Below are 54,795 nucleotides of genomic sequence, written 5' to 3' on the forward strand. Positions count from 1 at the left end.
AAGCAGGCAGAAGCCTTCCTTGTCCCAGTAGAGTATCTTGATCTTATCGCAGTGTCGGTTGTGAAAAACGAACATCGCATCGCTCACCGGATCGAGCCTGAACTGCTGCTGAACGACAGACGCTAATCCGTCGATGGATTTCCGCATATCGACATTCGCAGTTGAGATGTAAATTTCAGACGGTCGAAGTATTATCATCGTGCTCACCGCCGATCACAACCTTGGCAAACCGTATCTCCTTACCCTCGGAAAGCTCATCGAGCCTTTCGAGCCAATAGCGAAGGGTACTGCGTTTGATTCCTTGTTCCCTGCACCAGACGCGCTGACTCTTGCCGCTCTCAACGAATTCCTTTATCCTTATCGCCCACTTTTCAGATTCTGTCATTTTCTGACCCTCCATTCGTAACATGATATTTCTATTATAGTGCAGTATATCAACGGCACATGGACACCTCTTGCGGAGTGCGATGAGAATACTTACATTCTCAAGGGTCTCGAAGCAGGAAAGCAGTACAAGGTCGCTGTCATCACCAAGCTCGACGGCAAATGGTTCACTGACGTTTCCAACGCTATCACCGTCACCCCGAACACCGTTGTTACCACCAAGTACCCGGTCGTAAACAAGGTCGAGGTTCAGAACAACTCGTTCAGACTCAGCTGGGACGCTGTAGAAGGCGCTGAGAAGTACTGCGTAGCGTACTACTCGGCAGGCAAGTGGAGACTTCTTGACCAGTTCGACGCAAGCCAGACAAGCTACACCAGAACCAAGGTTCCGGCTGGAAAGACCTACACGCTCGTTGTCGGCGCAAGGATCAACGGCAAGTGGGACGCAAGCGATCTCACTCAGAGAGCGGTCAACGTTACCATTAAATAAGCACTACACTTCCATGAATCTTTTATAACTGAGGGAAGCCGGCAGTTTCTTTACGAAGCTGCCGGTTTTCTCGGTTTGTGAAATGCCGGCTGAGAACGTTTATAATTCGTGAACAGTGCCGATTCATTTGATCGATTTAGTTAAAAGAATAAAACATATTGCAAAAGTGTTGACAAATTATGTCAGTGTGTGCTATAATATATTTATCGAAAAGAATCGAACAGATCGCAATTCATTTAGCAGTTTTGTAAACGCATCGCGTATCAGAGGGAAGAATTATCCCCGGCTGTGCCTGAATTGATAATAAGGAGGAATACCCCTATGAAAAAATCTATGAAGTCGGTCGTGTCAGGTATCATGGCGCTGTCTATGGTTTCAGGTATGGCAGCTGTTCAGCCGGCAGCGCAGGCAGTGACCAGCCCGACGGCTCTTGCGGCAAGTGCTGATACGGCAGTCAGCAAATATCCGAAGGTCAGCTACATTACCGGAAACGGCAAGGTAAAGCTCACCTGGACTGCTGTCGAAGTCGCTGAAAAGTATGCCGTAGTTTTAATTCGCGGCGGCGAGAGAAAGGTTATTACACAGACTACGGATACCTCCTATGTTTTCAGCGGACTGAATGCCGGTGAACAGTACAAGGTCGGAATTGCATTCAAGTGGGGAACACAGTGGGAATTATGGGCTGCGAGTACCATCACTGTTACTCCGAAGGCTGAAGCACCGGAACCTGCCATTCATTCTGAGGTACAGGACGGACGTTTCAGAATCAGATGGGAGGCAGTCCAGTACGCTGAGGCTTACGCTGTCGGCATCCAGACCGTAGCAGGCTGGCAGCTCATCACTACGACCGCTGCTAACGAACGGACCTATACCTCACCAGCCGGAGCTCTTTCAGCAGGCACCTACAATGTCGCGGTCGTCGCAAAGATAAACGGCAGATGGGATACCTCGGACATCAAGTTCAAAACGGTGAGCATTACCATCCCGGATTCCGAGTACGCAATATCAGGAGCTGTAATGTCATGATCGCCGATTCCTTATTGACGGCATCACGCTGCTCAACATGATGTTCTGAAAAAGACGGAAAATCCGTGACTTTTTTGAACACTTTGCCAATCAGATACAGCCCGTTACAGGGCAGTCCGGAAATTAGTATTTCTTATAAGGTGGATACACTTATGAATAACTCACTGAAACGAGCAGCCGCCGGCATCATGGCACTTTCGATGGTGACTGGCTCGGTACCCTTTCAGCCGGTCACGCAGGCTCTCACAAGCCTGACAGCTATCACGGCAAATGCAGAGGAGGATGGCACAGAAATTACACAGACCGTCAATCCGGTCGTGAGCTATGTTCCCGGCGATCATTGCGTCACTCTCAGCTGGGATGCTGTCGAGGGTGCTGAGGAGTACCTCATCGCCGCGAAGGTGGGCGGCAGCTGGGCTAAGGTCGCGGTCTGCAATGACACCTGGTACCTGTTAGAAAAGCTCGTCGCTGGCGAGAACTACGAGGTGGCGGTCGCCGCTAAGATCAACGGCAGGTGGAGCACAAGAGGTGTGAAGCCGATCACCGTGACCCCAAATAAAATAATTGCCCCGAATATGAGCACAGAGTATTACCCGATGTCGGGCAAGCTGAACGTGAATTGGGTTGCGGTACCGGGTGCTGATGAGTATGCGATCTGCTTGAAGTTCACCGGAGGAGAATGGCAGCTGTACAGGAAATTATCTGGGGATACCACGGCTTTCAAATGCAGGGTGGATACTTCTGCGAGCAGAAGGTTCAAGTTCGTGGTAATTGCGAAGGTGAACGGCAAGTGGGAGACCGCAAATATGGACAAAAGAGCGGTAACGGTTGATACGAATAGCGGACTCCCATGGTGAGCGGATCTGAATCCTGAAATGCGATAACCGCTGTGGTCGGCAGATAAGTTATATCAGTATCGGATTACCGGCAGTTTCTTCGGAGACTGCCGGTTTTCTATTGCCTGACCCACCCAAAAACGTTTATGATCTGCAAACAGTGAAAAAGGCGGCTTTTGTGTCTGCTTTCGGCACAGTCAACAAATATTTTCAAAAAAAGAAAAAATATTGATGCGCTATTGACAATTATATCCAAATGTATTATAATAGATTTACAGGAAGTATTTTCTGAATACGATCATTTTTTGCAATTCAAGCGTGTCCCGGGTGCAGGTCTTTCCTTTCGGGAACGTTAATGCTTTTATGCTGGGAGGAATTTTTATGAAAACCACAAACACATGGAAACGTTTAGCGGCGGGAGTGCTGGCGCTTTCGCTGGTGACGGGGACTGTTCCCGTTCAGCCGTTATCTCAGGCGGTCACGAAGCTGACGGCTGTCACAGCTAACGCTCAGGTCACGAGTGATTTTAAGCTCAGGCTCCTTGAGGACGGAACATTCGAGATAGCAAAATACCTCGGGACCGGAACAGTCGTTACTATCCCGTCAGAGGTTGAGGGACACAGGATAACCTCGATAGGCGAAGAGGCATTCAATAACTGTTCAAAGATCACCTCTCTGACCATCCCGGACAGCGTGACCTCGATAGGCGCACGGGCATTCAACGGCTGTACCGCACTCAGGTCGGTCAGCATCGCGGACGGCGTGACCACGATAGGCAATAATGCATTCAGCAATTGTAGTCTGCTCACTGATGTGACCATCCCGGACAGCGTGACTACATTAGGCAGCTGGGCGTTCTATTACTGCTCTTCACTTAAAACCATAACGCTTTCTGAAAACCTGACCGCGATAGGCGAGGCTACATTCCTCTATTGCAAAAAGCTGACCTCCGTGACCATTCCGGGCAGTGTGGAGTCGATAGGCGGACGTGCATTCTCAGACTGTACTTCACTTGCATCAGTGAACATCTGTGACGGCGTGAAGACTATCGTGAGCACAGCGTTCAGGGATTGTAGTTCACTTGTATCTGTGACCGTTCCTGACAGCGTCACTGCGATCGGCGGCGGTGCTTTTTCCGGTACAAAATGGCTCGAAAATATGAAAGCCGAAGCCCCTCTCGTTATTGTCAGCAGTATCCTGTATGACGGCACGAACGCATCAGGTGATGTGGTCATCCCTGACGGCATTACTACGATAAACAACTCGGCATTTGCGAATAATACGGCGATCACCTCTGTGACTATCCCGGACAGCGTGGAGACTATCGGCGGCGCGGCGTTCAGCGGATGTAGTGCGCTTGAAGCTGTGAACATTCCGGACAGCGTGGAGACTATCGGCGCCGCGGCGTTCAACGGATGCAGTGCGCTTGAAGCTGTGAACATTCCGGAAAGCATCACGGAGATAGGCGCGGGAGCATTCTCGGGCACAAAATGGCTCGCGAATAAGAGGACAGAAGACCCCATCGTTGTGATAAACGGCGTTCTTATCGAATACTCGTCCGCATCCGGAGATCTTGTCATCCCGGACAATGTGACCAAGATCAACGACTCGGTGTTCGGACACAATACAAATATCACCTCCGTTACCATCCCGGACGGCGTGAAGGAGATAGGAGACTATGCATTCACCGGTTGTTACGCCCTTAAATCGGCTTCTCTTGCTGACAGCGTGACCTCGATAGGTGCATCGGCATTCAACGACTGTAGGGTGCTCTCATCTGTGAACATTCCTGAAAGCGTGACCACGCTCGGCGAATCGGTGTTCAACGGCTGCAAGTCGCTTACCTCTGTGACCATCCCCGGCAACGTGACTGTCATCCCGGGTATGGCATTCAGGGAGTGCTCGAATCTTAGATCCGTGACCCTTCCGGACAGCGTGACCCAGATCGGCACCCAGGCATTCCAGAACTGTAAAGCGCTTTCAGATGTGAATATGCCGGAAAGCCTGACCAAGGTAGATGGTTATGCATTCCAGGGCTGTACAGCAATTACCTCCGTGATCCTGCCGGACGGCACGAAAACGATCGGTAACTGGGCATTCAATAAATGCTCATCACTCACAGATCTCGTCATTCCGGAAAGCATGACTGTTATAGAACGCAACGCATTCGATTCCTGTACCGCACTGACCTCTGTTCACATTGCGGACGGTCTGACCCAAATAAGTACAGGCGCATTCACGAGATGCACGTCGCTTGAAGCTGTGACCATCCCGGAAACTGTGACCGAGATAGATAATTGGGCGTTTCAATACTGTGAATCGCTGACCTCTGTCACCATTCCGGACAGGGTTGCTTCGATAGGGGCGAGTGCGTTCGCAGGATGCAAGAAGCTCACCTCCGTGACCCTGCCTGACAGCCTGAATGATATGGGTGATTATGTATTCAGCAAGTGTCCGGCGCTTACCTCTGTGACCATCCCGGACAGTGTGGTGCTGATGGGCAGGAATGCGTTCGAGAGCTGCACCTCGCTTGAATCAGTCACACTCTCAAACAGCCTGACCAGTATAAATGACTGCTCATTCCAGAACTGCACAGCACTTAAAACCGTTACCATCCCGGACAGCGTGACCTCGATAGGTGCCAAGGCGTTCGAGAGCTGTACCTCGCTGACCTCCGTGACCATCCCCGAAAGTGTCACGGCTATCGCAGGCTATGCGTTCAGGTTCTGTGATTCTGTCGTGATACACTGTTACGAGGGCTCGGCGGCACACACCTACGCGGTGGATAACAGCATCAATTATGCGCTTATCGGTGCTGAGAAGCAGAACCCGGTCATCACCTACAGGAAGGGTGACGGTGCGGTAAGGCTGACCTGGACTGAGGTCGAAGGTGCTGAAAAGTACGCTGTTCTGGCTTACATCAACGGCGAGTGGAAAACCTTCGCGGAGGGCAATGCGAACACCTACACCATCACCGGGCTTACCCCCGGCATTGAATATAAGGTCGTAGTATTCGCAAAAATAAACGGCGAGTGGAACACGGATGATTCAAACGCGATAACCGTCAGCCCGAACGCACCTGCTTATCCCGAAGCTAAGGTGGAGGTTCAGGGGAATGCGTTCAGGCTGACCTGGACGGCTGTTCCTGACGCACAGAAGTATGTGATCGGCTACACTACCAACGGCAAGAGCTGGAAGGTCGCAAAGACCGTCAGTGCTGACACCACCTCATTCACCTACAAGAACACGCCTGCCGGCACATATTACCTTGTGGCAGGCGCGTATGTGAACGGAAAAGTCGATACGTCTGACCTCGCGAAGAGGGCTGTTAAGGTCGTTATCAAATAAAACCTGAAAAAGTTATATCGTTTTGGATCACCCGGCAGTTTCTTCGGAGACTGCCGGTTTTTTCTCAGCCTGATATACACACCCGAACCGGGTTCATTTTCTCCAGGGCTGTTTATTTCAGTTCGTAATTAAAGCCGTTTTCCTTGTCTGCCAAGCCGCGGCACAAGGCAAGCCCCCTTTTGAGCGCAAAAAAACCGCCCTGCCGAAGCAGAGCGGTTAACGCATGATATTTCATTGTAAAAATAATATCATATTTTTGGGAAATTGTCAAGTGCTTTTGAGCTGATCTTTCAAATTTTTCATGATATTCGTGAAATCTACTGTTGCAAGCTCCTTATACATTGCATTTATAATCTTGTTTCTGCTAGGCTCGAATGAACCGTCACGATCCTGCGGCACTTCGATCTCAGTTTCCCCGAAGTTCCCGCGAATCTTCTTGGTTTTCTTGCCGTTGCGGTAGTCAGGATTGCTGGAACGCTCATACGCCTGATAGCCGAGATGCTCGTCCATCTCCGACTCAAGCATTTCCTGGATCGTCCCTCCGAGAAGGTCCTTCAGCGCATCCTCGATATCCTTTGCCGACTTGATGTCGTATTCCTCAAGCAGCATTCCTATGATGTTCTTCTTTCCCTCGCTCATCGGTTCTCTTTTTCGTCTTGCCATAAAAAATCAGCCTCCTGTGATATTAATTCTATTTTATCACAGTTTGCTGACTTTTTACAGACTTTTTTTCGGAGGGTCACCTGAAATCTTCTCAAACTCGTCAACCGTCATATCGGCTCTCTTAGCCGCTTCTGCAAGCGACAATATACCGTCTTTAACGAGAGCTATGAGAGTTTTGATCATTCCGATTTTTTCGCCCGCTTCCTGAGCATTGTTTCTCATATCTTCCATCATTTTGCACATTTCGCTCACTCCTTCCTCGGTTTCCTTATATTTGTGGGCGCTTTCCGACATCTCGCTGAAATACATATCGGAAGGCTTGGTGCAGCCAAAATCATGTATCAGTTTTGCAAGGTCAGAAGTGTCCTCTGTATTATTGTATGCCCCGTTGATGAACAGGATATACTCGTCATCACCAAAAGGCTCGTTTGTCACGGTGTCCCTGCGCTCAAAGAAATATGAGGGTCGTTCACCGTTGCGAACATCGTTCTCTGTGATAAAAATACTGTATGTGGTCGGCAGCTTGTCAAAATCATCATTTGCAAGAAGCAACTCAGTATCTTACGCACTTGAATGGTATCTGTGAATGCTGATCCAAAAGTGTACCACGTGCTAATGAAAAAGTGTATTCCCATTCAAACTGCTTGTTTTCTTCGGAAGATTATGTTGACCAGGTGCAAACAGACCCATGCTGAAAAGTCTTATTTGTACTCTGTGTTATCTTATCTATGAATGACATCGCCTGCGATACAGAACAGGACGGTTTCTGTGAACCGTCCTATTTTTCATATCTTTTCGATCACGCACTCATGGTGCTTATCCTCGTTGTATGTGATACCAACAAGAACAACGTTGCCGATGTACTCTTTTATCCTGTCGGGATAGTTTTTATTTTTGATCTGATCGATGGCAGTATCAACAGCCTTATTGTTTTTTAGTTCGATAACAAGTGCGGGCTTATCTGCTTTAGGCAGAGGCAGGAATACAAGATCAGCAAAGCCCTTGCCCGCAGGCATTTCACGAACGATCATGTAATACTTTCTTGCCGAATAGAACGCCAATGAGATAACGCAGCTGAGAGAGTTTTCGTCATTGAATTTGAGGATAGAAGTATTATCCTCATGGCACTTTTCCACTCCTGCCGCAACAATATCAGCGTTTCCGTCAAGAACAGCCTGCAAAAGCTCGTCAGATTCTTTTATTGCCGACATTATCTTCGACCAGCCCTTGTCGTTCTTGATGCTGCGGATAAATTCTTCCTGAACCTCAGAGTTGGGTATCCAGCAGCGCTTGGTATCGAAATCGTAGGTGAGATACCCGAGGTGAATAAACAATGTAAGAATATCATCAGAACTGCTGAAGGTCACCATGTCATTTTGGAAAGTAGTAACATCGACCTCCAGCTTTTCACCGCCTATGAGACGAACGATCTTATTATGAAGATTGTCATAGTCCGCCTGAATATAGTCGGCAAGTGCTTTGAAGGTCTCTGTCTTTGACCAAAAATTATCTATCCGGTGACGAAGCATTGCTTCAACGACAGATTTGGGATTGTATATAGAGATTTTATCAACGTTATATCCGTCGTACCATTGCTTGATCTCATCATAAGGCATCTCGTATTTATTGCAGAGTTTTTTTACTTCTTCTTCGGTAAAACCGGTGAACTCCGCATAATTATCCGCACCCGCTATGCTGATTTCTGTAAACATATTGAGAGCAGAATGTTCGCCGTATTTCTTGATCGGCAGAATACCTGTCATATATGCAAGAGCTACATAACTTTGGTCTTTCAGCAGACTACGCAGAAAGTCGAGGTATGGTTTTGGTGATGATAAGTTATCTTTATGCAAACGGAAAATGCAGTCCCATTCATCAATGATAAAAATAAATTGTTTTTCACCACGGGAAAATAGAGTTCTTAGAACAGTAACAAGGTTTGAAGGGTCAAAGCACTCTATCGTTCCGAATTCTTGGTTGAGCTCATAGAGAATGTTGTTAGTAAGGAATTCAATTTCCTTATTGAGATCTCCGGATGCTTTGAAGAAATCTGTCATGTTTAGATGAATGACATTGTACTTGTTGAGGTGTTCGGCATAATCATCAGCTTCAGATATTTTCAGCTTGTCAAAGAACTCCTTTGAATCGCAGCCGCAGCTATAATAAGCAGTGAGCATATTAGCCGCCATAGATTTACCGAAGCGTCTCGGTCGGCTGATGCAGACATAGCGTGTTCCTGTTCCGATTATGGAATTGGTCTGTTCGATAAGCATACTCTTATCTTCATATATTTTGGATTTGAAATCCATACGGAAGTCAGCATTGCCCGGATTCAGTAAAATACCCATAGAATCGCCTCCCTTGCTACTTCTTATTATACCATAATTTTTCTCCCTAATCAAGGGCTTAAAAGGACTTTCAATATTTTTTGTTCGTTTTTTGTCTTCTGTTCTTTTCTCTTTCGGCAGCCTTCAAGCCTTTCCTTGACGGCTGTTATCTGTTTATTCAGTTCTGTTGTTCACTCTTGTAAGAGGTCTATCGTTAAGGGCTCCGGGTTCCCTTAACACCCAAATCGCAGGGGTGCTGCGATTTGGGAAGATGCCGTGACCGCGGTATACGGCATCTTCTATACTTGCTTATGTTAGCGTTTACAAACCGGAAACAATTCCGATTTTCTAAAATAAAATAGCACGAATGGGCTGAAAATTTTTTTATAGACCGCTGCGTATGCAGACGACTTTGAATATCCCTCTCATAAGTACCTACAAAATTCTGAGAATTTTGTAGGTGCTTTTTATTTTTCAACACTTGGTTCCACGATTTGACTAAAAAGAGGTATTGCATTTTATGCAAAAGAGAGAACAAAAAATTATTTTTCGATTTTGCCTTCAAAAAATGCTGATTTTTGTAGGTACTTATGAAGGGACATGATTTCCCGGGCATATTCTCCGCCAAAGAATTTGCTCGGTATGCCAACTTGAATCGTTTCCTTTCGCATAACAAAAATGAAATGGAGGCTGATATGTCAAATATCTTTCAAGACATAAAAGACAGGTTGGACCTTCGTGACCTCGTTCGTTTTTACGGTCTTGATGTGAACCGTGGCGGATTTGCCCTCTGCCCGTTTCACAACGAGCGCACCCCATCTTTTAAAGTCTATGAAGATCATTTCCACTGCTTCGGCTGTGGGGAACACGGAGACCATACCGATTTTGTTCAGAAACTATTTGGACTATCTAACATTGAAGCCGCAAATAAGATAAGCGCAGATTTTGGACTTTCCTTAGATCACGGCGAGTTTGCCCCTCCTGTGAAAAAGAAGGAAAATAAAAATGAAGCCTTTGAACTGTGGCTTCGGGAATCGGTAGAAGTTCTCATTGAATACAAAAGGCTGCTCAGATATTGGGAGCGAATTTACGATCCCCGCAGTCCCATTGATAAAGTTGATGACCGATATATTGAAAGTCTCAACAATCGGGGGTATGCAGAATATTATCTCGATCAGCTTTTGTATGGAACCGACAAAGATAAATTTGAGTGCTACGATGTGGACAGGGACTATCCTCTGACCATAAAATGTCGGCTGGACAATTTAGATGCTGTCAGCCGTAAGGCACCAAAACGTGCAATGTAAAATGGAGGAAAAATAAATATGAAGTTTCTTATTGGAGCGATCTTTTGTGGCGTAGGTGCATTTTTTCCGTTCCTGCTGGTGGACGACGATATGGAGGTTGTGTCAGATGAACTTTGAAAACAGAGACACTCAGGTGTTCATGTATCTCATCAAGACTTTCGTCGCTGATAAGCACAATTATATGCTGAATGTAAATGAGTTCTACAAAACTGATCCGACAAAAACGCTGCTCGGGTATTTCGATGATGAATACATCTACATTATCCCGAGTGTGGTTATCGGAATGTGTGATGACTATCTGACAAAGCTCGGAAAGCCCCGCGTAAATATCCAGACCGTACTCAATACTCTTTTCAGAGCTAACCTTATAAAAGTGGGCTGGGTGATGCGCAAGGATCTCCGCTACCGTCCCGAAAAGAGAGTCGGCGGAAAGCGCAGGAGGTATATCACCTTCATCAGAAAAGAAATGAGGAACAGAGAGGGTACAATTGATGCCTAACGAAAGAATAAAGGAAGAAATGATACTCGCGGGCGTGACTGTTGCTGATCTCGCAGACTTCCTCGGGAAAACCGAGAAGGAGACAGTTGATATTCTGAATACCGAACTTGGTATCATGCAGAACTACAATGTTATGCTTGCGGTAACGGAGATCGTGAAGATAAAGGAGAGGGTCTGATGGATACGCTGGAATTCACAAGAGAACTCGCTGCTCGCAAGGGTGTTTCCGAGGTCACTGCTTACCGATATATAAATTCGGTGATGGACACAATTCGCCAGGTGCTTGCCGAGGGTGAAGAAATAAAGATAGGCAGTTTCGGAAAGTTCACTGTCATCACCGATCTGGAGGGTAACAAGACTGCCATGCTCTGCGCCGGAAAGTCGCTGAGGCAGGCTCTTACAGCAAGGGAGGGGATAGTCTGAACGAGGAAAAGAAAATCGAGCGCAGATACGGTCAGTGTGACGTGACCATTTCTTTCAAGGGGAGCAATCCTACGCTGAAAGATGATCTTCTCGCCCTGCTGTGTGACAGCTTCGAGAATAGGATTTTAAACGGTAACAATAATTCGGAAGATAATGATGAAAGTAACTAAACACTGATTTCAGAAAATCAAAAATACAAATATAGGAGGACGAATAATTATGAGAACATTATTGCCTATAAAGGAAAGCAGTTTTTCTGATTGGGAGCCCAAATACGAGCTTCCTAATTATGAAGATAGCTGCATTGATCTCGTGATGACGGCACCGCCCGGATATACGCTTGACGGAACCGAGAGGTTTTACGAGGATACTTCATATAAGTGGGACTCTTTTGAGAACTACATGGATTACATGGAAGGCGTTTTCGGCGAGGTATATCGTATGCTGAAAAATTTCCGTTACTGCGCTGTTGTGGTCGGGGATCAGACCACTTTTGTTAGCAGGGACAGCGGTTATCTGTACGATAAAAAGTTTCCGCTGGCGGCTTACTTTACGATCATGCTGGAGAAGGTCGGCTTTACATATATCACTGACTGCATCTGGGACAAGGGACTTTATTCGCAGCCGTATCGCGGCAAGTCGATTCATTATCCCATGACCGAGATTCCCGGCAGCTGCTATGAGCATATTTTGATATTTCAGAAACGTGCTGGAAGGAAAGAACCGATACCCTGCCCGTACTGCGGTGAAACAGAATTCATGCACCGCCGCGGGTTTACAAAAGCCGGCGAGCAGCTGTGGCTTTGTAAAAATGAAAGCTACCCCGGGAAAAACGGCGACGGGAAAATGCTCACCTTTACAGAGAGCAGTGTTGTAACCGGCAGTAAAAAGAAGATAGAAAACGTGATACCGCGGGAGCTGCTTGAAAAGTGGCACAGGAATATAGTGAGCATAGAGCCGGTAGTTTCGGGTTTCGAGAATATGAAAAAGCGTCAGAGAGATCTGCCGCCCGAGATCGCGGAAATGATAATGCTGTATTTCAGCGGAAGGGGAGACTATGTTCTCGATCCTTTCTCGGGAATAGGAACGACCGTAATAGCCGCCGCCATTTTTGAGAGAAACTATTTTTGTTTTGAAAAGGACAAGAATGACCGGCAGAGGTTTTACGACGCCGTACAGAAACTGAACCCTGAATTGAAAGACAAATTCGGTAATATCGACTTCGAATACGATATAGATAAAAGACTTATGAAAATATGATAAAGGCTTGATCGTATATTACGGCGTATTCTGTCTGTTCGGGAACTGCCAACCTGAACGGATATGCCAACTGAATGCGCCATAATAAAAATAGAGGGCTGCAACGCGGCAGTCCTCACGGTCAATATTATTACGCAGCGACTTCAAAGTTCTTCAAAAGCTGTTCCTCGGTGAACTTGCCCTGTCCGCCGTTGCTCCAGTCGATGAAGATCTGATCGAAGTCGTCTATATATACGATAGTAGCTGTCGAGCCGACGGGTATGTTTTCCCCTATCTCCTTGATCAGCTTTATTGTCATGCCTACTGTTATCTTTTCCATTTTAATGCCTCCCGGGGTATAGATCGCTGTGACATACAGCTCTATAATTATACAATATTATAGTGGCGCTGTCAATTGGCAGAATGATGATTTTGAACCAACTATTTATTTATGAAAGGAGCCATTCTATGGCAAGAAAAAACAAACAGGTACATCGAAAAGAGATCGACTTCGAGATAAAGGATTGGGAGAAGATCGAGCGGAGAGCGGAGGCGTGTCATACTACCACATCGAAATATCTGAGACAGGTGATACTTAGCGCCGAACCGACGTTCTACGATATGAAGGAGGTCGCACCGCTGCTGAACGGCATGCGCATAATTTCAAACAACATAAATCAGATCGCAAAGAAGGCAAATGAAACGAACAACATAAATGCGGAGGACGTTGAAAAGCTGAGAAACGAGGTGGAATCGTTATCCCATATCCCTCAACAACACACTCCACAATCACATCACAAAACGCTCTGTCATCCACGACTGACTTTACCGCCGCATCGAGCATCGTATCCCGATCCACACAGCTCCAGTCCAGTGTAAAGCCATAATGGAGTGCCATACACCGTATCAGCTCACGGATGCTTCTGCCGTTGCCCTCACGGAACGGGTGAATGATATTCAGCTCGGACATTATATAGGACAAATACTCAATCTGGCATTTCCTGTCCGTTTCGTGCAGCATCTTCTCGCTGTGCAACTTGGCAAACACCTTGTCCAGCTCCTGACCGATCAGATGCGGCGGATAAAACATAGTATCGCCCTTGCTGATTTGCTCACGACGAATATGACCTGCAAATGGGTAGATGTCCTCAAACAGAAAACGGTGGATATTCATAAGCTGTGTCTTAGAAAAACGTCCCTTGATTGGCGATTCCATCAGCATATACTGTTTGAGGGAGGTGATCTCCTCCTCCGCCTGTTTCAGCTCGTTCCTGTCCCTGATATTCAGCTTGTTTTTGAGCACATCAGAATCCGGATAGCAGTAGAGCGACTGCACCGTTGTGTACACATCATATTTTGAAAACATTACTCAGCCCTCTGATACTTTGCTTTCAGCTCTGCCATGATCTGCTGGAAATTCGCCTGACCGCTGGCATATCTGTCAAGGTTGCGCCTGCTTGCTTCACTCAGCGTAAGCCCCTCGATCGCCATTGTTCCGGCAACACTTTGTACACGCTGTTTATGGATTCTATCGGTAACAGTTTTTCTATGTACTTGATGCTTCATGATCAGCCCTCCTCTATGGGGTTATGAAATGTAATAGCTTCATCAGCTTCATATGATATTTTTCGGATTTTTCATTTTGACAGCTTTTTGGCTGTCAATAATTCTTCGTTACGGCAGGGATTTTTCTTATCGCTGCCGTTAGCTCTTTTTGAGCATTTTTCTTTATTGCTCTTTCGCTCGTCAGAGCGTTTGGAGCTGTGCGACTTGAAACAAGCCTGAGATGTCAAGGCGAGTATTACGCTTTCCCCATAGGCAACGGCTTCTGCAAGACAGCATAATAGCAAAAAGTTCAGGTCTGCAAGGTCATTTTGGGGGTTTATAATCAAAAATCCCCGGTCATTTTTTAGAACGGAAAACCTATCCGGCGCACAAAACTTCGTGCGCAATACCAGTAGACAAAGCCCATTGTTGCGCGCTATAATTGGAGTATGGAAATTGATTTCCGAAGTCCAAACGATTGGGGGTGATGATATGGCTGACACTGCAAAGAAGCTCGCAAAGCTCGATGAGAAGATCGGCAAGCTGAAAGAGCGTATCAAAGCTGACACGGCAGAATGCGAAAAGCTATGTGAGCAGAAGGCTCTGCTGATCTATCAGTCGCTGTGCAAACAGTATAGCTGTGAGGGACAGGCTCTTGCGGATATGATCGCAAGAGAACACGAGCAGGCGGCTATGCCTGTTTCTGACGATAAGTCCGTGTCGGATAACAGCGATGATGATGTTGCTGACAAGGAAGAAATGCTCGGACAGACTTCTTTCTTTGAGAAGAATGATCCTTACTCGGATTAAAAATATATCCGACAACAAAACGATAGCTGTGATATGGGACGGCTCTGCCGTTCCGCACGGCTACCCTGTGCAGGAGTAACGACCCTGCAACTAAAAGCCATTGCGTGTAGAGAGAAAAATATCGCAGGCGGAAAGGAGACAATTGAAAGAGACAACTACTGCCGTAGACAGAGAGAAGGCAGGTACTATGATCTCCGATAAGGGCAAGGTGCTTAAAGTAAAAGTCACCTGCCCCGAGAGTGTCCCCGAAGCGATTCGGGTAACGAAGATCAACCGTATCTATGACATTCTCACAAAGCATATCGCTGAGTAAAAATTTTGAAAAAGCACTTGCAATCTCAGCCGATATGCGCTACAATATAGATACCGCAATATCGGCTGTACGATTGCCGTATCAACAAGTTGATACTAATCGGAGGTCGATAATATGAAAAAGACAACAACTAACAATAACGGAATTACGGCTATCTATGTACGCCGCTCCGTTAGCGACAAGGATAAGGGCAACAATTCGCTGTCCATTTCCGCACAGAGGGAGGAATGTATCAGGTTCGTTGGAGACTGCGAATATCAGGTATACTGTGACGATGGAAAATCGGGAAAAGATGTTCAGCACCGCCCGGCATTTATGCAGATGATGCAGGACGCTCGTGACGGTCTTATCAGCAGAATTGTTGTGAAGAAGTATGATCGTTTCAGCAGAAATATGAGGGAGTATCTTAACATTACGGACGAGCTTGACCGCTATGGTGTGACCGTTTATTCTCTTTCAGAGCCTTTCAATACGGAGACAAAAGAAGGGCGTATGATGCGAAACAATCTGCTGAATTTTGCGGAGTTTGAGCGTGAGACTATCGCCGCCAGAGTAGCCGATGCGTACAGCACAAGAGCTAGGGAAACAGGCTTCTATCAGGGCGGTAAGACCTACTATGGATTTACCTCCGAGCGCAGAACGGTGAACGGCAAAACGGGCTCGGTGCTTGTCCCATCGGAGCAGGCGGAGTCGGTAAAGATCGCCTATGACTTGTATCAGAAGCCGTCAACCTCGCTGAAAGATGTGATCGAATACTTCAAGGAGAACGATATTTACACGCTTTCTAAGCATAACGGCGAAGTAAAAGACAATATGGACAGAAGTCACATCAGCCGTATTCTTGAAAGTCCGCTGTATGTGAGAGCCGACAAAGAGGTATACGCTTTTTTCGTTTCCAAAGGCTGTGAGATACTCGATGATATTGAAGCCTATGACGGTATTCACGGGGTTTTCATTCATAGGGCTTCGGGAGTGACTTTTGTTTAAGGTCGGGTATCATGAGGGGCTGGTCGATGCGAGCGTATGGCTTGCCGTTCAGGACAAGAAAGCCCATAACAAGCGTATCCCTAACAATGCGAATGCCAACCATTCTTGGCTGACGGGATTTCTGAAATGCGGTCACTGCGGCTATCATTTGGAAATCCACTACTATGACAATGCTAAAAGCGGAAAGCGTTACAGATACCTTAGAGATTCGGGAGCATACCGTAAGGAAGGCTGTGTGAAGAAGTTCCTGAAAACTCGTCCCGAAGAAGTCGAGAGTGCTGTCGAGCAGGCGATGCGTGACCGTATTGATCAGCTTGTTATCGCAAAGCGAAGTGCAGACGCTCCCGATGCTGACACTGAAGCACTGAGGGTTGAGATCATCAAGATCGATGAGGAGATCCGCAAGCTGATGAAAAAACTCGGTGATGCCGATACGGTGCTGTTTGAGTATATTCAGAACACGGTCAATGAACTGCACGAACAGAAGGCAGCTCTGTAGCGAAAGATGCAGGCTAAGGCTCGCAAACGCAGAACGGTAGATACCGCACCTTTGGAAAAACCGATGAAACATTGGGACAAGCTCTCCATTCCCGAAAAGCACGAACTAGCGGCGGTTATGCTCGAAGCGGTCTATGTGAGTGACGAAAATGGCATTGAGGTAAAGTTCAGTATATAAGGAAACGGCGATTTTACGCCGTTTTCAAAATATGGTGGAGTGCAGCGATCGGCGTGCCGTAGGCAACACCTTAACAACGATCATTTGGTAAAGTTTGGACGGTTGGCTTTACAATTAAAACCGAAAGGACAGATACAAATGATTGATGTTATTTACAACTATCGGCAGGGCGATATTCACGCCAATGAGTTATCTGACGAGTTTAACAAGCTCTGTATCCCCTTTGAAAACTCTCTGAGCGAGGAGCAGATTGATGTGTACCACAAGATACTTGACTGCGTGAGCGATATTGCCGCCGCTGAGACGAGGGCTGCATACAAGGTCGGCTTCAAGGACGGTGTGGCATTGATGATGGAAATTCAGGAGAATTAAGAATTACGCAATAAATGAGAAAGGGACTGTTGCACGCTTACAACAGTCCTTTTTATCAGTAAAATATTATTACAATATCAAATTGACACATCTCGGGGAAAATGGTATAATTGTATTACAGCATCGTTCATGTATCTTCCGTACAGATATACTCTTCCACCTTTTGCGAGCAGACAACTGACTCATAAAGCCGCCAGCCGCCTGCAAGGTTATAACAATCGTAGCCATACCCCGACAGGAGACGGCAGGCGATATAGCTTCGCAGTCCGCTGTGACAGTAAACATACACGGGCTTGTCCTTCGGGATGTTTTCAAGCCCGTCACGCAGATCATCGAGAGGGATATTGACAAAGCCGCCTATCATTCCACGAGCTGCTTCCGATTTTGTGCGAACATCGAGCAGTGTCACACTACCGTCACGGGGCAGGGCTTCGACGTCGTTCCAGAAGAACTGCTTGACCTTACCGCTTATGACATTTTCGGCAACATAACCGACCATGTTCACAGGGTCTTTTGCACTTCCAAAGGGTGGCGCATAACAAAGTTCAAGTTCTTTCAGTTCGGTCACCTTTGCACCGAAACGAATAGTTGCGGCAAGCACGTCCATGCGCTTGTCAACGCCGTCAAAGCCCACTATCTGCGCCCCGAGCAGCTTGTGAGTATGCTTGTCCCACAGCACTTTGACCGACATATTTTCAGCACCCGGGTAATAGCTTGCGTGAGAAGCGGAGTATGTGTAGCTCTTGTCGTATTCGATGCCTGTCTCCTTAGCACGCTTCTCGTTTAGACCAGTCGCTGCAATGGTCATGTCAAAAAGCTTCAGCACCGATGAACCCTGTGTGCCGCTGTATTCCGAGGGTATGCCTGAGATATTATCGGCAGCTATTCTGCCTTGCTTGTTTGCAGGTCCGGCAAGTGGGATAAAAGCAGAAGCGTCAGTTACAAAGTCTTTGACTTCTACAGCATCACCAACTGCATAAATGTCGGGAACGCTCGTCTGCATACGGCTGTTTACAATAATACTGCCCCTGCCGTTGACCGCCATGCCGCACTCTTTTGCAAGAGTTGTTTCGGGAGTGACACCCACCGACATTATCACCATATCGGCGGCGATGTTCCCCTTTTGAAGAATAACATCACGGTTCGTTATTTCCGTCACGCCGTTGCTCAGATACAGCTTTATACCACGGCTTTGAATATACTGATGAACGTCCGCCGCCATATCGTAGTCAAGCGGTGCGATAAGATGATCGGCAAGCTCGACAACTGCGACTTCAAGCCCTGCATTTGCAAGGTTTTCTGCCATCTCAACACCGATATATCCGCCGCCAACGACAACTGCTTTTTTCGGAGCTTCATTTTCAATAAAGCTCTTTATCTTCATTGTGTCGGGGATATTTCTCAGGGTGAAAACGTGTGGCTGGTCTATGCCTTTGATATTCGGACGTATCGGCTTTGCACCGGGGGAAAGGATCAGCCTGTCGTAGCCTTCCTCATATACCTCGCCCGAATCGACCCTGCGTATCTGTACGATATGCTTTTCGGGAATGATCTTAACAGCCTCGTTTTTAATGCGAACATCTATATTAAATCGACTGCGGAAGCTCTCGGGAGTTTGCAGAGTGAGCATTCTCTTGTCGGTGATCTCACCGCCGACATAATACGGCAGACCGCAGTTGGCAAAGGAGATAAAATCTCCACGTTCTAAAATGATTATCTCGTCATGTTCATTAAGACGGCGCAGTCTTGCGGCTGCGGAAGCACCGCCTGCAACGCCGCCGATAATTACGGTTTTCATAAAAATACCTCCGAAAGGATAAACGTTATGTTTGAAAGTGTTTACTCAAAAGTTTTCCCGTTCTGGGATAAAATATCCGATGCAGATCGCAGCTTTATCTGCGATAATTCAGTAAAAAAGTCCTTTACCAAAGGTACAAATCTGCACAGCGGCAGTGACTGCTCGGGTGCATTCTTCGTCTGCTCGGGAGAGCTTCGTGCGTATATCATATCCGAGGACGGCAAGGACGTTACCCTTTACCGCCTGCACAAGGGGGATATGTGTATGCTGTCGGCTTCCTGCGTTTTGCAGACCATCACATTTGATGTGGCGGTCGATGCCGAGGAGGACAGCGAATGTATAGTGCTGAGCGGTACAGCATTCAAGCAGATGTCGGAGAAATATCCGGATATTCATATTTTTGTGTTGGAAACTGCCGTTTCACGTTTTTCTGATGTCATGTGGGTCATGCAGCAGATACTGTTCATGAGTATGGATAAACGGCTTGCGATATTCCTGCATGATGAAACCGCAAGGATTTCCTCCGACACTATCTCGCTCACTCAAGAGCAGATCGCAAAGTACATCGGATCTGCCCGTGAGGTCGTTTCCCGAATGCTCAAATATTTTGCAAACGAGGGTATTGTCGAGGTGTCAAGAAAAGGCATTCATATCCTCGACAAGGCACGCCTGAGAAAGTTAGCTTTGTAACATAGCGAGGATTCCTTCCTTCGGTCTGTAGCCTACCTCCTGCGCAGTTATTCTGCCGTCCTTCATAGCAACGAGTGTCGGGATACTCATGACCCCGAACTCTGCTGCAAGCTCCGGCTGCTCGTCAACGTTTATCTTGCCAACGGTGAACTCCGAGTGTTCGTCAGCGATTTGGTCAACAAGCGGCGAGACCATTTTGCAGGGGCCGCACCAGGTCGCATAAAAGTCCAGAAGAACGGGCTTTGTGCTGTTTGCTACCTCTGCGAAATTTTCCTTTGTTACCTTTAATACTGCCATAATAATGACTTCCTTTCTGTTTTATTGTGTCTTTATTATAAACTATTATTCGTCTGATTTCTGTGACTTGGTCACGTTCTTTGCCTTGCAGATAAGCTGTGTCATTGTTCCCATCGGACAGTAAACGCACCATGAGCGGGGTTTGAATAGCAGCATAGTCACGAAACCGAGGATCGTTGATGTGAGCATTATGCTGTAAAAACCGAATGCGAATTGTGCAACACCTTCGGAGAAAAGCGTTCCGTGATATGCCCAGTGCCACGGCACTTTGAACGTCCAAAGCAGTTTTACCACTTGTTTCAGCGGCTGGTTGCCTGAGAATACAAGATAGGTGTTCCAAAGCATCACGAAGAACATTGTGAAAAAGAATATCAGAAAACCATATCGGAATGCTTTCGATCTCATCCACTTCGGCATATCATGCTTTCGTGAAAGTCCAAAACGTCCGCCAAGCAGAGAGAAAAGCTGACCTCTGCCACAGAATTTGTTGCAGTATGCCTTATTTCCCCAGCCTATCGAAATGACGAGAGGGGCAATAAAGCATATCATACCCAGCCATGCAAACAGTATATTCACAAAACCCAGCAGCAGATATGTCAGTGAGAATATCCAGAGGTAGTCATACCATTTCTTACTTCTCATCATGCACCCCCACAATGTCGATAACGCTTGCAGGACATTCCTTGGCACATTTTCCGCAGCCGACACAAAGCGTGCTGTCAACCACGGCGAACACACCGTCAGGAACGCTTATCGCTGACTTTGGACAGACCTTCACGCAGCAGCCGCAGGCAACACACAGATCGGTGTTCACGTTTGCTTTTCGTTTCATATCATCGCCTCCTGTTTTATATTATACAGCAGGTAGCATTAGTTTTCTGTGACTTGGTCACATTATCTCAAAATGGTTCTTCCTGCACCTAATTAGTCCGTCCCTCTGCATTTTACTCAGTTCGTTGGACAGCACCGACCGTTCCACATTGAGATAGTCTGCAAGCTGCTGACGGTCAAAGGGAATATCAAACTCACGGGAATGCTTCTGAACCGATACGGTATTAAGATACGCCATAATACGTCCACGCACCTGTCTCGGAGCAGTATGAAAGCTCCGGCTCGATAGGTGCAGATTTTTTCTTGTGGTAATAGTCAGAAGATTTGCAAGAAGTCTCGCCCTTATCGTATCGTTGAGGTCAGCGAGCGACTTCATGCTCAGAAACACGATACTGCAATCCTCGGCAGCACATACATCAACAAGCATCGGCACATCGGGCAGGAGTGCATAGCTTTCTGCAAAGAACTGTCCCTTACCTACAAGGTTGAGTATCGTTCGGTTTCCCCACATATCGTTGCTTTCAATGGTGACGCTGCCTGCGGTCACAAAGCATAGTTTATCGGTGATTTCTCCGGAAGAAAATATCATCTCACCTTTATTGTATTTCTTTTCGGCTGCATTAAGGGCTTTCAGAAGCTCAGATATTTCGGTATCATCAAAGCCCTTGAACAGTATCGAATTATGCAAAACTGAAATATCCATATTTTTCTCCCAAAATGTTGTAATTACAACATACTTTCTTCTCTGATTATACTATAATGGATACAGAAAGTCAAGGAGGTATGGCTATGATACGGAAAATAATTGAGATAAACGAAGAAAAATGCAACGGCTGCGGTCTGTGTGCAAAGGCTTGTCATGAGGGTGCTATCGCTATCGTGAACGGCAAGGCTAAGCTCATGCGTGACGATTTCTGCGACGGTTTCGGTGACTGTCTCCCTGCCTGTCCTATGGACGCTATCCACTTCATCGAGCGTGAAGCGGCGGCTTATGACGAAAAGTCGGTACAGGCAAACAAGCAGAAAAAGTACGCTTGCAGCGGTTTCACTTGTCCGGGTTCTGCATTGCAGAGCTTTACGCCAAAAGAAGATGACAGCGATGTTCGTGTTCCAGGCTGTCTGCGACAGTTCCCGATACAGATAAAGCTCCTGCCGACTAATGCACCCTATTTCAACGGTGCTGATCTGCTTATCGCTGCCGATTGTACAGCTTACGCCTACGGAAACTTCCACCATGATTTTATCCGTGGGAAGATCACGCTCATCGGCTGTCCGAAGCTCGATGCTGTTGATTACTCCGAAAAGCTGACAGAGATATTCCGTAATAACGATATAAAGAGCATCACTCTCACAAGAATGACCGTACCATGCTGTGGAGGTATGGAGTATGCGATAAAACGTGCGATAGAAGCAAGCGGTAAGGATATTCCGCTTGAAGTTGCAGTCATTTCGCCGGACGGCAGTATCGTTGAGATAAGAAAATAACGGAGGTATTTATCATGGAACAGAAAATGTTTTGCTATCAGTGTCAGGAAACAGCAGGCTGTAAGGGGTGTACCGCTTGCGGTGTCTGCGGTAAACAACCCGAAGTCGCAGTAATGCAGGACTTGCTTGTGTACGTTACAAAGGGATTGTCTGCGTTGACAACTCAGCTCCGTGCAGAGGGAAAGACTGTCGATAAGACTGTTAATCATCTTATCAGCGTGAACTTGTTTGCTACGATCACAAATGCGAATTTTGATAATGAGAGTATCATCGCCCGTATCAAGAAAACTCTTGCCGTTAAGGAAGATCTGCTCGCTAAGGTGAATGATAAAAATATGCTCCCCGAAGCAGCTCTTTGGAACGGTTCGGACTATGCCGGGAAAGCAAAGACTGTCGGCGTACTTGCAACAGAGAATGAGGATATACGCTCTCTGCGTGAGCTGATAACCTACGGTCTGAAAGGACTTGCGGCATATACAAAACACGCAAACGCTCTGCTGAATGATGATGATGAGCTTGATGCTTTCTTACAGTCGGCTCTTGCTAAAACACTTGATGACAGTCTGTCGGTCGATGACCTTGTGGCTCTCACGCTGGAAGTCGGCAAGTACGGCGTTCAGGGTATGGCTGACCTTGATGCTGCCAATACTACAGCATACGGCAATCCTGAGATCACGACAGTTGATATCGGTGTCCGCAAAAATCCTGCAATACTGATCTCAGGTCACGATCTGAAAGACCTTGAAATGCTCCTTGAGCAGACAAAGGATACGGGAGTTGATGTTTATACGCACTCGGAAATGCTACCTGCGCATTATTATCCGTTCTTCAAAAAGTATCCGCATTTCGCAGGAAACTACGGCAATGCGTGGTGGAAGCAGAAAGAGGAATTTGAGAGCTTTAACGGTCCGGTGCTGATGACCACAAACTGCATCGTTCCGCCGAAGGACAGCTACAAGAACAGGCTTTGGACAACAGGTGCCGCAGGCTATCCGGGCTGTAAGCATATTGACGCACCCTACGGAGAAGTAAAGGACTTTTCAGCGATCATCGAACAGGCTAAAAAATGTCCTCCGCCGACTGAAATCGAAACCGGCTCTATTATCGGCGGCTTTGCCCATGAACAGGTATTTGCACTTGCCGATACAGTTGTAGAAGCTGTAAAATCAGGGGCTATCCGCAAATTCGTAGTCATGGCAGGCTGTGACGGCAGAGCGAAGTCCAGAAGCTACTATGAGGATTTTGCAAAGGCTTTGCCGAAAGATACCGTTATACTGACAGCAGGCTGTGCGAAATACAAGTACAACAAGCTGAACCTCGGTGACATCGGCGGTATCCCCAGAGTGCTTGATGCAGGACAGTGCAACGATTCTTATTCACTTGCTCTTATCGCCCTGAAGCTGAAAGAGGTATTCGGGCTTGATGATGTGAATGATCTGCCTATCGTTTATAATATTGCGTGGTATGAGCAGAAAGCCGTTATCGTACTGCTGGCTCTGCTGTATCTCGGCGTGAAGAATATCCACCTCGGACCGACTCTGCCTGCATTCCTGTCACCGAATGTCGCAAACGTACTTGTGGATAATTTCGGAATTGCAGGAATCACGACAGTTGAGGAAGATATGAGGATATTCGGCTTATGAGAAGAAAAGACAGAGAAGTCACCGACCTGAGCGATATTATCGGTATAATGGAGAACTGCGATGTATGCAGACTGGCTCTGAATGATGACGGCTTTCCGTACATTCTGCCGCTGAATTTCGGTATGGCTGTGAACGGCGATAAGATAACGCTGTATTTTCATAGTGCCTTAGAGGGATACAAGGTCGGTCTTATCCGAAACGACAACAGAGCTTCCTTTGAGATGGACTGCAAGCACCAACTTCAATACTTTGAGGATAAGGGCTACTGCACAATGGCGTATGAGAGCGTTATCGGCAGAGGGCATATCCGTATCCTTCCCGATGAGGAAAAGCTCCCAGCACTGAAATTGCTGATGGCGCATTATCATGACGGAAAAGATGTACCGTTCAGCACAGCGGCTATTCAGAGGACGCTTGTGTATGCTTTGGAAACGGGCTTTTATCAGGGCGGTAAAGTTCAGTTCGGCTATACTCCCGAAAGACGGACTATCAACGGCAAGACAGGTTCGGTGCTTGTTCCCTCGGAGAATGCTGAGGCAGTGCGTGTGGCGTATGACCTGTATCAGCACCCTGAAAATTCTCTGACAGATATTATCCGCTACATGACGGAGAACGGTATCAATGCTTCAAGACCGACACCACGCACAAAGACGGGCATTTCCAATCTTGACAGATCGCACCTGAGCCGTATCCTTGAAAATCCGCTTTATGTGAGGGCTGACAAAGAGGTCTACCGCTATTTTCTTTCCAAAGGATATGAAATGCTTGATGAGATCGAAGCCTATGACGGCATTCACGGCTTGTTTGTCCACGCCGGGCTTGATGATACGCATTTTGTCAAGGTAGCCTACCATGAGGGGCTTGTGCCTGCGGAAACGTGGCTGAGAGTGCAGGACAGGAAGTCGCACCAGAGTAAGTTTCCGACAAACGGCAAGGCTATGAACTCTTGGCTTGTGGGTATGGTGAAATGTGCCTGCTGTGGCTATGCAATGCACTTCAATCACTGTGCCAACAGAAAAGGTGTGGTATATCATCGTTTTATCGACTACGGCAAGTTCACGCTGAACGGCTGTCCCACTCCGCCCATTCAGTTAAAGCCGAGACAGGTCGAGGACGCTGTGCTGAAAGAGATGCAGAAGCGTATCGAACAGCTCAAGATCGCAAAGCGTGAGGACAGCAAGCCCGACACCGAAACAGAGAGTATCAAGACGGAGATCATTCGCATTGACGGTGAGATCCAGAAGCTCATGGAAAAGCTCGCAGATGCGGACAGCGTACTCTTTGACTACATACAGAAGCGTGTGAGCGCCCTGCACGAACAGAAGTCGGAGCTTGATAAAAAAATGCAGACTATGTGCCGTAAGCGTAAAGTGATCGACACAAAGCCTTTCCTCTGCGTAATCGTCCGCAGACACGGCAAAATCATCACGGTAGATAAAGTCGTTTCCCGTGTTGTAGGGCGGGTCGATGTAGATCATCTTCACCTTGCCGAGATAGCTTTCCTGCAGCAGTTTCAGCACTTCAAGGTTGTCGCCCTCGATATAGAGGTTTTCGGTGGTGTCCCAGTTCACGCTCTCCTCCACGCAGGGGCGCAGTGTCTTGCGGATAGGACGGTTCGCCTCAGCAATCGCCGCCTTTTTACCCACCCAAGTAAATTCATAGGCTTCGTCGCCCTCGGCAATATCCTCGCTCAGCATCGCATGGAGCATCTCAAAGTTGACAGCCTTTTTCAGCTTGCCGTTCTCGTCAGCCGTTTCCGTGATGCAGTTCGGGAAATCTGCGTTATACAGTATCTTGGCAAAGCGGTACTGCATAGTCCTCGGTTCAACAGGCTTCTTCCTGCCCGATACCACATACACCTCGCCGTTATCCTTAAACTGCCTGAGCAGAGGGAGCAGACAATCGGGAATGGGGATCGTCCTCTTGGAGCTTTCGCTTTTCGGCTCGGTGATGATGAGCTTGGTGTGCCTTGCACCCGTTCTGCACTGTACCCGCTGAATTGTCTTGCTGACGGTCAAAGTCCGTTTTTCAAGGTCTATGTCCTTCCATTGAAGGGCGCAGACCTCTCCTATTCGCAAGCCCATATACATGGAAATGGATATACCCACGCTTGTAACAGACGGGCGCTTGTCCAGATATTTTTCAAGCCTGAGCTGCTGTTCCTTATTCATGACAGCAATTTCAGGCTTATTCTTTTTCGGGAGAACGATACCGTCAAGTACGTTACGGATACGATATCTATATTGTAGCGCATATCGGCTGAGATTGCAAGTGCTTTTTCAAATTTTTTACTCAGCGATATGCTTTGTGAGAATGTCATAGATACGATTGATCTTCGCTAACCGAATCGCTTCGGGGACATTCTCGGGGCAGGTAACTTTTACTTTAAGCGACTTGCCCTTATCGGAGATCATAGTACCTGCCTTCTCTCTGTCTACGGCAGTAGTTGTCTCTTTCAAATTGCTCCTTTCCGCCTGCGATCATCTATCTCTACACGCAATGGCTAAATGTTGCAGGGTCGTTACTCCTGCACAGGGTAGCCGTGCGGAACGGCAGAGCCGTCCCATATCACAGCTATCGTTTTGTTGTCGGATATATTTTTAATCCGAGTAAGGATTTTTCTTCTCAAAGAAAGAAGTCTGTCCGAGCATTTCTTCCTCGTCAGCAATCACAGCAGAGCTGTTATCCGACACTGATTTTTCATCAGCACTGGACGTAGCCGCCTGCTCGTGTTCTCTTGCGATCATATCCGCAAGAGCCTGTCCCTCACAGCTATACTGTTTGCACAGCGACTGATAGATCAGCAGAGCTTTCTGCTCACTCAGCTTTTCACATTCTGCCGTATCGGACTTGATACGCTCTTTCAGCTTGCCGATCTTCTCATCGAGCTTCGTGATCTTCTTTGCGATGTCAGTCATATCATCACCCCCAATCGTTTGGACTTCGGAAATCAATTTCCACACTCCAATTATAGCGCGCAACAAGGGGCTTTGTCTACTGGTATTGCGCACGAAGATTTGTGTGCCGGATAGGTTTTCCGTTCGACAAATTGTTATGGGGAAAATGAAAAAGCTGCGGAGCGGAGTTCGCTCACACAGCTTGTAGGGTTATTCAATTTTGAATGGTGATTGGGTTGTTGCTAAGATAAATGAGAATTTAATGCTCTATGATTTTAAGGTCAATGCTATTATTTACCGATAAACGAACTCTTCCACCGATAGGAAAAGAGAACATCGGAAATACATGACCGAAATCTACACCAAATACAATTGGAATGTCAGGAGATACTTTGTCCTTGACGATTGCTTTTACAATATCTTCGGTCATTTTGCAGCTTTCATCAAATCTGCCGAATACGATTCCTCTTATCGTGTCTGCTCCGCTGATTTGAAGAAGCGATTGCAGATTACGGTCAAATTCGCATAAGAAGTAATCGCCCATGATATTATCATCTTCAAGGAACAATACTCTATTTTCAATCTCAGGCATATAAGGCGTACCCTGTAATAGATTCAACGTACAAAGATTTCCTCCTATTATCTCGCCCTCACATTTTCCTTTCTGAATGACTGTATAACTTTGCGAAGCTACTGACGGTGTGACAGCGAAAGAAGCGTCACTCATTATACATTCCGAAAAGTATTTTTCCGTATATTCACGCTCGTTAAGAAATCCGAGTGCCGCAAGGTGAGGTGCATGGTATGTCACCAAGCCCGTTTTTGCATAAACGGCATTAAGTAAAGCTGTTATATCCGAATATCCGCAAAGTATCTTCGGATTTGCTCTTATCAGCTCATAATCAAGATACGGCAATATTTCATTTGCATTAAATCCACCGATACAAGCCATTACTGCCTTGACGTTTTTATCTGCAAATGCTTCATGTATATCATCGACACGAGAGCGAATAGACGAAGATAAAAACATATTAGTTTCTCTGCAATTTTTGGAAAAGGTTACATTGAAGCCCTTGTCCTTCAGAAAAGTGAATGCGCTTTCATAAATATCAGGACGAACCCTCGTCAAACTGCTTGACGGAGCGATAATGCGAATCTCATCTTCTGGGTTCAATTTTTGGGGTATCATTCTGTCACCGCCTTATTAAATTCCGATTTTCACGAGCAAGCCGTGTGCTTGCTCTTACTTCTTTATTGTACCACACCTCCCCCGAAAAAGCAATACTCATTTTCATCAAACATATACTTGAACAGTCGCACAGCTCCAAATGCTTTGACGAGCGAGAGAGCGACTATAAGAGATCGTTCAGAAATATTTTCATAGAAACGATGATAACAAATCATCCCGACCTGAACGGTCGGAAGAATATCAGAAACACACCCAGCAAGCTCTGCATATTGTGTACACAAGTTCACAATATGCGCTGGCTTTCAAACCCAGCAAGCACGGTATTCATGGGGTACATTTTGAAAAATAACCACCCTGAATACAACAGCTTGTTAGAGGGTTTTGCACCCCTAAGACCCCGCTTGAAAAATGAAAGAAAAAGTGATATAATGGATATTGAAAATGGGCGAATACTATTATTATGGAGGTTTGTCTATGAACGTAAAATCAGACGAGGAACGGAAGTCAAAGGTGCTGAAAGTCCGCTTGAACGACAAGGAGTTTGCCAAGCTGAAACAGTATACGGAGGAAAGCGGTCTGCGCTCTATGTCGGAGTATATTTTCAACTCGATTCTTGCCACACCCATAATCGAGATCACGGACGAAGAACTTGCACCCGAAAAGGCAAGATTCAAAGAGATTGCCGACCGCATAAATTCTATCGCCATTCAGGTCAATCAGACGGGAAATATTTATCCCGAAGATATGCAGGAAATCCGTCAGGGAGTTACTGAAATTTCTGCTATGCTTGCAGAGTATCGGGCAAAGCTGGAGAGCCTTGCTGTCACTCCGCAGACATTCAGAGTGATAGTCGATAAGGCTCACGAGGACGTAAAAAAATAAGAGGAAAATGCACCGAGGAAATTGCTTTTATTGCTGTGCCCTGCACAAGAATTATTACAATTATCCTGATATGCCGGACTCCGAGATCATTGTGGGCTATAATATGGTTACTATGAAATTGGAGGTGCGGTATATGTTAGCAATACCCGAATTGGCAATGCCGAGAACAAACAAGGTCACTACCGTATGCAACGGCAGGCGTGAGGTCTGGACGGATTATGAACAAGCAAAGGCATTTTTCCTTGAATTGATGATGACCGCCGAGGGCGAGGAACGTGAACGAGCAGAGTGCGTTTATATCCAGCTCTTACACGGGCTTGACGAATGTTCAGACGAGGACGAATAATCAGAAAAGGCTTTGCAGAAATGCAGAGCCTTTTGCTATACTCTCAGACGAACGAAAAAGCTCCACAGAGCCGTCCGAGCTTTGCGGAGCGAAACTAAAGCTGAAAAGGAAAAAGCCCTCAGACTCGCTCCGAGGACTTTGTATACTTACATTGCAGGTATGCCGCATCTACAGTTTACAGCTTTTCAAGCTCATTCTCAAAAAAGCCTTTATAATTTTCGCTCACAGGCAGATCAGCCACGACCTCCAACAGTTTTATCGCTCTTTCTATCTCCGCCATTGCTTTGCCCTTATCACCGATCTCTTCATAATACTCCGCTATCTTCTGCTGCATTTGCAGGAGATTCCCCAGTGAACAATTTCGCTCCTTTGTGGCGGCTTCAAACTTTTTCTCTCCGTCAAACAGAAATGCGATCTCGGTCAGCTTTGAAAAGTATATCTCCGGTATCTGTTCGATCGCTGCCGCAGCACTCTCAATGTCACCTTTTGCTTTGTAAGCATAGGCAAGAAAACGCAGCGAATCATACCGTACCTCGCTGTCAGACGTGCGCTCTATCAGCTTTGAAGCGAGCCGTATTGTTTCATCGGGAGCATCTGAATAATTTATGACATAGAGCATATTATTCAGGATTATCTCATTGTCGGGATACTGTTCCAGCCCCTCCTCAAGGATAGCTCTGCTTTTAGCCGGGTCGCTTTCACGAAATTCATACGCTCTATTGCATATCTCATCGACTTCCTGATCAATATCGTTCTTGCTGTAATCAAACAGCTCGTCAATGCTTACACCGAAATATCTTGCGATAGTCGGCACAAGTGCAATGTCTGGCAGAGCAATATTATTCTCCCACTTGCTCACCGCCTGAAAGCTGACCCCCAGTGCCTCCCCAAGCTCCTCCTGTGTGAGCTTGTGGCTCCGGCGCAGATCCTTGATCTTGTTTCCGATAGTAATGTTCATGTTCATACCTCATTTCATTTTTTGAAAAGCGCTTTTCTTGTTATCATTATAGCATATTGGTGGCAGTATAGCAATAACTTTGTAGGTTTGTGTATTCAACCATAGGTTGAGCTCTGTCAGAATAGTGGGGCATACCCACACAAGGCAGGTATGCCGCAAGCAATTCATTTAGTTTAGTTTCGCCGATCAGAGTTTTACCAACATCAAAATAACCATTCAGCTTTCATATAAAACTCCATATATCTCATATTTATCAGCCGTCGTCAATCTCGGCACATAGCTGCTCTTGCAGAGTATCAAGCAAAGTTGGAGCGCTTTGCAGTGACACCGCAGACGTTCAGATCGATAGTCGATAAAGCTCACGAGGACGTGAAGAAATAGGAGAAAAATGCACCGAGGAAAATGCTTTTATTGCTGCGCCCTACACAAGAATTATTACAGATAATTCGCAGAGCTGGACTCCGAAAACGGAATAGGCTATAATATAGCTACTATGAAATTGGAGGTGCTTCAAATGTTAGCAATACCCGAATTGGCGATGCCGAGAACACGCAAGGTCACTACTGTCTGCAATGGCAGGCGTGAGGTCTGGACAGACTACGAAGAAGCTAAGGCATATTTCCTTGAAATGATTATGACCACCGAGGGCGAGGAGCGCAAAAGAGCAGAGTGTGTTTACATTCAGCTTTTACACGGACTTGACAAGTGCAGCGATGAGGACGAATAACCAGCGTAAGGGCTTTGCAGAAATGCAGAGCCTTTTGCTATGCCCTCAGACGAACGGAAATACCTCTCAGAGCCGTTCAAGCTGATTATGGGGAAAATATCCGCTGAAAAAGAAAAAGGCTCAGAGAGAGTTCTCTGAGCTTTCACATATCCAATCAATTAGCTTCATCATAGCATTCGCTCGTGATCCAATGTTCCCCGTCAAAAGATCGTCAAACCAATCTTCCCACGGCGCATCGGTCAGTTCATCGTGCTTTGCATACGCAAGACTTGAAGGCGGCATAGGTTTATTGTTTTTCGCCCATACTCCTTCTAAGACCTTCCATGTGTTCGTCGAAAGCAAATAGGAAAGTCTTTTCTCATCTTTATTATCGAGTGCTGCAAGCAGCTTGATCCTTGTAGCTGACAGCAAATAACGTATGCTGTCATACTCCTTCTTGGGAGTAGAATAGGAGCTGTATATATCCTTTGCCTCTGAGATCAAAGTGTTCAGCTTTCCGGCATTATTAACGATGATTTTAGAGTAAAGATATTTATACACCTAGGCAGCGTTTTTGTCAAGGGCATATTTAAGCGTTTCAAACTTATGATAATGCTTCTCAACCAAGATACCGTCGATATATTCACTTTCAAAGCGGTCACGGTCACAAAGGATAATAATATCAAGATCAGAATGCTCTGCAGCCTCGCCATATGCTACTGAGCCGGTAAGCAGGACAGCATTTACTGTGCTGTCCTGAATCAGCTTATCCGCTTCCTGCTCCAGTATTCCCAGATGCTTTTTCATATCAGCTTCTCCAATTCCTCAAGCAGTCTGCGCTTCAAATCCGCAAGCTGTTCCTCGTCGGGTCTGTTATCATCGGAATACATCTTTTCCATAGGATACCACCAGACAGGACCTCTGCCGTTATTGCCGTAGTTCTCAACATCACCGCTGACCCTCGGGAACAGATGCCAATGAAGGTGCGCATCACCCATTCCGAGAAGCTCGTAGTTTATCTTCTCCGCACCGAATGCCTTAGACACAGCTTCGGCAACGACCGTCATTTCTTCAAGGAATTTCGCCCGTTCCATCGAGTCAAGGTGGAACAGCTCGGTCTTGTCTCCGTGGTGCTTGTAGAGAAACAGCGTGTAGCCACGAAAATGCTGATTATCACCTATCACCACATACCCTGTTTCAAGCTCCTTGACGAAATATGGGTTTGTTCCGTTTTGTATCATTTTTATTCTGTCGCATATCAGGCACATTTTAATCGCTCCTCACAATCGCTGACGATAGCTTACAGTCCGGATTTTTCCTTCAATACTGCAATGGCTTTCTCCAAAGCCGGGTCACGTCCTTCGATATAATCCGCAAGACTGCGTTCCACCCGTATATCTGGTGAAAATCCCTTGTTGTAGATATCCTCACCGTTCTGAGCGATGCATCTCATCGTGCATATACGGAAAGCACCGCCGCTTTCAAGAGGTATACACAGCGGCTGTCCCGAAGAGCCTGCGGTGTTGCCGCCTATGAATACTGCATCGGTGTTAGCTTTCATCGCATCTACAAAATCCTCGCCAGCCGAGAAAGTGTACTCGTTCATAAGCACGGCGATAGGTCCTTTCAACTTTCCAGTAGCGTGGTTCACGGTTTTTTCAGTCACACTCTCGAAAAAAATATGCCGGCTCATTCTGTATTCCTTGATGCTTTCCTCGTCCGTGTATCTTTCTTCAAACTCGGACGTGGTTATATTTTTCAGATCATCTCTGAACATACCCCACGCCTTGTATGTAGGCTGATACGTCTGCATCTCGCCACTGAAATTTTGAAAATCTCCGTCAATGAACATTGCTGCAATCTGATGTCCGTTGAAGCTGTTGCCGCCTGTGTTCCCTCTGACATCAATTATAAAAGCCTTTGCCTTGCTGAGCCCATCAAAATGCCCGTAGATAGTTTCGGGCATAGAGTTGTCGGCAAATGACATGAATTTCATGACCGCAATGCCGTCATCGGTCATTTCGAATTTATACGATTCCCCGCTAACTATAAGTCTCCTGCCGGTTTCTGCTGCACCGGGAGTTTCGGCGTACCATCTGATTTTAGCAGCTTCTTCTCTTGTGAGCGTGACATCAAATTCTCTGCCGTCCTTCTCAAATTTGAACAGAGCACTGCTACCGACCCTTCCGTACATCAGCTCGATCATTGCATTTTTTCCACAGGCGGCTTCATTGGCGTGCCAGATATAGGGATAGCAGTTCTCGCGGACATATTCTGCGGCATCTGTACCGTCTATCCTCTTGACTATGCTGTAAAGCGGTATCCTGTCCTTATATTCTTCCGAAACGCATATTACCGCAATTTCTTTTCCAAACCTGAATAAGTATACAGGAAAAGCCGAAAAATACTGTGCGTCCTGCCACACATACTCCGGAAAAGATACATCCGTATGTCCGTCGCAAAGCAGAGCGGCAAACCTCCTCATTTCACGGTAATACTCATAGGCATCCTTTGCCGCAAGCACCCGCGGGAATGCTTTTTTGTATTCCTCATCCCAGTCGATATCCACTTTGTCCCAGAACGCAAAGTTGTATTCGGCTTCCTTCCATAGCTTTGACAGCTCATAAATTTTAAGTTCATCGGGTATAGCGTGCATTTGTGTGACATCCTCCATCGGCTGTTATTTCATTATATCACAGATTTCTTATGATTTCTTGATTATTTTCGTAAAATATCAAACACCCGATTCTTTTCAAAATCGCTGATGATCGCTTTCGGCAGAAGCTCTCTGCACTTTGCTTCATCTGCCCATACATAAGCCTGATGTTCAAAGCTGACTGTGACATTCTCGGTCGCAGTTTCGCATAGATAAACGATCAGCAGATCGGGCAGCTTGCCTTTCAGAACACTGACATAAGCGATCTTTTTTATCTCAATATCCGTGATGCCCGTTTCCTCTTTTATCTCTCGGAACACAGCATCTTCGGGCGTTTCACCGTCCTCGATATTGCCGCCTGCGTTCTCCCAGGTGTTTGCACCCGTGTGGTCATTTTCGCATCTCTGAACTAAGAGAAATCTATTTAGCGCCCTGTTGTAAATGATACATTTCACGATGATCTTTGCTGTCATTTTGTCACCTCACAACTGATACCTATGCCGCACCGCAAATTCGGGCGCAAACTCCACCGCCGCCGTCCGTTTTGTCAGGTTGAACACCACCGAGTAATTCTCATCGCCGGGGATATGGTTCTCGTGCAGAAGCCTGAAAGCCATATCCTCATCGACAATGCCGTCATGTGCATCGAGGTACTCCTGATAGGCAAGATACCTGTCCTTGCCGAAGCCATCCATTTCGGGGTTGCCGTAAATCAGGAAATTCGAGCAGACCTGATAGGGCTTGTCGCTGCGGAGTATCTTCATCTCGCCGCCCACATACTCAATAATGACGCTGTCACCGCTTGCATCGGCTATCTGGAAATGGGTGATGTTATCAGCTGGGGACATGGTGTATTGTTCAAGAAATGCAAGGGCTTCGCTGACCGTTTTGCACCTGTCTATGATCGCACGATACAGGGAATGATTGGACAGCGGTATCTTTTTGCCGTCCGTTTCGATCTCCGTGCCGCTTGCCGTGAATATGACGAGCGCAAGCCCGTGCGCGTTCATGCCGTCCTGTATCTCATAGGGCGTACCGAGTACCCTTGCACGGTTGATCGGCTTTTCCACCGTCAGGTCATCGAACCACTCCCATTCGGTATGAAAATCGTAGCAACAGTAGTACAGCATATTTGAAATCCCGATAGTCTTGCCCGTCACGGCATTTTCCGCAAGCGTGACACCCGGCAATTTCTTGGGATTGTCAAGGTTATGGCACAGCAGAAAATCACCCTCGGCATTGCGAGCCGTAAAGCCGAAGCAGTTGTGTTTGCATTGGAAAAGAAAATCGTCGCGCACGCCCTCATACAGATGCTCGATCTGGAACTCCAGCATTGCCCATTCATCGACAGCACCGCATTTCAGGAGTTCATCCAGCGCATAATCGCCGTAATAGGTGATCTCATAGGCGTTCTCACCGGGGTATTTCCGCAGAGAATCCATTGTTCTGTTCTTGTTTTCGTCCTTGAAACGAAAGGCGTATTTTTTCTGCTCCTCCGCTTCGATGATGGGGCAGCGGATATACGGCTCTGTCACATCAAGGAGCTTTTCAAAGACCTCATCGACCTCATCATTTTGGCAAGAACTCATAAATATCAGATAGTACCGTGGTTGTTCCGGCTTGCAGAAAACATAATTCTGACAGCGGAAGGATATGGTCGAGCCGCCGTGACAGATCAGATCATAGTCACCGCCCGGATACCGCTTCCATCCACGCCAGCCGCAGCCGTAGGGATAAAACTGGAACATCGTATCCAGCGACTTTTCGCCTACGATCTGCCCTGCAAAAAATGCCCTGTCAAATCTCAGCAGGTCAAGCACATTTGAGTGAATATCTCCGCAGCCCTTGGTGGTAAAGACCTCCGGAATATAAATTCCAGTTTCGGGAACGCTCGTCACATCGCCCAGTGTGCCTGCCGAGGTGACAGTCATGCCCAGCGGCGTGAAGATCATGTCGTACATCAGATCCTTGTAGGTTCTCCCCGTGACCATTTCGAGTATCATCGCAAGCAGTCTGTAGTTGGTGTTGCTGTATTCAAAATTCGTGCCGGGGACAAAGTTCAGGTCGCACTTGTAGAGGTATTCCAAGAAATCATCTTCTGGCATAGTTCCGCCCCAAAATGATTTTCTGATAGCCTCATAGTTACCCCCAAAGAATTTATCCGGCTCTTGACTAAAGTTCACAATACCCGAACTCATATGCAGGAGGTTGAAAATCCGCATATCACCCGCCTTTTCATATTTCGGGAAATACTTTGTCACATTGTCCCAGATACTCAGCTTGCCTTCCTCGTCCAGCTTCATGATAAGCGTTGCCGTGAAGGATTTTGTGACCGAGCCGATCTCATAGATGGTCAGCGGAGACACGATCTCGCCGTCAATGTCCTTTGATCTTGAACCCGAAGTCCAGATGATGTCGCTGTCCGTTGCTAAAAGGAGTGTACCTCTGATGTTCTCGGTCTTTACAAAATCCGTGAGTTTCCCGATCAGCTCTGCATATTCCGCTTTCACGCTGTGCCAGATGTGTTCGCCTGCATATGCAATATCGGACACGCCGCTGTTTAGCTTTACAAGCTCGTTTAACACATTATCTTTATTCATTAGAAATCTCTCCTATCTCAAAAATCATATCAATGACAGCACCAATGTAATGATACCTGCTATCATAAACGGTACTGAAATAAAATATCCGATCATTCTTACTCTCTTATCGGCGGTAGGCTCGACATAGCTTCCAAGGTCATTTTCGTCGATATAAAGTGTTCTGCTTTCACCGATCTGAGGTACACCCATATTGGAATAGACCTCTTTTTCCATTCGGAGCGTTTCGCCGTTCAGCGTGAGCTCATAGACAGGGCAATGCAATACAGCCCCGCCGGAGCCTAAGCGAGTTTTGCGCTCGATGCAGATGCCCTCGACAGGTGTACTGTACTTTTCGGCAGCTCGTTTTTGTCCGATATATGCTGCAAGCGTACCACATAGTCCTGCTATCAGGAGACCGGCTCCTGCAAGTGTGGGGATATGCGCTGTGATCGCCGTCTTTGTCTGTTCACTGCCGAAGTGATATATCAGCGGAAGAGCCACTATAATTGCTCCTATGAGAATAGCTACAATGTCGATCCACAAGTCCTTTTTCTTTGCTCGCAGCATAGCTATAAGACCTGCTGTGCCGATCACAAGAAAGACTTGTCCGAGTATCACGGGAATCAGCCAGCTAAGTTCTGCCGAACGGGATGCATAGACCATTCCAACAACAGAGGCGATAAACCACAGTAGGAAAATAAAAGATAGGACAAGGCTTAATACGAATTTCATGATGTCTCCTCAATTCACAGCTTCTTGCAGGTGACACCGCCCGCCTCAAAACAGCCCTCGCCAAAGGTGTGTACCAGCATTCCTTCCTTCATGGCAAAAGCCTTCTCACCGATCGGATAGAGCCGGAATGGTATGCGTTCCCCGAAGATGTTTGCAATAGCATAAAGCGCACCGTCACGCAGACAGATCTCCTCTGTATACGCTTTGCTGTCGGCAGGATGCTCATAGCGTCCGCAGTAGGATTCCCATTCCGACTTGTCGGGATCTTTGATCGTGATCTGTTCAAGCGTCTGGATAGGATCAAACGCATTTCCCCTGATGACCGCTTCCAGAGCCGAATTCATGCTGTATTCTGCTCTGGTATCTTTGCTTTCACGGCAGCATAGTCTTACCATTACTGCATCTTCATCAACAAATCGCTCATACCATGAGGAACAGCCCGACCAGCCTCCGCTGTGGGAAACAACAAGCCCGTGATCCGGTTCATTATGGATAAACCAGCCGAAGCCGTAATCCTTACCGATCGGAGTTGCCGCATTCCCACCGTTATTCAGCTTTCCGGGGGTATACATCATTTCCTGCTCCTCACGGGTCAGCACCGTCTCATTACGCAGTGCCATGTCCCATTTCATCATATCAGAAATTGTGGAATACATATGACCACAGCCGTTCATACCGTCCGCCCAGACTGCACAACGGTCAATGCCGTTCGTATCGTCCGGCAGCACATATTTGCCGTCCCGCAGCAGATACCCGTGTGCAATATTATTGCCCATCAGTCCGTCCTTTCTTGGATGCAGTCCACAGGTCGAAGTCATTCCGGCTGGCTCAAAGATATTCGTTCGTATGTAGTCCTCAAAAGGAATGCCGGGAACCTTCTCTATGATCTCTGCCAGAAGGCAGTAACCTGTGTTGGAATATTCCCACTTTTCGCCGGGTGCAAAGCAGGGAGCTTCTCCGCATTCACAGAGAAAACGGATGATGATGTCGTTGCCCGGTATGATATTTTCCTGCTTTGCGATCTTTTCGACCCACGGCATATAATCGGGAAGTCCACCAGTGTGAGTGAGAAGATGCCGTATCGTAACGCCTGAGTAGGGTATCTCCGGGAAAAATTTTGTAATCTCGTCCTCAAGGGTAAGTAGCCCCTGTCGGCGCAGGAGCATGATCGCTGCGGCAGTAAGCTGTTTGCTCACCGAAGCGAGATAAAACAGCATATCTTCATAAATCGGCTCGTTACCGTTGGGACATTTTATACCGATGGTACCCTTTGAAATGATCTCGCCGTGTTCGGCATACAGCCAAGCACCAGTGAAACCGCCTTTTTCATGTCCTTCTCTGATCAGATCTTCTATCAGTTTACCTTTATCCAAATGTATGATCTCACTCCTTCATCAAGTGTCTTGCCCGATACTCTTTTATCATAAGCAGCGTCCTGTATTCCCTCTGATTCCACGCAAGCTCGCCTACATTGTTCAGCATCGCCCGATTCTTGGCTATCGCTTCATCAATGGTGTACAATGCCGTCCGCATACCATATTGCTTTTCCTGTTCGCTGAGCTGCGTTTCTCCACGATCAGCGGACACCTCGCAGAAATACAGTCTGCTGATCTGGTGGAATATTCTGCTCTCGTGATAGCTCTTGAAGTCCCTTCGCTTTTCCTCGATATATCCAAACGGACGAATCGTGTCGAGGATAACGGAGTAACCTGTTTCCTCCCTGATCTCACGGATAAGGGTATCTGCATCGGATTCGCCCTCATCCTGACCTCCGCCGGGCAGCTTGACCTCGCCTTTGTTGTCCTCGATCAGCAATAGTTTGTCTCCAATAAAAACGATACCCCGTACAGCGACTCTTGCCCATACGTCCATATCTTCATCGTAGTCTTTCGCATCTAACAGCAGTAATCGCTCCATAATGACCTCCAAAACATCATTCTGCTACACTTCACCTATTATACTCTAACATACAAACCTTAATTATTACTTAAATTGGATAGGGACTTTATCACTTTTTTGTGGGGTATGCTACCAATAATTATACCAGAGTTTACCCTATAAAGTCAATCGACTAAATAGAAAGAGCTTGATTCTACGTCGAAATCAAGCTCTTATGATTATTACCTATATTTGCCGATATAAGGTTCGCTCTGGATTTGTGTCCTTGGATAGCAGTTATTTTCTTCATAATAAAGCGGAACAGCCAACTTGACTGTTCCGCTATCATAGCCTGCCTATTTGTCTTGGTTTAGAGATACTTCTTTATGGAGCATCACCGAAGTGCGAGGACGTTGACCAGCAGGCACTCACTTACTCCGAGATCAAGGCACTCTGTACCGGTGATGAGCGTATCAAGGAAAAGCTGATGCTTGAAAATGAAGTGAAGGAACTGAGGGTACTTGCTGCGGAACACCGTAACACGGTATTTGAAATGGAGGACAAGATCGCTCGTTTCCCTGAACAGGAACAGAAACTTACGGCTATTCTTGCTGATCTCCATACAGACCGTGAAGCACTCCGTAAGCTCCCGATCGATCCTGAGCGTAAACTGCCTGTATTCAAAATCACCATTGGTGAGACTGAGTACACCGACAGAAAAGAAGCAGCTAAGGCTTTGGAAGATGCGGTGCTGGCTATCAAATATGCCGATACTCCCGTGAAAGTCGGCTCTTTCCAGGGCTTTAACCTGAGCGTTACAGTAAACAGCAACATGATGGGCGGCGGTATGTCGGCTTGCCTGCAAGGTGCCGCTTCACATACCACAAAGCTGATTGAGAGCTTTGCCCATAACCTGAACCGTCTTGAAGCTGCCCTCTACAATATTGACGGTAGAATTGAGAGAACGCAGGATAACCTCGCAAAACTCAGGCTCGATCACGCAGAAGCGCAGAAGATCGTAGCAGAGCCGTTTCCTCAGCAGGAGGAGCTTGACAGCAAAGAGGAAAGGCTGAAAGTCCTGACCGATGAACTGAATCAGGCAGCTATTGAAACTAAAAAGAACGCTCCTAAGCGTGAAAAGACCTGTTACTTTGAAAGGGCTAAGATGAAGCGTGATGCGGCTCGCCTTGCTAAAAAGCCGAGAACTCCGAAGGATAAACCTAAGAGTAAGGATAAGAAGCAAGAAATAGAATAATTAACTTTGAACCCAGTGGATTCAAAGTTAATATAATATGTACTATTAGTATCAATAATAATTCGCTGTATCAAATATATATCTTTCTTATGCAAGATTGATGATTCTTCTATTTTTACATTTTGATAGCAAGGAACAATATAATATACATGATATTGGTACCGACTGATAAAAAGCAAAGGCATATTTTCATGGACTCATGATGACCACAGAGGGTGAGGAGCGTGACCGAGCAGAATGTATCTAGTGCCGTTCTGTATTGCTGTACTCGGTTCTGTTTGGTTTGTGGTCGTTTGTGTGGACGTGCTTTGCGAAGTCTGCCAACTTGAACCGCCAAAGTTTTTTTCTGCATTTTTCTCATTCAATACAGCATTCAGAATAATACCGATGATAATTGCACAGCCCAGCCATACAAGCGGTTTTACCGAATACTTTTTATCTTTATTCTTTTGGGTAACTTCTGACAGCTCAAATCCTGTAAGCACAAAGAACAAAAGCATTGCAATGTTTCGCAGGATAATGAGCCATTTTGCCGTTGTATAGTCAAGAAAAGCAAAGTGCGTCCGGAACGTGATATAATTCACGATCCCGTTTTTCAGAAACAGCCACAGCCCCACGCCCGAAATACCCGTCAGTATCACCTTGAATATCCTTTTGCCCTTTTCGGGCATTTTGGCAGTCATAGCTTTTATGTGCAGACCGCTATGTATTCCCATAAGGATAAATGACCAATAGGACATAGCAAGGTGAAGCGTCCGCGCGGTCATCACATTTATCAGTCCATACATAAATGGAACTGCGTGACCGCTCATTGACATTCCGCTTAGTGCGGTCAAAGCGATAGCCACAAGAAGCAGTGTATTTACCGCCGTCATAACGATACGGTAGGGCTAATACTTGCCCTTGAAAACCGCTTTATACCATTTTCGGTTAAGGATATGGTGGATCACAAGCGTTACCGTCATGCCTATACCCAGCCACTCGTGAAGCACATCGCCCGTCACCTGAAAAGCCATTAAAAACAGCAAGAGAACTGTCAGCACCACATCGACAATCCTTTTGATGATACCTGTCTTTGTCTGCATAACAGTCCCTCCCTGTTTAATTCATGCCGTTGATCCAGTCCTGTATCTCGCTCTCGGAGATATTTGCATCGAGCCTATTGCCATCAAGCCAGTTTCCGCTGCCTGCCTGCGAAGCGAGGTTGCTTCCGCTTCTACCTATACCGCTGCCGCCCGAAGTGCAGAACGGAATGACCGTTTTTCCGTCAAAATCGTGTGCTTCGACAAACGTACTCATCATTCTCGGAGCATCGCCCCACCATATCGGATAGCCAATATAAACAGTCGTGTAACCGTCCAGATCAACGGTATCATTTGCAATAGCCGGGCGCACATTCGGGTCGTTCATCTCGATCGTTGTGCGGCTGTTCTTGTCATTCCAGTCAAGGTCTGCATCGCTGTACAGCTCGGCAGGGATAAGCTCATAAATATCCGCATTTGTAACACTTGCGATACGTTCAGCTACGCCCTTTGTTGTGCCTGTTGCGGAGAAATACACAACGATCGTGTCAGCACCCGTGTTTTCGTCGAAACCATCAGTTTGCGGCTGTTCTGCGGTCTGTTCGGGTGCAGCCTTTTCTTCGTCAGATTGTTCTGATTCGGTCACTTCGGCAGACTGCTCCGTCTGCTGTGATTCTGTTCCCTGCAAATCTGCTTGCGTCTGCGCAGATGTATCTGCTGCCGGAGAGCTGCTGTTGTCGGTGTTGCCGCAGGCTGTAAAGCCGAGCATACAGAATACGGCAGCCAATGAAATAATGACCTTCTTCATTTACCTATCTCCTATATTACTCATAGTCTCTCCACCAGCGTTCATGGAAACTTTCGGAATCATTCAGATACATGGTTTCGCAGAGCTTTGGTGTTATAACTTCAATATTCCTTTCTTCGCAGGCGGCAGTCAGCCTTTCGGGAGAATCGTCCCAGCCATGATCGGAAAGTACGAAAGCTCCCCAGTGGACAGGCATAACAGCCTTTGCGCGAAGTGTTTCGGCAGCAAGGGCGCTCTCTTCGGGGAACATATGCCAGTAGTGCCAGTTGATACTGTACTGCCCACAGTCTGGCATAAACAGATCAAATTCACCGAAACGCTTGTGTATCTCCTCAAAATGTGCGCCGTAGCCGGTGTCGCTGCTTTCGAGTATCTGATGATATTTGTCCTTTAATACCCACGAACAGAAAAGTGTCGTCTGCTGATTATCAAGCGCCCTGCCCGATTTGTGGTTAGCAGGGGTGCAGTATATTTCCAGTCCGTCAAGGTCAAAGCTCTCCCACCACGCAAGGTTCGTTACCTTGCTGTCATCGTCTATCCAGCGTGTGATATGCTTGTCGATACCAAGGTGAACTATGTAGTGAGCGGTCTTGCTTTCAAGCGCTTTTATCGTGTCCATATCAAGGTGATCGTAATGGTCGTGGGTGATAGGCACGGCGTCAATACGGGGAAGATCATCGGCTGTTACGGTCGGCTCGGTAAATCGTGCAGGACCTGCCCATTGTACAGGCGATGAGCGCTTGCTGAACACGGGGTCAACGAGGATATTTTTACCGTTCATCTGTATCAGCGACGAAGAATGTCCCAGCCATGTTATGACCACATCGTCCTCGCTTTCCTTTGCAAAGTCGGGGGTCATCACGGGAAGCCCGGTCTTTGGCGAGGTTTCCTTTGATGATACTCTGTTGTCGGCGTTTATGCCTTCAAGCTCCCACTCGGAGGGGTAATTGAAATGCTTGCCGTCAAAATACCCCTCTGCTCTTTTGGCATAGTCCTCACGGTCTGCTTTGTTCGGTCTGCCGCCGAAAACAGGATATGCCCGCATGAAAATGAGAGCAGCTACTATTACCGCAATTATGATAATTACTATCCAAAGCAAAACTCTCACTGCCCTGTGTTTTTTGATAAACTTCACCCGATCACTTCATTTCCTTTTCCCAGAAGCGTATCACATTCAATCCGAGACCGTCGGCAACGCTCTCAAGATCCTTTACCTCTTCGGCAGTCAGCGTGATATTTGCCGCCTTAACAGCGTCCTCAACGTGGTTCACCTTAGTTACACCGATTATCGGGAGCGTACCCTTTGCGACAGCCCACGCAACAGGCACCTGTGCGATACCCACGCCGTACTTGTCGGCGATCTTGCCGAGAGCCTTGTTCATGACCTCCAGCTTGTCGAGAATTGGGTTGTAGCTGTCTGCTCTTGCCGAGCCTGCGGGCATCGGGTGAGCTGTATCATACTTGCCCGAAAGTGCGCCCTGCTCCAGCACCATATACGAGAAGAACGTGATATCGTTCTCTTTGCAGTAGTCCAAAATGCCCGAATCCTCCGAGGAACGGTTGATAAGGCTGTAATGGTTTTGTACAGCCGAGAGTTTCAAGCCATGTGCCGCAAGTATCTCTGCTGCCTGCTTTATTTCCGCAAGGTTGTGATTTGATACACCGATCAGCGGTACATTGTCCTTGCCCTCGAAATATTTCGCAAGTTCCTCTATCCACTTAGGAGCGTCCCATACGTTGTGGATCCAGTAAATATCAAAGCGGTCAAGCTCCATAAGTTTAAGCTGCATTTCGATCATGTCTTTCATAGCTGTCGGAGACGAACCGTCTGCACACTGCGGTGTGAACTTATCGGAAATCAGATAACTCTCTCTTGGCAAGCTCTTTACAAAGCCTGCAAGCATCTTCTCGGAAGTGCCCATACCGTAGGCATAAGCGGTATCCCACAGGTTCAGACCATTCTCCATAGCCTTGTCGAAGATCGGGCGGAGAGTATCAGCCGTCAGGCTGCCGCCGAATGTTCCGTCATTGCCCCAAGCCCACGCACCGAGGGCGATCTTTGGTAAATTAGTCATAGCGATTACCTCCTTAAATTTTTCTGCTTAATAACTGCAGCACACAGGAATAAATGATCTCGTAAATGCTGTGCATCTTGAAATCTAATTTTGCTTCACGCATGGCATCAAGCTGTTTTTGTGTTGCGACCGAATACGGATACACTCCGAACAGGAACGGAAAGAATACAAATATAAAGCTCTCGCAGTCTGTTTCGGGGAAAAACTTTTTGACACAGGCTCTCACCGCATCAAGTGATGCACCGTAAGCCGCCTTGAACTCTGTTAGCCGTTCAGGTCGGGAATGCTCCTCCATATCGTAATGATTCATGGCAAGCAGTTTCAATAGCTGCTGCCGCTTTTCAAGGGAATGCGCAAGTGCCGATGCAAAATCCTCCGCAGACATTGCGCTGTTTTCATCGGCAAGAGAAACAAGCTCCGCCGCCCACAGCTCATATTCACGCTGCATCAGGGCAAGGAAAATTTCCTCCTTTGTCTGAAAATAATTGTATATGGACGGACGGGAGAAGCTGGTCTCCACGCTGATCTCTTTGAGAGTGATCTCCTTGAAGCTCATGACCTGATAGAGCTTTTCGCAGGCGTTTACGATCTCCTCCTTGCGTGAAGCTGTCAGCTCCGGTGAACCCTTTGGCATTGTTAAGCCTCCTTGTTTTTGAAGCTCAGGCATTTGCCTACCACATCGCCTGTCCTCAAATACTGGTAATTGGGGAACTCGAACAGCACAGGTCTGACCTTTGTGTAATCGGGCTTGCCCTTGTCGTTCAGGCAGCTTTCCTCAACGTAGGTGTTGTCTATGGTGCAGATAAAGCTCTCGAAATTCGGTGTTTTATAAATATCGGCAACAGTACACTCCAATGTGAGATTTGCCGCCTTAATAATAGGTGTGCCGTTTTCGCCAACCTCATATTCAAAAAGCTCTGACTTGTCATTCTTTGCACCTGTAACAGAACCTGAAACATCAACAGCGGGCAGCATTTCCTCAGTCACAAGACTGATCGACAGCTTGCCGTTATCCTTGATAACATGATTGATAAAATGCGGCTCTGCAAGGCTCACAAGAATGCGGTCATGACCGATGATACCGATGTGTGCAACAAGTGTCCATGTGGGCTTGTCACCGTTCATTGCTCCGATCACAGTCACAGGTGTGGGGTAGAGTGCCAACTTGGTTTCAATGCTCTTTTTCATAAAGATCACTCCTATTGTTTATTCTGACACAGTGTCATTATAAGTATTATATCGCTATTCTGACACGGTGTCAATATATTTTAGCTGATTTTTCAAAAATCATTATATTCTACAAATTTAACATTTGTCATTTATGAAAAATAACCAAAGGTTTTGCAAAAGACTGATAGATTTGCTTATTAACTCATTTGGACAATTGTTCCTTCACAAACTCCCTTATACTGTTTTCCTCATCAGAAACAGAGCCGCCTTTGACAGACCGAGCCTCAACAACATTCGCATCGGGTTCAAGCTCTCTGATAGTTTTAACAGTAGATGAATAACCGCTGCCCTCGTGAGTTATGAATACATAGATATTCTTTCCAGAAAGATCGTATTCCTCAAAGAATGAATATACGGGCATCGGGAGATCTGCCCACCAGTTGGGGAAGGCAAGCCATATCGTGTCATAGTCGTCGATATTTTCAAAGCCGTATTTCAGCTTCGGTCTCTTGTTATCCGCCTGCTCCTGCTTTGCCTGATCAACTGTGGCATCATAATCAACGGGATAACTTTCCTCCGATACTATCTCAAATACCTCGCAGTCAGCTTCATCGGCGATCCATTCAGCCATAAGCTGTGCATTGCCCTTTAGTTCACCGTCGATGCGGTTGAGACTTGCACTTGTAACTGCGTCAATATCACTCGGAAAATCTGTGTTGCCGACCCGACTGAAATAAACTGCTGCCGATTTGTTTATAGGCACAGTTTTCACATCTTTATTATTATCTGAAGAGTCTCCGCAGGCTGTCAGAAGCACTGCCGCAATAGTCATTGATATAATAATAGCTGTATTGTTCCCGTTCATGACCGTATCTCCCTTCATTCGGCAAGTTCTATCCTTACTTCATAGTTGCCGTCCAGACTGCTGATTGTTTCAAGCGGACAAGTTATCACCCCGATATTCACCTGATAGCCGTATTGCTCCGAGGATTCCTCGTCCTCAAAAAGAATGGTGAAATATGGTGCATTGGTAGCATAATCAATATCGCCGTTAAGCCAGCCGTAGTGGACTTCATCCTCGTTATATGGAAGCTCCTCTGTAACACCGCAAAAATCATGGGAATATCTGCTGACACTTTGCGTATACGGCAGCTTGGCGATAAGTGCCTTAGCAGTCTCGGAATCATTCAGCACCCCGGGAATGACCGTATCACCGAAATACATATTTATTTTTGTACCATTCTCCATTGGCTTCCTTGTGGGCATTGTTTTGTCCTCTGTCTGCATATCTGCATTATCCTTTGCGACAGCTTCACCACCTTGTGCGGCTGAAGCAGTCGAATTGCCGGCGGCTGTTTCTTCCGATGACGATTCTGAACTTCCGCAGGCAGTAAGAAGTGTTCCTGCCATTATAATTGCTGCGGCGATAGTTATTGCTTTTTTCATTCTGGTTCCTCCTTCGTTTATTCCAAACTGATCGTTAATGATACATCTTCGCTGCCAAGCAGCTCTTCCATAGAACGTCCGGAGCTGTCTGTGATGTGTCCGAGCCTTGTGTAGCTCCATGAATTAGAACCGTAGAATACCACGATCTGATCTCCCGAATACAGCACGATGTCTCCCGAGCTTGTTGTGGTCTGCACATCTTCCCTCGGCAGACTTGTTCCGATAGAGCCTACCTGCTCAAAACCGCCGTACATTGACATTTGGATAGTCAGTCCACCGTTTTGGCAAAGGTCTTTCAGCGCTTTGACAGAAGCATTATCCTCCCAGTCAACAGTGACCGGTATTCCTGCTATTTCCATTTTCAATGAAAATTCCTCCTCCGGAATGATCTCGGTTGTTGTGACTTCTTCGCTTTGAGCAGGCGGCTCAGTCACAGGCGGTTGATCGGAGGTCGTAGTCTGCTCTTTGGTGGCTGTTGTGGTGGTAGTACTTGTTGTAGTTGTAGTAGTTATGGTTGTAGGTGCTGCTGACGTAGTTGTGGCAGATGTAGTGCTTGTAGTTGTAGTTATTGCAGCGGCAGTGGCTTCCGTCCTTGTCTGTTTGGTGGTGATTGCAGAAGTTGTTTCGGAAACCGTTTCATTTTCTGACGTGTTTGGCACGGGAGTAACATTATGACTGTCTGCATCGGCAGAGAACCTCACGGTCACATTCCCATTTCCAAGCACTTCTTCAAGCCCGGTGGTATTCTCAATATATCCTATGTCGGTGTATGAATATCCGCTTGAAAAGCTGTCATAGAACAACACAAGGCAGTCATCACCGTACAGCTTTATATCACCCTTGCTGATATGCCCTGCAACCTTGCTGCTTGCAGTAAAGCTGTCGGTAAAATTGTAATACTTCTCATTACCGTTGAGTTCATTCATATCAAGCTCCAACGGCAGACGTGAATACAGCTCATCTGCTGTTTTGTTATCGTAAAGAACGACTGTAAAGCTCCTTCCATTCACCATAAGAGTCATACTCCTGTCCGACACCTTTTCCTGTCTTGAAACAACAAAGACTATCACTGATATGATTATCGCAGCAGCGGCTGTTATAGTTATCAGTATCGGTTTTGACATTTTCATCCGATCGCCTCCCGGTTCGTTTTTTATATTGTATCACAGAATTGGTCAAATTACAAATACCTATATTAAATACAGCAATATGCTTGACAGTTATATTGATTCGTGGTATAATCAATATAGAATGGAGGTCGGATAATGGATATTCGTGTACTGAAATATTTTCTCGCAGTGGCAAGAGAACAGAGCTTTTCGGTTGCAGCCGAGCGGCTTTACCTGTCACAGCCCACTCTGTCACGCCAGATCAAGGAGCTTGAGGACGAGCTTGGCACACAGCTTCTGATCCGAAGCAGCAAGGGTGTTACACTCACCGAGGAAGGCTTAATACTCCGTGCAAGAGCCGAGGAGATCAAGGAACTTCTGGACAAGACCGAGCAGGAAGTCCGCAAAAGCGGAGAGCAAGTTTCGGGTATGGTGTACATAGGCGCAGGGGAGACATATGCTGTCAAGCTGATAGCCGATACAGCAAAAAAACTGAATGCCTATTATCCCGATATACAGTACAGCATTTACAGTGCTGATGCAAGCGATGTGCTTGAAAAGCTGGATAGGGGTCTGCTTGATTTCGGAATCGTGTTCCAGAATGTGGATACTTCAAAATACAACACTGTCCCACTGCCGCTGAAAGACACCTTCGGTGTGCTGATGCGCAAGGATTCTCCGCTTGCAAAAAAGGAAAACGTAACTCTTTCCGACCTCAAAGGTCAGCCGCTTATCATTCCGAGACAGCCCAATCACAACTCCATGTTTCTCGATATGCTGGGCATTGATGAGGAGAACGTTCAGATCACGGCGCAGTACAATCTTCTGTACAACGGCTCCGTTATGGCAAGCGAGGGAATGGGATATTGCATTTGTATAGACCGCCTTATCAACGTGACGGGTGACAGCAATATGTGCTTCAAGCCCTTTTCTCCTGCGATAGAAGCAAGCAGTTCCTTTGTCTGGAAGCGCAACGCAGTCTTTTCGAGAGCGGCGGAGAAATATCTGCTGGAATTTACCCGAAATCTGAAAGCATAAATAAACGCCATACCGTATAGCTGCGGTATGGCGTTTGATATTACATACTTGCTTTCAGAACCTTGACGACCTCGTCACGGTCAAGCACCTTGTAGCCGCCGTCCAGAATGATCGTGCCGTCTGCGATACCCTCGATCATATCGTCCGTAACGCCCAGCTCGGAGATCTTCATCACAAGACCAAGCTCTTTCATCCAGTTTTCCATTGCTGCAAGACCAGCCTCGGCAAGCTGTTCGTCAGTTTTACCATCGGGAGAAATGCCCCAGACCTCTGTTGCAAATCTCGCAAACTTTTTCAGACCGTAAGGCATGATATATCTGTAGTACGGCAGTGATACCGCCGCAAGTGTCATTCCGTGTGTCGCATCGGTATACGCACCTACAGACTGACCGAGCATATGCACCATCCAGTCGGTAGACTTGCCCCGTGAAACAAGCGTGTTGAGTGCCCACGTTGCCGTCCACATGATGTTGGAGCGTGCTTCGTAATCCTGCGTATCTTTCACGGCAATACGGCTTGCGTGGATAAGACCTCTCATCAGACCCTCGCTGATATAGTCGGAGGTGTTGTCGTCCTCGCCCGAAAAATACTGCTCGCATATATGGTTCATGATGTCATAAATACCTGCGACCATCTGATATTTCGGCAGGGTCATGGTGTATCTCGGATTGAGGATAGAGAACCTCGGCATAACGTCGTCACCAAACACATGACCGATCTTCAAATGCTGCTCGTGATTTGTAATGACCGAACCGCCGTTCATCTCCGAGCCTGTTCCTGCCATTGTCAGCACGCAGCCTACAGGAACGATCTCGCAGTCAGGCTCTTCAAAGCGGATATAATATTTCTCCCACGGGTCATCATCGCAGTGAACAGAGACCGAAACCGCCTTTGAGTAGTCACAAACAGAGCCGCCGCCGACAGCAAGGATAAAATCTGTCTTATTCTCACGGGCGATCTTCACGCCCTCTCTGAGCTTGTCAACTGTTGGGTTCGGCATAACGCCCGAGACCTCGGCAACATTCTTGCCGCATTCTTTAAGAATGGCTGTGATCTCGTCATACAGTCCGCTTTTTTTGATAGAACCTCCGCCGTAAACAAGCAGGATATTCTCTCCGTACTTTTTCATCTCGTCTTTGAGAAAGCCGAGGGACTCCTCACCAAAATAGAGCCTGGTCGGGTTGTGATAGCTGAAATTTCCTAACATGATACATACCTCCGTATAAATTATATTTTTCTGCCCATATCAAACGCTTTTTGCAATACGGGATCTCCCTTGATATCGCCCATATCTGTCACACCGCCGCAGAACAGAGTGCCAGCTAATCTTGCTTTTTCAAAGCAGTCTACCCAGCCCTCAATGCCGGAAAATGCCTTTTGCGGAACATATTCCTCATCTTCCGCTGCTGCTGCAAGTGCATAGACCTCACGAAACTGATAATCCGAAGGAAACAGCGGATTTGCTCTGTCAAGCATTGTTTTCAGCGCACCGCTCATTTCGTAGTAGTAGATCGGTGTAGCAAATACCAGAACATCGGCATGAAGCATTTTCTCACGGATAGTATCTGCATCATCATGCATAAAGCAGCGCTTCGTCTTTTGACAGACAAAGCAGCCGATGCAGAATTTGATTTCCTTATCCCGCAGGGAGATAACCTCTGCATCGTGTCCTGCCGCCCTTGCTCCTTCTGCAAATGATAAAGCAAGCTGCTCAGAGTTGGCGTTTTTTCGCAGACTTGACGAGATCACAAGTATTCTTTTACTCATAATATCCTAACCTCTCATATATAATTTATGGTCACATTTTCTGTTCAAAGTACATCAGCAGACTTTGGCATATCATAAATACTCCTCACCACCCTCGCAGGACTGCCAACGGCTATCATATTTTCGGGAATATCCTTCGTCACCACCGAACCCGCACCGATGACCGCATTATCGCCAATTGTGACACCTGAAAGGATAGTGGAATTTGAGCCTATCCAGACATTTTTGCCGATGTGAATGGGCTTTGGTATCAGGTCGTGGCGTTCTTCCGGGAGAAGTCCGTGATTGAGTGTTGCAAGCACAGTGTTGTGACCGATCAGCGCACCATCGCCTATCCAGATACCGCCCTGATCCTGAAACTTACAGCCTGCATTGATGAACACGCCCTTGCCGAGATGGATATTCTTTCCGCAGTCGGTATAAAACGGAGGAAACAGCCCGACCTCCACAGGCGCACCGACAAGCTCGCTCATCAGCACATTTATTTCATCAGGTGTGTGGTAGCGGCTGTTGATCTCCATTGTGATACGGATCGCATCTTGACTTAACTTGTGCATTGTTTGATGAACACCGCACTCCGCCGTGACCTGTTTGCCGCTGTTCATGTATTCGAGAAATTCTTCCGTTGTCATTGCTGTGTCCTCCATGTGTGATTATTTCAGATAGTCGTTATAAAACGCTTCAAGATTGTCAAACGGGATAGCGTGATTCACACCACCGTCATAGAGGTCGGTATGTGAAGCCCCCTCGATTACAAGCAACTGTTTGTTTTCTGAATAAGGGTTATCCTTTATAGTCAAGGCAGTCGATACGGTCATTATACTTGTGAACACTGTCAAGGAGCGTTTGTCGATGGCTTTTCAGAAAACGGTCAAGTGCCTGGTAATGTCCGCTTTCGATCATGTTCAGGCATTTCGCAATTCTTTCATCGTCCAAGCCCATATCCCTGAGATTTTCGGTCATGACCGCTGTTTTGTCGGCTGCGTTTGTCTTGTTCTCGCCTCCGTGTGATTTGCTATCATTAGTATAGCACAGTTTCGCAGAAATGTAAAATACCTATTCCGAATAGCTTGCTATTCTTGACATAAATAGCAAAACAGATTATAATGATGATATAAACGATCCTTACCTTTGAACACCTTGTAGATATAAGCGTGGGAAGCGGACTTTTGTTTCCGTCCCATAAGCAGAAGTTTATCTCTCAGATCATGACGAGCAAAACTCCGGCAAGAAAATGTGAAGATGTGGACCAGCAGGCTCTTACATACTCTGAGATCAAGGCTCTCTGTACGGGAGATGAGCGTATCAAGGAAAAGCTCATGCTTGAAAACGATGTAAGGGAACTGAGGGTTCTCGCTGCGGAACATAGAAACACGGTGTTTGAGATGGAGGACAGGGTTGCTCGTTTCCCCGAACAGGAACAGAGATTGACCGCTATCCTCAACGATCTGCATACTGACCGTGAAGCACTCCGCAAGCTCCCGATTGATCCAGAGAGAAAACTGCCCGTATTTAAGATCACCATTGGTGAGACAGAATATACCGACAGGAAAGAAGCAGCAAAGGCTCTTGAAGATGCGGTATTGGCTATAAAGTACGCCGATACGCCTGTTAAGGTCGGCTCGTTCCAGGGCTTTGATCTGACAGTTACAGTCAACAGCAATATGATGGGCGGTGGTATGTCGGCTTGTCTGAAAGGTGCCGCTTCACATACTACGAAGCTAATCGAGAGTTTTGCCCATAACCTGAACCGCCTTGAAGCTGCCCTCTACAACATTGACGGCAGAATAGAGCGTACTCAGGCTGATCTTGCAAAGCTCAGGCTTGACCATGAAGAAGCAAAAAAGATCGTAGCAGAGCCGTTCCCGCAGCAGGAGGAGCTTGACAGCAAAGAAGAAAGGTTGAAAGTCCTGACCGATGAGCTGAATCAGGCAGCGATCGAAGCAAAGAAGAACGCTCCGAAGCGCGAAAAGACTTGCTACTTTGAACGGGCTAAGATGAAGCGTGATGCCGCAAGGCTCGCTAAGAAGCCGAGAACTCCGAAGGATCAGACAAAGAGCAGGAGCAAGAAGCAAGGAATTGAATAAGCAACTTTGAACCCAGACCTGCAATAAAAAGTCAATAGGAAAACCAAATGTTTCACAAAACTTTCACAATAGAAAAAATAGGTACGACAACAAGACCGCCGAAGCAGTCTGAAAAATAAAATTCAATTGAAACCGTCCGGCAGCCTTGACAGAACATCATAAAAATGCTCTGTGTGTCGTGCCGACGGTTGTCTTAGCTGTCGCACGACCTGAACTCATGAATAGATGTAGTCAGTCACCGTCGGGGCAGCTATTGCAGCATTTTTATGATAACCTGTCAAGGTCAAGCGGCTTTGCCGTGCCTGCAATTACCTCTGGTTCGGAATCTATGAATAGATGCTATTGTTTGGGCATAACTTCCTTGATCCTTGCGTAGTAAATGCGAAGAAATTTGTGTGCAGCGGCTATCATATAGACCTTGTATGGCTTTCCCTCAGTACGTTTCTTTTCAAGGAATTGATATACCGGTTCGTCTTTTGGTTGCCTTTGAAGATATACTCCTATCACCTGAAACAGAGTCTTCCTCAGAGCCGGAGAGCCTCGTTTAGATATGCTTCTTGACCTTGTATCGACGGTTCCTGATTGATGAGGAGGCGGATCTATCCCCGCCATAGCAACAAGTGCTTTCCCACTGTGCAGCTTTCTTATGTCGCCTATTTCAGCGATAAGCTGTGAGCCGAGTATTTTACCAACACCATACATATCCATGACAGCTTCATATTCAGGCAACTCGGTGCATTTGAGAACATGATAATCAAGGACGATTGGTGTGCGATCCGCTACACGGTCAAGATCAAGAATCTCGACACGGGTGAGGAGATCCTTCAGAACACCATGGAGTTCGTCAAGTTCAAGATGAACCCCGAACCTATCGGTGTGCGTGTTGTCGAAGGCTGGGCACTCTCCGATATTAACATCGGCGCACAGTGATCTTGCCTGCGGAATCAGTATTACAACAGACACGGGATGACAGATGAGTTTGCTGTCCTGTGACGTAAAGCGGTCAACCTCGCAAGGCTGATCGCTTCTGTTATCTTTGTATCTCGATCTCAAACTTCCCCTCGGAGTTCACCTTGAGCCGCAAGGTCTTGACATACCGATTGCAGAAATTCTCCATTTCCTTCATGGTAGCGGTCACTCTTGTGGCTTCGTAAATCTTGTGGGTAAGGTCCAGAGGGTTCTCACCGACAAGCGAGGGCAAATGCTTTTCAAGCTCCGCAAACAGGACGGCTCGCTTCATGTCTTCCGTTCCTGCGGTGCAGAAATCATCTATGGCACAGTAGTAGATACCGTGCTGTGCGAGGGCGTTCTTGATCGCCGTTCCGCACTTCTCGTATTCGTACATAACGAGAAACTTCGCTTTTGGCAGGCTCTCGATGAGTCCCCAAAAGTCGGAATCACTCGACACAATGATAAATGATGTGATGCCGTCACGGTAAAAGTCCGTGACTACGCTTGCTGTCATTCGCACATCGACCAGGGACTTTCGGTCGGTCACACGGTCGATCTCGATATGCTCGGTGGGTATCTGCGTGAATTTGGAGAGCCAGTCCCAGCCTGCTGTGGTGTGCGGATCGTCATAGAGCGTTATTTTCTCGATCTTGGCAAGTTCATCTTGATTTAAGCCTTTCAGCACACTGTACAGCTTGTACGGATCGGAATTCTCACAATCGACGGCGATCGCAGTTTTCTCGGCGCTGTCGATATAATTATATGGTTATCCCTTTTCCTCACCATAACACAAAATTCCACATCTAACCAATCAATATTACTGCACCGATTTTAGAGAGTTGTTGTGAGGTGTTGCCTTAATAATTTTTATTCCCTCACCATAACATAGTAACTGCTTTCTCTTCCGCCGAAACGGTAGTCACCGCTTTTCCACTCTATTATGAGATATTCTTTTCCGCCAAAGGATCTTATCTCATATGCGCAGGCATTGCTGTTCCACTTGCGAAGCCAGAAGCCCCTTGTCCATACACTCTTGTCATCACCGCTTATGACCTCGTCACCATAGACCGCAGTTATATGACCGCCCTCGCTGAATTCTATCTCCTTAAAGTAAAAGTCGATCATATAGTTCCACGCACCCTTGGGCGGATTTTCATAAGGTATGAAATCCTCCTTGGCAAGATCTGTCGGGTCGAAATAGCACATCGCTTTCCACTTGCCAATAACCTTCTCATCGGGGATAAAGGGCTTG

At 46.8% G+C, this 54,795-nt stretch carries 68 protein-coding genes and 3 pseudogenes (1 of these 71 only partly in view); 27 read left to right on the forward strand and 44 right to left on the reverse strand.

Annotated features, from left to right (window positions below; genetic code table 11):
• Positions 1–198 (reverse strand): IS66 family insertion sequence element accessory protein TnpB (tnpB, locus tag BT142_RS14530; RefSeq protein WP_139275806.1); only part of this gene is annotated, 198 nt, incomplete at its 3' end.
• Complete coding sequence (locus BT142_RS14535; RefSeq protein WP_072418915.1) at positions 176–385, reverse strand: IS66 family insertion sequence element accessory protein TnpA; 210 nt, start codon at positions 383–385, stop codon at positions 176–178. The genes BT142_RS14535 and tnpB, both read right to left, overlap by 23 nt.
• Before the next feature lie 39 nt (positions 386–424).
• Between BT142_RS14535 and BT142_RS14540 the strand changes: the two genes are divergently transcribed.
• From BT142_RS14540 to BT142_RS14555, 4 genes are all read left to right on the forward strand, one after another.
• Positions 425–874, forward strand: a complete 450-nt coding sequence (locus BT142_RS14540; RefSeq protein WP_072418916.1) for a hypothetical protein — start codon at positions 425–427, stop codon at positions 872–874.
• A gap of 321 nt (positions 875–1,195) precedes the next feature.
• The gene (locus BT142_RS14545) at positions 1,196–1,900 is read left to right on the forward strand and encodes a hypothetical protein (RefSeq protein ID WP_072418917.1); all 705 of its coding nucleotides are present in this window, start codon (positions 1,196–1,198) and stop codon (positions 1,898–1,900) included.
• 152 nt (positions 1,901–2,052) lie between these two features.
• Complete coding sequence (locus tag BT142_RS14550; protein WP_072418918.1) at positions 2,053–2,757, forward strand: fibronectin type III domain-containing protein; 705 nt, start codon at positions 2,053–2,055, stop codon at positions 2,755–2,757.
• 360 nt (positions 2,758–3,117) lie between these two features.
• Positions 3,118–6,084: a fibronectin type III domain-containing protein gene (locus tag BT142_RS14555; RefSeq protein ID WP_072418919.1), complete on the forward strand. Its 2,967-nt coding sequence runs from the start codon at positions 3,118–3,120 to the stop codon at positions 6,082–6,084.
• 267 nt (positions 6,085–6,351) lie between these two features.
• Here BT142_RS14555 and BT142_RS14560 read toward each other — a convergent pair whose 3' ends face one another.
• The 3 genes from BT142_RS14560 to BT142_RS14570 all read right to left on the reverse strand — a co-directional run bounded on the left by BT142_RS14560 (position 6,352) and on the right by BT142_RS14570 (position 9,095).
• Complete coding sequence (locus tag BT142_RS14560; RefSeq protein ID WP_072418920.1) at positions 6,352–6,747, reverse strand: transposase; 396 nt, start codon at positions 6,745–6,747, stop codon at positions 6,352–6,354.
• Between the two features lie 54 nt (positions 6,748–6,801).
• Positions 6,802–7,299 carry a hypothetical protein gene (locus tag BT142_RS14565; protein WP_072418921.1) on the reverse strand — a complete coding sequence of 166 codons (498 nt, stop codon included), beginning with the start codon at positions 7,297–7,299 and terminating at the stop codon, positions 6,802–6,804.
• Between the two features lie 233 nt (positions 7,300–7,532).
• Positions 7,533–9,095, reverse strand: a complete 1,563-nt coding sequence (locus BT142_RS14570; protein WP_072418922.1) for an AAA family ATPase — start codon at positions 9,093–9,095, stop codon at positions 7,533–7,535.
• 569 nt (positions 9,096–9,664) lie between these two features.
• Between BT142_RS14570 and BT142_RS14575 the strand changes: the two genes are divergently transcribed.
• The 5 genes from BT142_RS14575 to BT142_RS14595 all read left to right on the forward strand — a co-directional run bounded on the left by BT142_RS14575 (position 9,665) and on the right by BT142_RS14595 (position 12,563).
• Positions 9,665–10,381 carry a CHC2 zinc finger domain-containing protein gene (locus BT142_RS14575; RefSeq protein ID WP_242871997.1) on the forward strand — a complete coding sequence of 239 codons (717 nt, stop codon included), beginning with the start codon at positions 9,665–9,667 and terminating at the stop codon, positions 10,379–10,381.
• Between the two features lie 106 nt (positions 10,382–10,487).
• Entirely contained in the window at positions 10,488–10,880 is a 393-nt protein-coding gene (locus BT142_RS14580) for a hypothetical protein (RefSeq protein ID WP_072418924.1), read from the forward strand.
• Entirely contained in the window at positions 10,873–11,058 is a 186-nt protein-coding gene (locus BT142_RS14585; RefSeq protein WP_072418925.1) for a hypothetical protein, read from the forward strand. Before BT142_RS14580 ends, BT142_RS14585 begins: the two co-directional genes overlap by 8 nt.
• Positions 11,058–11,303 (forward strand): HU family DNA-binding protein, encoded by a 246-nt coding sequence (locus tag BT142_RS14590; protein ID WP_072418926.1) that lies wholly within the window; start codon positions 11,058–11,060, stop codon positions 11,301–11,303. Before BT142_RS14585 ends, BT142_RS14590 begins: the two co-directional genes overlap by 1 nt.
• 219 nt (positions 11,304–11,522) lie before the next feature.
• Positions 11,523–12,563, forward strand: coding sequence for a DNA methyltransferase (locus BT142_RS14595; RefSeq protein WP_084659504.1), 1,041 nt, complete (start codon positions 11,523–11,525; stop codon positions 12,561–12,563).
• Between the two features lie 130 nt (positions 12,564–12,693).
• Here BT142_RS14595 and BT142_RS14600 read toward each other — a convergent pair whose 3' ends face one another.
• Positions 12,694–12,882 (reverse strand): hypothetical protein, encoded by a 189-nt coding sequence (locus BT142_RS14600; protein WP_072418928.1) that lies wholly within the window; start codon positions 12,880–12,882, stop codon positions 12,694–12,696.
• Positions 12,883–13,193: 311 nt separating this feature from the next.
• Between BT142_RS14600 and mobC the strand changes: the two genes are divergently transcribed.
• Positions 13,194–13,421: a plasmid mobilization relaxosome protein MobC gene (gene mobC, locus BT142_RS19670; RefSeq protein WP_242872008.1), complete on the forward strand. Its 228-nt coding sequence runs from the start codon at positions 13,194–13,196 to the stop codon at positions 13,419–13,421.
• 34 nt (positions 13,422–13,455) lie between these two features.
• Here mobC and BT142_RS19675 read toward each other — a convergent pair.
• Together BT142_RS19675 and BT142_RS14615 are read right to left on the reverse strand one after the other, a co-directional pair.
• Positions 13,456–13,908 (reverse strand): annotated as a pseudogene (locus BT142_RS19675) (Fic family protein); the annotation flags it as partial.
• The gene (locus BT142_RS14615) at positions 13,908–14,108 is read right to left on the reverse strand and encodes an antitoxin VbhA family protein (protein ID WP_072418930.1); all 201 of its coding nucleotides are present in this window, start codon (positions 14,106–14,108) and stop codon (positions 13,908–13,910) included. The gene BT142_RS14615 and the pseudogene BT142_RS19675, both read right to left, overlap by 1 nt.
• 471 nt (positions 14,109–14,579) lie before the next feature.
• On the opposite strand from BT142_RS14615, the gene BT142_RS14620 reads away from it, so the two are divergent.
• The 6 genes from BT142_RS14620 (at position 14,580) to BT142_RS14630 (ending at position 17,245) form a co-directional block, all read left to right on the forward strand.
• On the forward strand, positions 14,580–14,897 hold the full coding sequence (locus tag BT142_RS14620; protein WP_072418931.1) for a hypothetical protein: 318 nt from the start codon (positions 14,580–14,582) through the stop codon (positions 14,895–14,897).
• A 142-nt stretch (positions 14,898–15,039) separates the two neighbouring features.
• Positions 15,040–15,210, forward strand: coding sequence for a hypothetical protein (locus tag BT142_RS19200; RefSeq protein WP_175444971.1), 171 nt, complete (start codon positions 15,040–15,042; stop codon positions 15,208–15,210).
• A gap of 114 nt (positions 15,211–15,324) precedes the next feature.
• Complete coding sequence (locus BT142_RS19680; RefSeq protein WP_084659505.1) at positions 15,325–16,197, forward strand: recombinase family protein; 873 nt, start codon at positions 15,325–15,327, stop codon at positions 16,195–16,197.
• The gene (locus BT142_RS19685) at positions 16,190–16,696 is read left to right on the forward strand and encodes a recombinase zinc ribbon domain-containing protein (protein WP_084659506.1); all 507 of its coding nucleotides are present in this window, start codon (positions 16,190–16,192) and stop codon (positions 16,694–16,696) included. The genes BT142_RS19680 and BT142_RS19685 overlap by 8 nt, the downstream gene beginning before the upstream one ends.
• Before the next feature lie 6 nt (positions 16,697–16,702).
• Entirely contained in the window at positions 16,703–16,873 is a 171-nt protein-coding gene (locus BT142_RS19690) for a hypothetical protein (protein ID WP_242940034.1), read from the forward strand.
• A 138-nt stretch (positions 16,874–17,011) separates the two neighbouring features.
• Entirely contained in the window at positions 17,012–17,245 is a 234-nt protein-coding gene (locus BT142_RS14630) for a DUF6809 family protein (protein WP_072418932.1), read from the forward strand.
• A 127-nt stretch (positions 17,246–17,372) separates the two neighbouring features.
• Here the strand turns inward: BT142_RS14630 and BT142_RS14635 are convergent, their stop codons facing one another.
• Complete coding sequence (locus BT142_RS14635; RefSeq protein WP_072418933.1) at positions 17,373–19,043, reverse strand: FAD-dependent oxidoreductase; 1,671 nt, start codon at positions 19,041–19,043, stop codon at positions 17,373–17,375.
• 27 nt (positions 19,044–19,070) lie between these two features.
• Here BT142_RS14635 and BT142_RS14640 point away from each other — a divergent pair, with 27 nt between their 5' ends.
• The gene (locus BT142_RS14640; protein ID WP_072418934.1) at positions 19,071–19,733 is read left to right on the forward strand and encodes a Crp/Fnr family transcriptional regulator; all 663 of its coding nucleotides are present in this window, start codon (positions 19,071–19,073) and stop codon (positions 19,731–19,733) included.
• Here BT142_RS14640 and trxA read toward each other — a convergent pair.
• Genes trxA through BT142_RS14660 form a run of 4 tightly spaced genes read right to left on the reverse strand, consistent with a single transcriptional unit; the run spans position 19,722 to position 21,564 of the window.
• Positions 19,722–20,030: a thioredoxin gene (gene trxA / locus BT142_RS14645; protein ID WP_072418935.1), complete on the reverse strand. Its 309-nt coding sequence runs from the start codon at positions 20,028–20,030 to the stop codon at positions 19,722–19,724. The genes BT142_RS14640 and trxA overlap by 12 nt on opposite strands.
• A 45-nt stretch (positions 20,031–20,075) precedes the next feature.
• Complete coding sequence (locus BT142_RS14650) at positions 20,076–20,675, reverse strand: 4Fe-4S binding protein (protein WP_072418936.1); 600 nt, start codon at positions 20,673–20,675, stop codon at positions 20,076–20,078.
• Positions 20,662–20,862 carry a 4Fe-4S binding protein gene (locus BT142_RS14655; protein WP_072418937.1) on the reverse strand — a complete coding sequence of 67 codons (201 nt, stop codon included), beginning with the start codon at positions 20,860–20,862 and terminating at the stop codon, positions 20,662–20,664. The genes BT142_RS14650 and BT142_RS14655 overlap by 14 nt, the downstream gene beginning before the upstream one ends.
• Positions 20,863–20,919: 57 nt before the next feature.
• The gene (locus BT142_RS14660) at positions 20,920–21,564 is read right to left on the reverse strand and encodes a Crp/Fnr family transcriptional regulator (protein ID WP_072418938.1); all 645 of its coding nucleotides are present in this window, start codon (positions 21,562–21,564) and stop codon (positions 20,920–20,922) included.
• A gap of 86 nt (positions 21,565–21,650) precedes the next feature.
• Here BT142_RS14660 and BT142_RS14665 point away from each other — a divergent pair, with 86 nt between their 5' ends.
• From BT142_RS14665 to BT142_RS20025, 3 genes and pseudogenes are all read left to right on the forward strand, one after another.
• The gene (locus BT142_RS14665; RefSeq protein WP_072418939.1) at positions 21,651–22,346 is read left to right on the forward strand and encodes an ATP-binding protein; all 696 of its coding nucleotides are present in this window, start codon (positions 21,651–21,653) and stop codon (positions 22,344–22,346) included.
• A 14-nt stretch (positions 22,347–22,360) separates the two neighbouring features.
• Positions 22,361–23,989 carry a hydroxylamine reductase gene (hcp, locus tag BT142_RS14670; protein ID WP_072418940.1) on the forward strand — a complete coding sequence of 543 codons (1,629 nt, stop codon included), beginning with the start codon at positions 22,361–22,363 and terminating at the stop codon, positions 23,987–23,989.
• 47 nt (positions 23,990–24,036) lie between these two features.
• A pseudogene (locus BT142_RS20025) lies at positions 24,037–25,110 on the forward strand (pyridoxamine 5'-phosphate oxidase family protein); the annotation flags it as partial.
• On the opposite strand, the gene BT142_RS20030 reads toward BT142_RS20025, so the two are convergent.
• The 4 genes from BT142_RS20030 to BT142_RS14690 form a co-directional block, all read right to left on the reverse strand.
• On the reverse strand, positions 25,081–26,160 hold the full coding sequence (locus BT142_RS20030; protein WP_347497746.1) for a site-specific integrase: 1,080 nt from the start codon (positions 26,158–26,160) through the stop codon (positions 25,081–25,083). The pseudogene BT142_RS20025 and the gene BT142_RS20030 overlap by 30 nt on opposite strands.
• A gap of 117 nt (positions 26,161–26,277) precedes the next feature.
• Positions 26,278–26,448, reverse strand: coding sequence for a hypothetical protein (locus BT142_RS19220; RefSeq protein WP_175444972.1), 171 nt, complete (start codon positions 26,446–26,448; stop codon positions 26,278–26,280).
• A 141-nt stretch (positions 26,449–26,589) separates the two neighbouring features.
• The gene (locus BT142_RS14685) at positions 26,590–26,907 is read right to left on the reverse strand and encodes a hypothetical protein (protein WP_072418941.1); all 318 of its coding nucleotides are present in this window, start codon (positions 26,905–26,907) and stop codon (positions 26,590–26,592) included.
• Positions 26,908–27,145: 238 nt separating this feature from the next.
• Positions 27,146–28,075, reverse strand: a complete 930-nt coding sequence (locus BT142_RS14690; RefSeq protein WP_072418942.1) for a S66 peptidase family protein — start codon at positions 28,073–28,075, stop codon at positions 27,146–27,148.
• Positions 28,076–28,549: 474 nt separating this feature from the next.
• Here BT142_RS14690 and BT142_RS14695 point away from each other — a divergent pair, with 474 nt between their 5' ends.
• Positions 28,550–28,957: a plasmid mobilization protein gene (locus BT142_RS14695; RefSeq protein ID WP_072418943.1), complete on the forward strand. Its 408-nt coding sequence runs from the start codon at positions 28,550–28,552 to the stop codon at positions 28,955–28,957.
• A 133-nt stretch (positions 28,958–29,090) separates the two neighbouring features.
• Positions 29,091–29,303: a hypothetical protein gene (locus BT142_RS14700; protein ID WP_072418944.1), complete on the forward strand. Its 213-nt coding sequence runs from the start codon at positions 29,091–29,093 to the stop codon at positions 29,301–29,303.
• 175 nt (positions 29,304–29,478) lie between these two features.
• Here BT142_RS14700 and BT142_RS14705 read toward each other — a convergent pair whose 3' ends face one another.
• Positions 29,479–30,261: a helix-turn-helix domain-containing protein gene (locus tag BT142_RS14705; RefSeq protein WP_072418945.1), complete on the reverse strand. Its 783-nt coding sequence runs from the start codon at positions 30,259–30,261 to the stop codon at positions 29,479–29,481.
• Between the two features lie 514 nt (positions 30,262–30,775).
• Between BT142_RS14705 and BT142_RS14710 the strand changes: the two genes are divergently transcribed.
• The gene (locus BT142_RS14710) at positions 30,776–30,988 is read left to right on the forward strand and encodes a hypothetical protein (RefSeq protein WP_072418946.1); all 213 of its coding nucleotides are present in this window, start codon (positions 30,776–30,778) and stop codon (positions 30,986–30,988) included.
• A 120-nt stretch (positions 30,989–31,108) separates the two neighbouring features.
• On the opposite strand, the gene BT142_RS14715 is transcribed toward BT142_RS14710, so the two are convergent.
• The 9 genes from BT142_RS14715 to BT142_RS14755 form a co-directional block, all read right to left on the reverse strand.
• Positions 31,109–31,528 (reverse strand): hypothetical protein, encoded by a 420-nt coding sequence (locus BT142_RS14715; RefSeq protein WP_207647529.1) that lies wholly within the window; start codon positions 31,526–31,528, stop codon positions 31,109–31,111.
• The gene (locus BT142_RS14720) at positions 31,529–31,774 is read right to left on the reverse strand and encodes a nucleotidyltransferase domain-containing protein (RefSeq protein WP_072418948.1); all 246 of its coding nucleotides are present in this window, start codon (positions 31,772–31,774) and stop codon (positions 31,529–31,531) included. It abuts the gene before it with no gap.
• Positions 31,771–32,235: an HIT family protein gene (locus BT142_RS14725; protein WP_072418949.1), complete on the reverse strand. Its 465-nt coding sequence runs from the start codon at positions 32,233–32,235 to the stop codon at positions 31,771–31,773. The genes BT142_RS14720 and BT142_RS14725 overlap by 4 nt, the downstream gene beginning before the upstream one ends.
• Positions 32,236–32,267: 32 nt before the next feature.
• Positions 32,268–33,491 (reverse strand): S41 family peptidase, encoded by a 1,224-nt coding sequence (locus BT142_RS14730; RefSeq protein ID WP_175545506.1) that lies wholly within the window; start codon positions 33,489–33,491, stop codon positions 32,268–32,270.
• Positions 33,492–33,685: 194 nt separating this feature from the next.
• Positions 33,686–34,096, reverse strand: a complete 411-nt coding sequence (locus BT142_RS14735; RefSeq protein WP_072418951.1) for an NUDIX hydrolase — start codon at positions 34,094–34,096, stop codon at positions 33,686–33,688.
• 9 nt (positions 34,097–34,105) lie between these two features.
• Positions 34,106–36,223, reverse strand: coding sequence for a serine hydrolase (locus BT142_RS14740; protein ID WP_072418952.1), 2,118 nt, complete (start codon positions 36,221–36,223; stop codon positions 34,106–34,108).
• Between the two features lie 24 nt (positions 36,224–36,247).
• The gene (locus BT142_RS14745; RefSeq protein ID WP_072418953.1) at positions 36,248–36,937 is read right to left on the reverse strand and encodes a hypothetical protein; all 690 of its coding nucleotides are present in this window, start codon (positions 36,935–36,937) and stop codon (positions 36,248–36,250) included.
• A gap of 14 nt (positions 36,938–36,951) precedes the next feature.
• A complete protein-coding gene (locus tag BT142_RS14750) occupies positions 36,952–38,310 on the reverse strand; it encodes a serine hydrolase domain-containing protein (protein ID WP_072418954.1) in 1,359 nt (452 codons plus the stop codon).
• A 10-nt stretch (positions 38,311–38,320) separates the two neighbouring features.
• Complete coding sequence (locus tag BT142_RS14755) at positions 38,321–38,854, reverse strand: NUDIX domain-containing protein (protein ID WP_072418955.1); 534 nt, start codon at positions 38,852–38,854, stop codon at positions 38,321–38,323.
• 448 nt (positions 38,855–39,302) lie between these two features.
• Between BT142_RS14755 and BT142_RS14760 the strand changes: the two genes are divergently transcribed.
• Positions 39,303–40,070 (forward strand): hypothetical protein, encoded by a 768-nt coding sequence (locus BT142_RS14760; protein WP_072418956.1) that lies wholly within the window; start codon positions 39,303–39,305, stop codon positions 40,068–40,070.
• A 197-nt stretch (positions 40,071–40,267) separates the two neighbouring features.
• Here BT142_RS14760 and BT142_RS14765 read toward each other — a convergent pair whose 3' ends face one another.
• The 10 genes from BT142_RS14765 to BT142_RS19225 all read right to left on the reverse strand — a co-directional run bounded on the left by BT142_RS14765 (position 40,268) and on the right by BT142_RS19225 (position 47,721).
• Positions 40,268–40,945, reverse strand: a complete 678-nt coding sequence (locus BT142_RS14765) for a hypothetical protein (protein WP_242940035.1) — start codon at positions 40,943–40,945, stop codon at positions 40,268–40,270.
• Between the two features lie 15 nt (positions 40,946–40,960).
• Positions 40,961–41,155 (reverse strand): hypothetical protein, encoded by a 195-nt coding sequence (locus BT142_RS19705; protein WP_242871999.1) that lies wholly within the window; start codon positions 41,153–41,155, stop codon positions 40,961–40,963.
• 16 nt (positions 41,156–41,171) lie between these two features.
• Entirely contained in the window at positions 41,172–41,900 is a 729-nt protein-coding gene (locus tag BT142_RS14770) for a flavodoxin (protein WP_072418957.1), read from the reverse strand.
• A 16-nt stretch (positions 41,901–41,916) separates the two neighbouring features.
• Positions 41,917–42,945: an MBL fold metallo-hydrolase gene (locus tag BT142_RS14775; protein WP_242940036.1), complete on the reverse strand. Its 1,029-nt coding sequence runs from the start codon at positions 42,943–42,945 to the stop codon at positions 41,917–41,919.
• 94 nt (positions 42,946–43,039) lie between these two features.
• Positions 43,040–43,975: an aldo/keto reductase gene (locus tag BT142_RS14780; protein WP_072418958.1), complete on the reverse strand. Its 936-nt coding sequence runs from the start codon at positions 43,973–43,975 to the stop codon at positions 43,040–43,042.
• 13 nt (positions 43,976–43,988) lie between these two features.
• Positions 43,989–44,609, reverse strand: coding sequence for a TetR/AcrR family transcriptional regulator (locus tag BT142_RS14785; RefSeq protein ID WP_072418959.1), 621 nt, complete (start codon positions 44,607–44,609; stop codon positions 43,989–43,991).
• Positions 44,610–44,611: 2 nt separating this feature from the next.
• On the reverse strand, positions 44,612–45,163 hold the full coding sequence (locus tag BT142_RS14790) for a flavin reductase family protein (protein ID WP_072418960.1): 552 nt from the start codon (positions 45,161–45,163) through the stop codon (positions 44,612–44,614).
• 184 nt (positions 45,164–45,347) lie between these two features.
• On the reverse strand, positions 45,348–45,908 hold the full coding sequence (locus tag BT142_RS14795; protein ID WP_175545507.1) for a flavodoxin: 561 nt from the start codon (positions 45,906–45,908) through the stop codon (positions 45,348–45,350).
• Between the two features lie 116 nt (positions 45,909–46,024).
• Complete coding sequence (locus BT142_RS14800) at positions 46,025–46,591, reverse strand: cyclophilin-like fold protein (RefSeq protein WP_072418961.1); 567 nt, start codon at positions 46,589–46,591, stop codon at positions 46,025–46,027.
• 17 nt (positions 46,592–46,608) lie between these two features.
• Positions 46,609–47,721, reverse strand: coding sequence for a cyclophilin-like fold protein (locus BT142_RS19225; RefSeq protein WP_072418962.1), 1,113 nt, complete (start codon positions 47,719–47,721; stop codon positions 46,609–46,611).
• 135 nt (positions 47,722–47,856) lie between these two features.
• Here BT142_RS19225 and BT142_RS14810 point away from each other — a divergent pair, with 135 nt between their 5' ends.
• Positions 47,857–48,738, forward strand: a complete 882-nt coding sequence (locus BT142_RS14810) for a LysR family transcriptional regulator (protein WP_072418963.1) — start codon at positions 47,857–47,859, stop codon at positions 48,736–48,738.
• Between the two features lie 40 nt (positions 48,739–48,778).
• Here BT142_RS14810 and BT142_RS14815 read toward each other — a convergent pair whose 3' ends face one another.
• The 4 genes from BT142_RS14815 to BT142_RS14830 form a co-directional block, all read right to left on the reverse strand.
• Entirely contained in the window at positions 48,779–49,945 is a 1,167-nt protein-coding gene (locus tag BT142_RS14815) for an iron-containing alcohol dehydrogenase (protein ID WP_072418964.1), read from the reverse strand.
• Positions 49,946–49,965: 20 nt separating this feature from the next.
• Positions 49,966–50,505: a flavodoxin family protein gene (locus tag BT142_RS14820; protein WP_072418965.1), complete on the reverse strand. Its 540-nt coding sequence runs from the start codon at positions 50,503–50,505 to the stop codon at positions 49,966–49,968.
• A 44-nt stretch (positions 50,506–50,549) separates the two neighbouring features.
• The gene (locus BT142_RS14825; RefSeq protein WP_072418966.1) at positions 50,550–51,137 is read right to left on the reverse strand and encodes a DapH/DapD/GlmU-related protein; all 588 of its coding nucleotides are present in this window, start codon (positions 51,135–51,137) and stop codon (positions 50,550–50,552) included.
• 151 nt (positions 51,138–51,288) lie between these two features.
• Positions 51,289–51,468: a hypothetical protein gene (locus BT142_RS14830; protein WP_072418967.1), complete on the reverse strand. Its 180-nt coding sequence runs from the start codon at positions 51,466–51,468 to the stop codon at positions 51,289–51,291.
• 245 nt (positions 51,469–51,713) lie between these two features.
• On the opposite strand from BT142_RS14830, the gene BT142_RS14835 reads away from it, so the two are divergent.
• On the forward strand, positions 51,714–52,592 hold the full coding sequence (locus BT142_RS14835; RefSeq protein ID WP_139182256.1) for a hypothetical protein: 879 nt from the start codon (positions 51,714–51,716) through the stop codon (positions 52,590–52,592).
• A gap of 339 nt (positions 52,593–52,931) precedes the next feature.
• Here BT142_RS14835 and BT142_RS14840 read toward each other — a convergent pair.
• Positions 52,932–53,321 (reverse strand): annotated as a pseudogene (locus BT142_RS14840) (transposase); the annotation flags it as partial.
• 18 nt (positions 53,322–53,339) lie between these two features.
• Here BT142_RS14840 and BT142_RS14845 point away from each other — a divergent pair.
• Positions 53,340–53,522, forward strand: a complete 183-nt coding sequence (locus tag BT142_RS14845; RefSeq protein WP_072418969.1) for a hypothetical protein — start codon at positions 53,340–53,342, stop codon at positions 53,520–53,522.
• A 100-nt stretch (positions 53,523–53,622) separates the two neighbouring features.
• Here BT142_RS14845 and BT142_RS14850 read toward each other — a convergent pair whose 3' ends face one another.
• Positions 53,623–54,297, reverse strand: coding sequence for an NYN domain-containing protein (locus tag BT142_RS14850; protein ID WP_347497747.1), 675 nt, complete (start codon positions 54,295–54,297; stop codon positions 53,623–53,625).
• A gap of 113 nt (positions 54,298–54,410) precedes the next feature.
• Positions 54,411–54,795: the end of a MerR family transcriptional regulator gene (locus BT142_RS14855; RefSeq protein ID WP_072418971.1), read on the reverse strand. 710 nt of this gene lie beyond the right edge of the window; 385 of the gene's 1,095 nt are visible here — the last part of the coding sequence; its start codon lies beyond the right edge, outside the window — the gene reads right to left on this strand; its stop codon occupies positions 54,411–54,413.

The sequence above is a fragment of the Ruminococcus sp. YE71 genome (assembly GCF_900119155.1).
Taxonomy (GTDB): domain Bacteria; phylum Bacillota; class Clostridia; order Oscillospirales; family Ruminococcaceae; genus YE71.

Bases quoted from the DNA above. Each gene is read 5' to 3' on its own strand.
- BT142_RS14735 (WP_072418951.1), bottom strand. From the start codon at position 34,096: ATGACAGCAAAGATCATCGTGAAATGTATCATTTACAACAGGGCGCTA.
- BT142_RS14550 (WP_072418918.1), top strand. From the start codon at position 2,053: ATGAATAACTCACTGAAACGAGCAGCCGCCGGCATCATGGCACTTTCG.
- BT142_RS19690 (WP_242940034.1), top strand. From the start codon at position 16,703: ATGCAGGCTAAGGCTCGCAAACGCAGAACGGTAGATACCGCACCTTTG.
- BT142_RS14600 (WP_072418928.1), bottom strand. From the start codon at position 12,882: ATGGAAAAGATAACAGTAGGCATGACAATAAAGCTGATCAAGGAGATA.
- BT142_RS14620 (WP_072418931.1), top strand. From the start codon at position 14,580: ATGGCTGACACTGCAAAGAAGCTCGCAAAGCTCGATGAGAAGATCGGC.
- BT142_RS14845 (WP_072418969.1), top strand. From the start codon at position 53,340: ATGATAATCAAGGACGATTGGTGTGCGATCCGCTACACGGTCAAGATC.
- BT142_RS14775 (WP_242940036.1), bottom strand. From the start codon at position 42,945: ATGCGGGCATATCCTGTTTTCGGCGGCAGACCGAACAAAGCAGACCGT.
- BT142_RS14785 (WP_072418959.1), bottom strand. From the start codon at position 44,609: ATGCCAAAGGGTTCACCGGAGCTGACAGCTTCACGCAAGGAGGAGATC.
- BT142_RS14555 (WP_072418919.1), top strand. From the start codon at position 3,118: ATGAAAACCACAAACACATGGAAACGTTTAGCGGCGGGAGTGCTGGCG.
- BT142_RS14635 (WP_072418933.1), bottom strand. From the start codon at position 19,043: ATGAAAACCGTAATTATCGGCGGCGTTGCAGGCGGTGCTTCCGCAGCC.
- BT142_RS19225 (WP_072418962.1), bottom strand. From the start codon at position 47,721: ATGAAAATGTCAAAACCGATACTGATAACTATAACAGCCGCTGCTGCG.
- BT142_RS14580 (WP_072418924.1), top strand. From the start codon at position 10,488: ATGAACTTTGAAAACAGAGACACTCAGGTGTTCATGTATCTCATCAAG.
- mobC (WP_242872008.1), top strand. From the start codon at position 13,194: ATGCGCATAATTTCAAACAACATAAATCAGATCGCAAAGAAGGCAAAT.
- trxA (WP_072418935.1), bottom strand. From the start codon at position 20,030: ATGGCAGTATTAAAGGTAACAAAGGAAAATTTCGCAGAGGTAGCAAAC.
- BT142_RS14755 (WP_072418955.1), bottom strand. From the start codon at position 38,854: ATGGAGCGATTACTGCTGTTAGATGCGAAAGACTACGATGAAGATATG.
- BT142_RS14705 (WP_072418945.1), bottom strand. From the start codon at position 30,261: ATGAACATTACTATCGGAAACAAGATCAAGGATCTGCGCCGGAGCCAC.
- BT142_RS14560 (WP_072418920.1), bottom strand. From the start codon at position 6,747: ATGGCAAGACGAAAAAGAGAACCGATGAGCGAGGGAAAGAAGAACATC.
- BT142_RS14710 (WP_072418946.1), top strand. From the start codon at position 30,776: ATGTTAGCAATACCCGAATTGGCGATGCCGAGAACACGCAAGGTCACT.
- BT142_RS14690 (WP_072418942.1), bottom strand. From the start codon at position 28,075: ATGATACCCCAAAAATTGAACCCAGAAGATGAGATTCGCATTATCGCT.
- BT142_RS14835 (WP_139182256.1), top strand. From the start codon at position 51,714: ATGACGAGCAAAACTCCGGCAAGAAAATGTGAAGATGTGGACCAGCAG.
- BT142_RS14615 (WP_072418930.1), bottom strand. From the start codon at position 14,108: ATGAAGCATCAAGTACATAGAAAAACTGTTACCGATAGAATCCATAAA.
- BT142_RS14760 (WP_072418956.1), top strand. From the start codon at position 39,303: ATGCTTGAAAATGAAGTGAAGGAACTGAGGGTACTTGCTGCGGAACAC.
- BT142_RS14790 (WP_072418960.1), bottom strand. From the start codon at position 45,163: ATGAAAAAGAGCATTGAAACCAAGTTGGCACTCTACCCCACACCTGTG.
- BT142_RS14745 (WP_072418953.1), bottom strand. From the start codon at position 36,937: ATGAAATTCGTATTAAGCCTTGTCCTATCTTTTATTTTCCTACTGTGG.
- BT142_RS14695 (WP_072418943.1), top strand. From the start codon at position 28,550: ATGAACGTAAAATCAGACGAGGAACGGAAGTCAAAGGTGCTGAAAGTC.
- BT142_RS14815 (WP_072418964.1), bottom strand. From the start codon at position 49,945: ATGTTAGGAAATTTCAGCTATCACAACCCGACCAGGCTCTATTTTGGT.
- BT142_RS14720 (WP_072418948.1), bottom strand. From the start codon at position 31,774: ATGAAAAAGCATCTGGGAATACTGGAGCAGGAAGCGGATAAGCTGATT.
- BT142_RS14585 (WP_072418925.1), top strand. From the start codon at position 10,873: ATGCCTAACGAAAGAATAAAGGAAGAAATGATACTCGCGGGCGTGACT.
- BT142_RS14655 (WP_072418937.1), bottom strand. From the start codon at position 20,862: ATGAAACGAAAAGCAAACGTGAACACCGATCTGTGTGTTGCCTGCGGC.
- BT142_RS14830 (WP_072418967.1), bottom strand. From the start codon at position 51,468: ATGACCGAAAATCTCAGGGATATGGGCTTGGACGATGAAAGAATTGCG.
- BT142_RS14570 (WP_072418922.1), bottom strand. From the start codon at position 9,095: ATGGGTATTTTACTGAATCCGGGCAATGCTGACTTCCGTATGGATTTC.
- BT142_RS19705 (WP_242871999.1), bottom strand. From the start codon at position 41,155: ATGCAGACAAAGACAGGTATCATCAAAAGGATTGTCGATGTGGTGCTG.
- BT142_RS19680 (WP_084659505.1), top strand. From the start codon at position 15,325: ATGAAAAAGACAACAACTAACAATAACGGAATTACGGCTATCTATGTA.
- BT142_RS14545 (WP_072418917.1), top strand. From the start codon at position 1,196: ATGAAAAAATCTATGAAGTCGGTCGTGTCAGGTATCATGGCGCTGTCT.
- BT142_RS14770 (WP_072418957.1), bottom strand. From the start codon at position 41,900: ATGAAGAAGGTCATTATTTCATTGGCTGCCGTATTCTGTATGCTCGGC.
- BT142_RS14780 (WP_072418958.1), bottom strand. From the start codon at position 43,975: ATGACTAATTTACCAAAGATCGCCCTCGGTGCGTGGGCTTGGGGCAAT.
- BT142_RS14640 (WP_072418934.1), top strand. From the start codon at position 19,071: ATGTTTGAAAGTGTTTACTCAAAAGTTTTCCCGTTCTGGGATAAAATA.
- BT142_RS14740 (WP_072418952.1), bottom strand. From the start codon at position 36,223: ATGAATAAAGATAATGTGTTAAACGAGCTTGTAAAGCTAAACAGCGGC.
- BT142_RS14810 (WP_072418963.1), top strand. From the start codon at position 47,857: ATGGATATTCGTGTACTGAAATATTTTCTCGCAGTGGCAAGAGAACAG.
- BT142_RS14590 (WP_072418926.1), top strand. From the start codon at position 11,058: ATGGATACGCTGGAATTCACAAGAGAACTCGCTGCTCGCAAGGGTGTT.
- BT142_RS14820 (WP_072418965.1), bottom strand. From the start codon at position 50,505: ATGAGTAAAAGAATACTTGTGATCTCGTCAAGTCTGCGAAAAAACGCC.
- BT142_RS14595 (WP_084659504.1), top strand. From the start codon at position 11,523: ATGAGAACATTATTGCCTATAAAGGAAAGCAGTTTTTCTGATTGGGAG.
- BT142_RS14575 (WP_242871997.1), top strand. From the start codon at position 9,665: ATGAAGGGACATGATTTCCCGGGCATATTCTCCGCCAAAGAATTTGCT.
- BT142_RS14685 (WP_072418941.1), bottom strand. From the start codon at position 26,907: ATGACTGACATCGCAAAGAAGATCACGAAGCTCGATGAGAAGATCGGC.
- BT142_RS14630 (WP_072418932.1), top strand. From the start codon at position 17,012: ATGATTGATGTTATTTACAACTATCGGCAGGGCGATATTCACGCCAAT.
- BT142_RS14535 (WP_072418915.1), bottom strand. From the start codon at position 385: ATGACAGAATCTGAAAAGTGGGCGATAAGGATAAAGGAATTCGTTGAG.
- BT142_RS14660 (WP_072418938.1), bottom strand. From the start codon at position 21,564: ATGGATATTTCAGTTTTGCATAATTCGATACTGTTCAAGGGCTTTGAT.
- BT142_RS20030 (WP_347497746.1), bottom strand. From the start codon at position 26,160: ATGAATAAGGAACAGCAGCTCAGGCTTGAAAAATATCTGGACAAGCGC.
- BT142_RS14665 (WP_072418939.1), top strand. From the start codon at position 21,651: ATGATACGGAAAATAATTGAGATAAACGAAGAAAAATGCAACGGCTGC.
- BT142_RS14800 (WP_072418961.1), bottom strand. From the start codon at position 46,591: ATGAAAAAAGCAATAACTATCGCCGCAGCAATTATAATGGCAGGAACA.
- BT142_RS14825 (WP_072418966.1), bottom strand. From the start codon at position 51,137: ATGACAACGGAAGAATTTCTCGAATACATGAACAGCGGCAAACAGGTC.
- BT142_RS14650 (WP_072418936.1), bottom strand. From the start codon at position 20,675: ATGATGAGAAGTAAGAAATGGTATGACTACCTCTGGATATTCTCACTG.
- BT142_RS14725 (WP_072418949.1), bottom strand. From the start codon at position 32,235: ATGTGCCTGATATGCGACAGAATAAAAATGATACAAAACGGAACAAAC.
- BT142_RS14765 (WP_242940035.1), bottom strand. From the start codon at position 40,945: ATGACGGCGGTAAATACACTGCTTCTTGTGGCTATCGCTTTGACCGCA.
- BT142_RS14700 (WP_072418944.1), top strand. From the start codon at position 29,091: ATGTTAGCAATACCCGAATTGGCAATGCCGAGAACAAACAAGGTCACT.
- hcp (WP_072418940.1), top strand. From the start codon at position 22,361: ATGGAACAGAAAATGTTTTGCTATCAGTGTCAGGAAACAGCAGGCTGT.